Annotated in this window: 52 protein-coding genes, 1 tRNA gene, 1 pseudogene and 1 riboswitch (1 of these 55 running past the window's edge); of the genes and pseudogenes, 29 read left to right on the top strand and 25 right to left on the bottom strand. The window is 71.5% G+C overall.

Going from position 1 to position 55514, the window contains the following annotated elements:
• Positions 1–188 precede the first annotated feature (188 nt).
• Complete coding sequence (gene aceE, locus ACFWVV_RS12960) at positions 189–2921, bottom strand: pyruvate dehydrogenase (acetyl-transferring), homodimeric type (RefSeq protein WP_384356229.1); 2733 nt, start codon at positions 2919–2921, stop codon at positions 189–191.
• Between the two features lie 469 nt (positions 2922–3390).
• Between aceE and ACFWVV_RS12965 the strand changes: the two genes are divergently transcribed.
• From ACFWVV_RS12965 to ACFWVV_RS12990, 6 genes are all read left to right on the top strand, one after another.
• On the top strand, positions 3391–3831 hold the full coding sequence (locus ACFWVV_RS12965; protein WP_384356227.1) for a DUF3052 domain-containing protein: 441 nt from the start codon (positions 3391–3393) through the stop codon (positions 3829–3831).
• Between the two features lie 117 nt (positions 3832–3948).
• Positions 3949–4407 (top strand): peroxiredoxin, encoded by a 459-nt coding sequence (locus tag ACFWVV_RS12970; RefSeq protein WP_384356225.1) that lies wholly within the window; start codon positions 3949–3951, stop codon positions 4405–4407.
• Positions 4408–4558: 151 nt separating this feature from the next.
• A complete protein-coding gene (locus tag ACFWVV_RS12975; protein ID WP_384356223.1) occupies positions 4559–5134 on the top strand; it encodes a TerD family protein in 576 nt (191 codons plus the stop codon).
• A gap of 91 nt (positions 5135–5225) precedes the next feature.
• Entirely contained in the window at positions 5226–5801 is a 576-nt protein-coding gene (locus ACFWVV_RS12980) for a TerD family protein (protein ID WP_384356221.1), read from the top strand.
• A gap of 48 nt (positions 5802–5849) precedes the next feature.
• Positions 5850–6992 (top strand): DUF475 domain-containing protein, encoded by a 1143-nt coding sequence (locus tag ACFWVV_RS12985; protein ID WP_384356219.1) that lies wholly within the window; start codon positions 5850–5852, stop codon positions 6990–6992.
• Between the two features lie 163 nt (positions 6993–7155).
• On the top strand, positions 7156–7902 hold the full coding sequence (locus tag ACFWVV_RS12990; RefSeq protein ID WP_384356217.1) for a Tellurium resistance: 747 nt from the start codon (positions 7156–7158) through the stop codon (positions 7900–7902).
• A 75-nt stretch (positions 7903–7977) separates the two neighbouring features.
• On the opposite strand, the gene ACFWVV_RS12995 is transcribed toward ACFWVV_RS12990, so the two are convergent.
• Positions 7978–8913 carry a TerD family protein gene (locus ACFWVV_RS12995; RefSeq protein WP_384356215.1) on the bottom strand — a complete coding sequence of 312 codons (936 nt, stop codon included), beginning with the start codon at positions 8911–8913 and terminating at the stop codon, positions 7978–7980.
• Between the two features lie 232 nt (positions 8914–9145).
• On the opposite strand from ACFWVV_RS12995, the gene ACFWVV_RS13000 reads away from it, so the two are divergent.
• The 3 genes from ACFWVV_RS13000 to ACFWVV_RS13010 all read left to right on the top strand — a co-directional run bounded on the left by ACFWVV_RS13000 (position 9146) and on the right by ACFWVV_RS13010 (position 14049).
• On the top strand, positions 9146–10375 hold the full coding sequence (locus ACFWVV_RS13000; protein ID WP_384356213.1) for an HpcH/HpaI aldolase/citrate lyase family protein: 1230 nt from the start codon (positions 9146–9148) through the stop codon (positions 10373–10375).
• Between the two features lie 33 nt (positions 10376–10408).
• The gene (locus ACFWVV_RS13005) at positions 10409–13195 is read left to right on the top strand and encodes a phosphoribosyltransferase (protein ID WP_384356233.1); all 2787 of its coding nucleotides are present in this window, start codon (positions 10409–10411) and stop codon (positions 13193–13195) included.
• 92 nt (positions 13196–13287) lie between these two features.
• The gene (locus ACFWVV_RS13010; RefSeq protein ID WP_384356231.1) at positions 13288–14049 is read left to right on the top strand and encodes an HAD family hydrolase; all 762 of its coding nucleotides are present in this window, start codon (positions 13288–13290) and stop codon (positions 14047–14049) included.
• Here the strand turns inward: ACFWVV_RS13010 and ACFWVV_RS13015 are convergent.
• Entirely contained in the window at positions 14012–14701 is a 690-nt protein-coding gene (locus tag ACFWVV_RS13015) for a DedA family protein (RefSeq protein ID WP_384356211.1), read from the bottom strand. The genes ACFWVV_RS13010 and ACFWVV_RS13015 overlap by 38 nt on opposite strands.
• A 131-nt stretch (positions 14702–14832) precedes the next feature.
• On the opposite strand from ACFWVV_RS13015, the gene ACFWVV_RS13020 reads away from it, so the two are divergent.
• Genes ACFWVV_RS13020 through ACFWVV_RS13030 form a run of 3 tightly spaced genes read left to right on the top strand, consistent with a single transcriptional unit; the run spans position 14833 to position 17272 of the window.
• A complete protein-coding gene (locus tag ACFWVV_RS13020; RefSeq protein WP_384356209.1) occupies positions 14833–15975 on the top strand; it encodes a sensor histidine kinase in 1143 nt (380 codons plus the stop codon).
• Complete coding sequence (locus ACFWVV_RS13025; protein WP_384356207.1) at positions 15966–16616, top strand: response regulator; 651 nt, start codon at positions 15966–15968, stop codon at positions 16614–16616. Before ACFWVV_RS13020 ends, ACFWVV_RS13025 begins: the two co-directional genes overlap by 10 nt.
• Positions 16613–17272, top strand: coding sequence for an O-methyltransferase (locus ACFWVV_RS13030; RefSeq protein WP_384356205.1), 660 nt, complete (start codon positions 16613–16615; stop codon positions 17270–17272). Before ACFWVV_RS13025 ends, ACFWVV_RS13030 begins: the two co-directional genes overlap by 4 nt.
• A 65-nt stretch (positions 17273–17337) precedes the next feature.
• Here the strand turns inward: ACFWVV_RS13030 and ACFWVV_RS13035 are convergent, their stop codons facing one another.
• From ACFWVV_RS13035 to ACFWVV_RS13045, 3 genes are all read right to left on the bottom strand, one after another.
• Positions 17338–17556, bottom strand: coding sequence for a zinc ribbon domain-containing protein (locus ACFWVV_RS13035; RefSeq protein ID WP_384356203.1), 219 nt, complete (start codon positions 17554–17556; stop codon positions 17338–17340).
• A 22-nt stretch (positions 17557–17578) separates the two neighbouring features.
• Complete coding sequence (locus ACFWVV_RS13040) at positions 17579–18940, bottom strand: hypothetical protein (RefSeq protein ID WP_384356201.1); 1362 nt, start codon at positions 18938–18940, stop codon at positions 17579–17581.
• A 144-nt stretch (positions 18941–19084) separates the two neighbouring features.
• Complete coding sequence (locus ACFWVV_RS13045; protein ID WP_384356199.1) at positions 19085–19855, bottom strand: DUF4097 family beta strand repeat-containing protein; 771 nt, start codon at positions 19853–19855, stop codon at positions 19085–19087.
• Positions 19856–20117: 262 nt separating this feature from the next.
• On the opposite strand from ACFWVV_RS13045, the gene ACFWVV_RS13050 reads away from it, so the two are divergent.
• Both ACFWVV_RS13050 and ACFWVV_RS13055 read left to right on the top strand, forming a co-directional pair.
• Positions 20118–20189: transfer RNA gene (locus ACFWVV_RS13050), tRNA-Val, on the top strand.
• Positions 20190–20421: 232 nt separating this feature from the next.
• Positions 20422–20643 (top strand): DUF2277 domain-containing protein, encoded by a 222-nt coding sequence (locus tag ACFWVV_RS13055; protein WP_384356197.1) that lies wholly within the window; start codon positions 20422–20424, stop codon positions 20641–20643.
• Here the strand turns inward: ACFWVV_RS13055 and ACFWVV_RS13060 are convergent.
• The 4 genes from ACFWVV_RS13060 to ACFWVV_RS13075 all read right to left on the bottom strand — a co-directional run bounded on the left by ACFWVV_RS13060 (position 20565) and on the right by ACFWVV_RS13075 (position 24858).
• A complete protein-coding gene (locus ACFWVV_RS13060; RefSeq protein ID WP_384356195.1) occupies positions 20565–21233 on the bottom strand; it encodes a DedA family protein in 669 nt (222 codons plus the stop codon). The genes ACFWVV_RS13055 and ACFWVV_RS13060 overlap by 79 nt on opposite strands.
• Before the next feature lie 458 nt (positions 21234–21691).
• Entirely contained in the window at positions 21692–22174 is a 483-nt protein-coding gene (locus ACFWVV_RS13065) for a DoxX family protein (RefSeq protein ID WP_384356193.1), read from the bottom strand.
• 194 nt (positions 22175–22368) lie between these two features.
• Positions 22369–24045, bottom strand: a complete 1677-nt coding sequence (locus ACFWVV_RS13070) for an alkaline phosphatase D family protein (RefSeq protein ID WP_384356191.1) — start codon at positions 24043–24045, stop codon at positions 22369–22371.
• Between the two features lie 144 nt (positions 24046–24189).
• On the bottom strand, positions 24190–24858 hold the full coding sequence (locus ACFWVV_RS13075) for an HNH endonuclease family protein (RefSeq protein ID WP_384356189.1): 669 nt from the start codon (positions 24856–24858) through the stop codon (positions 24190–24192).
• 695 nt (positions 24859–25553) lie between these two features.
• Between ACFWVV_RS13075 and ACFWVV_RS13080 the strand changes: the two genes are divergently transcribed.
• Positions 25554–26135, top strand: a complete 582-nt coding sequence (locus tag ACFWVV_RS13080; RefSeq protein ID WP_384356187.1) for a TMEM165/GDT1 family protein — start codon at positions 25554–25556, stop codon at positions 26133–26135.
• Positions 26136–26240: 105 nt separating this feature from the next.
• On the opposite strand, the gene ACFWVV_RS13085 is transcribed toward ACFWVV_RS13080, so the two are convergent.
• From ACFWVV_RS13085 to ACFWVV_RS13095, 3 genes are all read right to left on the bottom strand, one after another.
• Positions 26241–26921: an HAD-IA family hydrolase gene (locus ACFWVV_RS13085; RefSeq protein ID WP_384356185.1), complete on the bottom strand. Its 681-nt coding sequence runs from the start codon at positions 26919–26921 to the stop codon at positions 26241–26243.
• 203 nt (positions 26922–27124) lie between these two features.
• Positions 27125–28138, bottom strand: a complete 1014-nt coding sequence (locus ACFWVV_RS13090) for a peptidoglycan-binding protein (RefSeq protein WP_384356183.1) — start codon at positions 28136–28138, stop codon at positions 27125–27127.
• 149 nt (positions 28139–28287) lie between these two features.
• On the bottom strand, positions 28288–28773 hold the full coding sequence (locus tag ACFWVV_RS13095) for a GNAT family N-acetyltransferase (protein ID WP_384356181.1): 486 nt from the start codon (positions 28771–28773) through the stop codon (positions 28288–28290).
• 142 nt (positions 28774–28915) lie between these two features.
• On the opposite strand from ACFWVV_RS13095, the gene ACFWVV_RS13100 reads away from it, so the two are divergent.
• On the top strand, positions 28916–29563 hold the full coding sequence (locus ACFWVV_RS13100) for a hypothetical protein (protein ID WP_384356179.1): 648 nt from the start codon (positions 28916–28918) through the stop codon (positions 29561–29563).
• A gap of 1 nt (position 29564) precedes the next feature.
• Positions 29565–30377, top strand: coding sequence for a hypothetical protein (locus ACFWVV_RS13105; RefSeq protein WP_384356177.1), 813 nt, complete (start codon positions 29565–29567; stop codon positions 30375–30377).
• A gap of 219 nt (positions 30378–30596) precedes the next feature.
• Here the strand turns inward: ACFWVV_RS13105 and ACFWVV_RS13110 are convergent, their stop codons facing one another.
• Positions 30597–30932, bottom strand: a complete 336-nt coding sequence (locus tag ACFWVV_RS13110) for an antibiotic biosynthesis monooxygenase family protein (protein ID WP_384356175.1) — start codon at positions 30930–30932, stop codon at positions 30597–30599.
• A gap of 119 nt (positions 30933–31051) precedes the next feature.
• Here ACFWVV_RS13110 and ACFWVV_RS13115 point away from each other — a divergent pair, with 119 nt between their 5' ends.
• Together ACFWVV_RS13115 and ACFWVV_RS13120 are read left to right on the top strand one after the other, a co-directional pair.
• Positions 31052–32257 carry a serpin family protein gene (locus ACFWVV_RS13115; protein ID WP_384356173.1) on the top strand — a complete coding sequence of 402 codons (1206 nt, stop codon included), beginning with the start codon at positions 31052–31054 and terminating at the stop codon, positions 32255–32257.
• Between the two features lie 40 nt (positions 32258–32297).
• Positions 32298–32555, top strand: coding sequence for a DUF2087 domain-containing protein (locus ACFWVV_RS13120; protein ID WP_384356171.1), 258 nt, complete (start codon positions 32298–32300; stop codon positions 32553–32555).
• An 80-nt stretch (positions 32556–32635) separates the two neighbouring features.
• Here the strand turns inward: ACFWVV_RS13120 and proP are convergent, their stop codons facing one another.
• Positions 32636–34078, bottom strand: coding sequence for a glycine betaine/L-proline transporter ProP (proP, locus tag ACFWVV_RS13125; protein WP_384356169.1), 1443 nt, complete (start codon positions 34076–34078; stop codon positions 32636–32638).
• Between the two features lie 303 nt (positions 34079–34381).
• Positions 34382–35629: a cytochrome P450 gene (locus ACFWVV_RS13130; protein ID WP_384356167.1), complete on the bottom strand. Its 1248-nt coding sequence runs from the start codon at positions 35627–35629 to the stop codon at positions 34382–34384.
• Positions 35630–35857: 228 nt separating this feature from the next.
• On the opposite strand from ACFWVV_RS13130, the gene ACFWVV_RS13135 reads away from it, so the two are divergent.
• Together ACFWVV_RS13135 and ACFWVV_RS13140 are read left to right on the top strand one after the other, a co-directional pair.
• Positions 35858–37027, top strand: coding sequence for a steroid 3-ketoacyl-CoA thiolase (locus tag ACFWVV_RS13135; RefSeq protein ID WP_384356165.1), 1170 nt, complete (start codon positions 35858–35860; stop codon positions 37025–37027).
• 111 nt (positions 37028–37138) lie between these two features.
• A complete protein-coding gene (locus ACFWVV_RS13140) occupies positions 37139–38587 on the top strand; it encodes an alpha/beta hydrolase family protein (protein ID WP_384356163.1) in 1449 nt (482 codons plus the stop codon).
• 17 nt (positions 38588–38604) lie between these two features.
• Here the strand turns inward: ACFWVV_RS13140 and ACFWVV_RS13145 are convergent, their stop codons facing one another.
• From ACFWVV_RS13145 to ACFWVV_RS13175, 7 genes are all read right to left on the bottom strand, one after another.
• The gene (locus ACFWVV_RS13145; RefSeq protein WP_384356161.1) at positions 38605–39012 is read right to left on the bottom strand and encodes a transglycosylase SLT domain-containing protein; all 408 of its coding nucleotides are present in this window, start codon (positions 39010–39012) and stop codon (positions 38605–38607) included.
• A 336-nt stretch (positions 39013–39348) separates the two neighbouring features.
• On the bottom strand, positions 39349–40347 hold the full coding sequence (locus ACFWVV_RS13150) for an ECF transporter S component (RefSeq protein WP_384356159.1): 999 nt from the start codon (positions 40345–40347) through the stop codon (positions 39349–39351).
• Complete coding sequence (locus ACFWVV_RS13155) at positions 40344–42017, bottom strand: ABC transporter ATP-binding protein (protein ID WP_384356157.1); 1674 nt, start codon at positions 42015–42017, stop codon at positions 40344–40346. Before ACFWVV_RS13155 ends, ACFWVV_RS13150 begins: the two co-directional genes overlap by 4 nt.
• Positions 42014–43300 (bottom strand): energy-coupling factor transporter transmembrane protein EcfT, encoded by a 1287-nt coding sequence (locus ACFWVV_RS13160; RefSeq protein ID WP_384356155.1) that lies wholly within the window; start codon positions 43298–43300, stop codon positions 42014–42016. Before ACFWVV_RS13160 ends, ACFWVV_RS13155 begins: the two co-directional genes overlap by 4 nt.
• Positions 43297–44025, bottom strand: a complete 729-nt coding sequence (locus ACFWVV_RS13165) for an SCO2322 family protein (protein ID WP_384356153.1) — start codon at positions 44023–44025, stop codon at positions 43297–43299. The genes ACFWVV_RS13160 and ACFWVV_RS13165 overlap by 4 nt, the downstream gene beginning before the upstream one ends.
• Entirely contained in the window at positions 44022–45287 is a 1266-nt protein-coding gene (locus ACFWVV_RS13170; RefSeq protein ID WP_384356151.1) for a prenyltransferase/squalene oxidase repeat-containing protein, read from the bottom strand. The genes ACFWVV_RS13165 and ACFWVV_RS13170 overlap by 4 nt, the downstream gene beginning before the upstream one ends.
• Positions 45288–45376: 89 nt before the next feature.
• A riboswitch (cobalamin riboswitch) is annotated at positions 45377–45527 on the bottom strand.
• Between the two features lie 32 nt (positions 45528–45559).
• Positions 45560–46624, bottom strand: a complete 1065-nt coding sequence (locus ACFWVV_RS13175; RefSeq protein ID WP_384356149.1) for an MBL fold metallo-hydrolase — start codon at positions 46622–46624, stop codon at positions 45560–45562.
• Positions 46625–46805: 181 nt separating this feature from the next.
• Here ACFWVV_RS13175 and ACFWVV_RS13180 point away from each other — a divergent pair, with 181 nt between their 5' ends.
• The 3 genes from ACFWVV_RS13180 (at position 46806) to ACFWVV_RS13190 (ending at position 49378) form a co-directional block, all read left to right on the top strand.
• Positions 46806–47555 (top strand): hypothetical protein, encoded by a 750-nt coding sequence (locus tag ACFWVV_RS13180; RefSeq protein ID WP_384356147.1) that lies wholly within the window; start codon positions 46806–46808, stop codon positions 47553–47555.
• 84 nt (positions 47556–47639) lie between these two features.
• Entirely contained in the window at positions 47640–49145 is a 1506-nt protein-coding gene (locus ACFWVV_RS13185; RefSeq protein WP_384356145.1) for an aldehyde dehydrogenase, read from the top strand.
• On the top strand, positions 49145–49378 hold the full coding sequence (locus ACFWVV_RS13190; RefSeq protein ID WP_384356143.1) for a ferredoxin: 234 nt from the start codon (positions 49145–49147) through the stop codon (positions 49376–49378). The genes ACFWVV_RS13185 and ACFWVV_RS13190 overlap by 1 nt, the downstream gene beginning before the upstream one ends.
• A gap of 82 nt (positions 49379–49460) precedes the next feature.
• Here the strand turns inward: ACFWVV_RS13190 and ACFWVV_RS13195 are convergent, their stop codons facing one another.
• Complete coding sequence (locus ACFWVV_RS13195) at positions 49461–50105, bottom strand: TetR family transcriptional regulator (RefSeq protein ID WP_384356141.1); 645 nt, start codon at positions 50103–50105, stop codon at positions 49461–49463.
• Between the two features lie 449 nt (positions 50106–50554).
• On the opposite strand from ACFWVV_RS13195, the gene ACFWVV_RS13200 reads away from it, so the two are divergent.
• The 3 genes from ACFWVV_RS13200 (at position 50555) to ACFWVV_RS13210 (ending at position 53843) form a co-directional block, all read left to right on the top strand.
• The gene (locus tag ACFWVV_RS13200; protein WP_384356139.1) at positions 50555–51898 is read left to right on the top strand and encodes a glycosyltransferase family 4 protein; all 1344 of its coding nucleotides are present in this window, start codon (positions 50555–50557) and stop codon (positions 51896–51898) included.
• Between the two features lie 104 nt (positions 51899–52002).
• Positions 52003–52773 (top strand): methyltransferase domain-containing protein, encoded by a 771-nt coding sequence (locus tag ACFWVV_RS13205; RefSeq protein ID WP_384356137.1) that lies wholly within the window; start codon positions 52003–52005, stop codon positions 52771–52773.
• A complete protein-coding gene (locus ACFWVV_RS13210) occupies positions 52770–53843 on the top strand; it encodes a prenyltransferase (protein ID WP_384356135.1) in 1074 nt (357 codons plus the stop codon). Before ACFWVV_RS13205 ends, ACFWVV_RS13210 begins: the two co-directional genes overlap by 4 nt.
• Before the next feature lie 108 nt (positions 53844–53951).
• On the opposite strand, the gene ACFWVV_RS13215 is transcribed toward ACFWVV_RS13210, so the two are convergent.
• On the bottom strand, positions 53952–54242 hold the full coding sequence (locus tag ACFWVV_RS13215) for a hypothetical protein (protein WP_384356133.1): 291 nt from the start codon (positions 54240–54242) through the stop codon (positions 53952–53954).
• Between the two features lie 124 nt (positions 54243–54366).
• On the opposite strand from ACFWVV_RS13215, the pseudogene ACFWVV_RS13220 reads away from it, so the two are divergent.
• Positions 54367–54930, top strand: a pseudogene (locus tag ACFWVV_RS13220) (hypothetical protein); the annotation flags it as partial.
• 166 nt (positions 54931–55096) lie between these two features.
• Positions 55097–55514 carry the 5' portion of a maleylpyruvate isomerase family mycothiol-dependent enzyme gene (locus ACFWVV_RS13225; protein ID WP_384356131.1) on the top strand. The gene runs 377 nt beyond the window's last position, so only the first 418 of its 795 coding nucleotides appear in the window; it begins with the start codon at positions 55097–55099; the stop codon falls past the right edge of the window.

Below are 55514 nucleotides of genomic sequence, written 5' to 3' on the forward strand. Positions count from 1 at the left end.
AATCTCGACCGGTGTGGCGGCCCGTTGCGTGCCATGGGCCCCCCCGGGGGGGGGGGTGGGGGGGTTTGGGGGGGCGCCCCCCCCCCGGTTTTTGCGGGTTTTGCGGTTTATGCCCCGCATTGTTCGGCACGGGGGGTGGGCGGCAGGACCCTCGGGGTCCTGCCGCCCTCCTCACAGCGCCATGCGACTCAGGCGTCGCCGCCGGCCGCGCCGGGGTCGGCGGCCGTCACGTCGAGCAGCCGGTAGCGGTCGACGGCCTGCTTGAGTGCGGACCGGTCGATCTTCCCCTCCTTGGCGAGCTCGGAGAGCGTCGCCAGGACGATCGACTGGGCGTCGATGTGGAAGAAGCGGCGGGCCGCGCCACGGGTGTCGGCGAAACCGAAGCCGTCCGCGCCCAGCGAGGTGTACGGACCCGGCACCCAGCGCGAGATCTGGTCCGGAACCGAACGCATCCAGTCGGAAACGGCCACGAACGGACCTTCGGCGTCGGAGAGCTTCTGCGTCACGTACGGCACGCGGATCTCCTCCTCGGGGTGCAGGAGGTTGTGCTCCTCGCACTCCACGGCCTCGCGCCGCAGCTCGTTCCAGGACGTCGCCGACCAGATGTCGGCCTTGACGTCCCACTCGTCGGCGAGGATCCGCTGCGCCTCCACCGCCCATGGCACGGCGACACCGGACGCCATGAGCTGAGCCGGGATCCGGCCCTTCTCGCCCGTGCTGAAGCGGTAGACGCCCTTGAGGATGCCCTCGGCGTCCACGTTCTCGGGCTCGGCCGGGTGCTGGATGGGCTCGTTGTAGACGGTCAGGTAGTAGAAGACGTCCTCCGCGTTCTCCCCGTACATCCGCTTCAGGCCGTCCTGCACGATGTGCGCGATCTCGTACCCGAAGGCCGGGTCGTAGGAGACGCAGCCCGGGTTCGTGGACGCGAGCAGCTGCGAGTGGCCGTCCGCGTGCTGGAGGCCCTCACCCGTCAGCGTCGTACGGCCGGCGGTCGCACCCAGCACGAAACCGCGCGACAACTGGTCGGCCATCTGCCAGAACTGGTCACCGGTGCGCTGGAAACCGAACATCGAGTAGAAGACGTACACCGGGATCAGCGGCTCGCCGTGGGTGGCGTACGCCGAGCCCGCGGCGATCAGGGACGCCGTGCAGCCCGCTTCGGAGATGCCGTCGTGCAGCATCTGACCCGTGGGCGACTCCTTGTACGCCAGGAGCAGATCGCGGTCCACGGCCTCGTACTGCTGGCCGAGCGGGTTGTAGATCTTCGCGCTCGGGAAGAACGCGTCCATGCCGAAGGTGCGGTACTCGTCGGGCGCGATGAGCACGAAGCGCTTGCCGATCTCCTTGTCCCGCATGAGGTCCTTCAGTACCCGGACGAACGCCATGGTCGTGGCGATCGACTGGGTGCCGGAGCCCTTCTTCGCAGCCGCGTACGTCTTGTCCGCGGGCAGGGGGAGCGGCTTGGCGCGCACCACACGGCTCGGCACGTAACCGCCCAGCGACTGCCGGCGGTCGTGCATGTACTGGATCTCTTCCGAGTCGCGGCCCGGGTGGTAGTACGGCGGGGCGCCGTTCTCCAGGTCCTTGTCCGCGATCGGGATGTGCAGCCGGTCGCGGAACCGCTTGAGGTCCTCGGCGGTCAGCTTCTTCATCTGGTGGGTCGCGTTGCGGCCCTCGAAGTTCGGACCGAGCGTCCAGCCCTTGACCGTCTGCGCCAGGATGACGGTGGGCTGGCCCTTGTGCGCCTTGGCCGCCGCGTAGGCCGCGTACACCTTCTTGTGGTCGTGACCGCCGCGCCCCAGGTGCAGGATCTGCTCGTCGGACATGTCCTTGACCATGTCGCGCAGCCGCTGGTCGCCGCCGAAGAAGTGCTCGCGGATGTACGCGCCGGTCTCGGTGGCGTACGTCTGGAACTGGCCGTCGGGGGTCGTGTTGAGCTTGTTGACCAGGATGCCGGTGCGGTCCTGGGCGAGCAGCGGGTCCCAGGAGCGGTCCCAGACCAGCTTGATGACGTTCCAGCCGGCGCCGCGGAACTGAGACTCCAGCTCCTGGATGACCTTGCCGTTGCCGCGCACCGGGCCGTCGAGGCGCTGCAGGTTGCAGTTGACGACGAAGGTCAGGTTGTCCAGGCCCTCGCGGGCGGCGATGGACAGCTGGCCGAGCGACTCGGGCTCGTCCATCTCGCCGTCGCCGAGGTAGGCCCAGACATGCGACTTGGAGGTGTCGGCGATGCCGCGCGCCTCCATGTAGCGGTTCATCCGGGCCTGGTAGATCGCACCGAGCGGACCGAGGCCCATCGAGACGGTCGGGAACTCCCAGAAGTCCGGCATCAGCCGCGGGTGGGGGTACGAGGACAGCCCGTTCGGGAACTTCGACTTCTCCTGGCGGAACGCGTCGAGCTGCGTCTCGGTCAGCCGGTCCAGCAGGAACGCGCGGGCGTAGATACCGGGGGACGCGTGCCCCTGGAAGAAGATCTGGTCGCCGCCGTCACCCTCGTCCTTGCCGCGGAAGAAGTGGTTGAAGCCCACGTCGTACAGCGAGGCGGAGGAGGCGAAGGTGGCGATGTGGCCGCCGACCCCGATACCGGGGCGCTGGGCCCGGGAGACCATCACGGCCGCGTTCCACCGGGTCGCGTTGAGGACCTTGCGCTCGATCTCCTCGTTGCCGGGGAAGAACGGCTCGTCCTTGGTCGCGATCGTGTTCACGTAGTCCGTGCTGCGCATCTCGGGCACGGCCACGCGCTTCTCGCGGGCACGCTCGATCAATCGGAGCATCAGGTAGCGGGCGCGCTCGCGGCCCCGCTCGTCGACGGCCGCATCGAGCGAGTCGAGCCATTCCTGGGTCTCCTCGGGATCGAAATCCGGGACCTGGCTCGGCAGGCCGCCAATGATGATCGGGTTGCGATCGGATCCGGAAGCCACGCTGTTCCTTCGCTGGTAGGGAATTGACCACGTATGGGGTGTCACAGTCTGGGTGTCGCGCCGCTGTCCATCGTGTACCCAGGGGACGTAAACGTCATCTCTACCGAGGGGTAATCACCGCCGCGGACAGACCGTCCGGCCGTCGCTCATGACCGGCTTCCGCCAAATCGCAACCCTACGCCCCACTCGATCACGTGTTTCGTCCAACCGTTCGCCCTCGTATGGCGCAAGCAAGGAGCAGAACCCCGCAAAACGTCGCGAATCGTGTGGGATGAATCACTGGGCAGCCTCCCCGGGCCGTCAGAAGTTGCGGCAGGGCCGTCCCATCCGTCACCGTTTCGGCGGTCCGAACGGCCGGGTACTTGCGCGATCGGTCCCGCCCGTGTGGACTACGGCCAATGCCGCGCACGCGCGCGGCCCAGCACATTGCTGAAAAAGCACTTCCCGAAAAAAGATCAGGAGGCAAACCGTGAGCGCGACCGCGGACCACGCGGAGGAGCGGACCAACCCTGCCGCGAGGCTGGGTTTCCAGCCCGAGCAGGTGGTCCAGGAGATCGGCTTCGACGACGATGTCGATCAGGAGCTCCGCGAAGCCATCGAGGAGATCATCGGCGGCGAACTCGTCGACGAGGACTACGACGACGTGGCTGACGCCGTCGTCCTGTGGTTCAGGGACGAGGACGGCGACCTGACGGACGCGTTGGTGGACGCCACGCAGCTCGTCGACGACGGTGGCACCGTCTGGCTGATGACTCCGAAGACCGGCCGTGACGGCTATGTCGAACCGAGCGACATCAACGAAGCCGCACAGACTGCCGGTCTCGCCCAGACCAAGAGCATCAATGCGGGCAAGGACTGGACGGGCAGCCGTCTCGTCACGCCGAAGGCGGCGAAGTCCGGCAAGCGCTGACAGTCGGAAACACCTCATTGCGGCACCCCAAAGGGCCCCCGCCGACACAGGTCGGCGGGGGCCCTTTGCGTAGGCTGCCGGTACCCGTACGGCCCAGTGGAAGGCAGGAAAGATCCCATGGCGATCGAGGTGGGCACCAGGGCCCCGGACTTCACGCTCAAGGACAACCACGGCCGCACCGTGCGCCTGTCCGGCTTCCGCGGCGGGAAGAATGTGGTGCTCCTCTTCTACCCCTTCGCCTTCACCGGCGTGTGCACCGACGAGCTGGCCGCGCTCCAGGCCGATGCGGACCGGTTCGTGAACGACGACGTCCAGCTGCTGGCGGTCTCCTGCGACTCCATGCACACCCTGCGCGTCTTCGGCGACCAGGAGAGCTTGGAGTACCCGCTGCTGTCGGACTTCTGGCCGCACGGCGACGTCTCGCGGGCGTACGGCGTCTTCGACGCGGACAAGGGCTGTGCCGTACGCGGCACGTTCGTCATCGACAAGGAAGGCCTCGTGCGGTGGACGGTCCTCAACGCTCTGCCGGACGCCCGGGATCCGGACGAGTACGCCAAGGCCCTCGACCAGCTCTGATCCGGCGGAGAGCCGGGGGGCCCGAGGAATTCAGGACTTAAGTCCTGCCACGACCGGGAACCGGTCACTAGGATCCATACGTTGATCCGATGCCAGCTGCACTACGGGGGCAGGGCTTCTCCTGAGCCCCTCGACACACTTTGGAGGACTCGTGGGAGTCAGCCTCAGCAAGGGCGGAAACGTCTCGCTGTCCAAGGCCGCCCCGAACCTGACGGCGGTCGTCGTCGGTCTGGGCTGGGACGCGCGCACCACCACCGGCGGCGACTTCGACCTCGACGCCAGCGCCATCCTGACCAACGACGCGGGGAAGGTCGCCAACGACTCGAACTTCGTCTTCTTCAACAACCTCAAGAGCCCCGACGGCTCCGTCGAGCACACCGGTGACAACCTCACCGGTGAGGGCGAAGGCGACGACGAGGTCATCAAGGTGAACCTGGCCGGTGTGCCGGCCGATGTCTCCAAGATCGTCTTCCCGGTCTCGATCTACGAGGCCGAGAGCCGCCAGCAGAGCTTCGGCCAGGTCCGCAACGCCTACATCCGCGTGGTGAACCAGGCCGACAACACCGAGCTCGCCCGGTACGACCTCAGCGAGGACGCCTCGACCGAGACCGCCATGGTCTTCGGCGAGCTCTACCGCAACGGCGCGGAGTGGAAGTTCCGGGCCATCGGACAGGGGTACGCCTCCGGCCTGCGCGGCATCGCGCAGGACTTCGGCGTCAACGTCTGAGCCAGGCACGCTTCTCCCGTCCGGCGCCGCACTCACAGTGCGGCGCCGGACGCGCCTATCCACTGCATCACCGCGGGGAGGATGAAAGATCATGGGCGTCACGCTCGCCAAGGGAGGCAATGTCTCCCTCTCCAAGGCCGCTCCGAACCTCACTCAGGTGCTGATCGGGCTCGGCTGGGACGCACGTTCCACCACCGGGGCCGACTTCGACCTCGACGCAAGCGCCTTGCTGTGCAAGGACGGCCGGGTGCTCGGTGACGAGTACTTCGTCTTCTACAACAACCTCACCAGCCCCGAGGGCTCCGTCGAGCACACCGGTGACAACCTCACCGGTGAGGGTGACGGTGACGACGAGTCGCTGCTCATCGACCTGTCCAAGGTGCCGATGACCGTCGACAAGATCATCTTCCCGGTGTCGATCCACGACGCCGACAACCGCGGTCAGACGTTCGGCCAGGTCAGCAACGCCTTCATCCGGGTGGTGAACCAGGCGGACGGTCAGGAGCTGGCCCGCTACGACCTCAGTGAGGACGCCTCCAGCGAAACGGCAATGATCTTCGGCGAGGTCTACCGGTACGGCGGAGAGTGGAAGTTCCGTGCCGTTGGGCAGGGGTATGCGTCCGGTCTGCGGGGCATCGCTCTAGACTTCGGGGTCAATGTTTCGTAAAGCCCCGCACAGTGCGGGGCAGAGTCGTACTCAACGATGGGGTAGCCAGTGGTTCTGAAAACCTTCGGCTGGTCGTTCGCGGTCACCGCGCTCGGCCTGGTCGCGGCGGTTCTCTACGGGGGGTGGACCGGTTTCGGAATCGTGGCGATCCTGTCCATCCTGGAGATCTCGCTGTCCTTCGACAACGCGGTGGTCAACGCCGGAATCCTCAAGAAGATGAGTGCCTTCTGGCAGAAGATCTTCCTGACGATCGGCATCCTGATCGCCGTGTTCGGCATGCGGCTCGTCTTCCCCGTCGTCATCGTGGCCATCAGCGCCAAGATCGGGCCCATCGAGGCCGTCGACCTGGCGATGACCGACAAGGACATGTACAAGCAGCTGGTGACCGACGCCCACCCGTCGATCGCCGCCTTCGGTGGCATGTTCCTGTTGATGATCTTCCTCGACTTCGTCTTCGAGGACCGGGACATCAAGTGGCTCGGCTGGATCGAGCGCCCGCTCGCCAAGCTCGGCAAGGTCGACATGCTGTCGGCCTGCATCGCCCTGATCGTCCTGCTCGTCACCGCGATGACGTTCGCGGTCAACGCCCACCAGCACGGCGGCACGCACGTCAACAAGGCCGAGACCGTACTGATCTCGGGCATTGCCGGTCTGATCACGTATCTGATCGTCGGCGGTCTCTCCGGCTTCTTCGAGAACAAGCTCGAAGAGGACGAGGAACGCGAGCACGAGGCCGAGGAGGAGGCCAAGCGCACCGGGAAGAAGAACACGGGCATGGCCATCGCCGGCAAGGCCGCGTTCTTCATGTTCCTCTACCTGGAGGTCCTGGACGCGTCGTTCTCCTTCGACGGTGTGATCGGCGCCTTCGCCGTCACCAACGACATCGTCCTGATGGCGCTCGGCCTGGGCATCGGCGCGATGTACGTGCGTTCGCTGACGGTCTACCTGGTCCGCCAGGGCACGCTGGACGACTACGTCTACCTGGAGCACGGCGCGCACTACGCCATCGGCGCCCTCGCCGTGATCCTGCTCGTCACCATCCAGTACGAAATCCACGAGGTCATCACGGGCTCCGTCGGCGTCCTGCTGATCGCCTGGTCCTTCTGGTCCTCGGTCCGCCGCAACAAGCGCATCGAGGCCGGAGGGGGAAGCAAACCCAGTGCCCAGGCCGAAGTCTCCTCCGGAGTCTGACCCGTCCTGACGGTGTCCGGTTCCGGGGTGTGACCCGGCCTGTATTGAGGAACGCTCTGAACGGGGCGGTCACGCGCGGCGCGAGCCCGTGGGGCCGCCCCTTTCGGGGTGTGCAGGGTGTGTGCAGTGCGCCGGGGTGGAGTTTCACGTGGGGGAGGACCGCATGGCCGTCTGGGACCGGATCAGCAGCCTGTGGCAGCGCGACGAGACACAGTTCGACTCGGGCAGCGCCGCCACCAACGCCATCGAGCTGACCAAACGCCATCCGGTGGTCTCGCTCACCAAGCAGGGCGCGGACACCGGCAGCCTGCGCGTCAATCTGTCCTGGCGGATGCGCACCTCCGACATAGGCGGCCGGCAGAGGCACAGCGGCAGCTTCCTGACCCGCCCCTTCAAGTTCTTCCAGCCCGACGTCGTCCAGGCGCACACCCAGGGCGTCGTCAACGTCGACCTCGACCTCGGCTGTCTCTACGAGCTCAAGGACGGCACCAAGGGCGTCGTACAGCCGCTCGGAGGCTTCTTCGGCGACATGAACGGCCCGCCGTACGTCAAGCTCAGCGGCGACGACCGGTTCGGCGCCCCCTCCGGCGAGACCGTCTTCATCAACCTCGACCACCGCGAGGAAATCGCCCGCCTGCTGGTCTTCGTCTACATCTACGACCAGACCCCCGCCTTCGACCGCACCCACGCGGTCGTCACGCTCTACCCGAGCAACGGGCCGCGCATCGAGATCGAACTCGACGAGCGCGCCCCGCAGGCCCGCTCCTGCGCCGTCTTCACCATCGAGAACGCCAAGGACGGCCTCGTCGTGCGCCGCGAGGTGAAGTTCGTGTACGGCTTCCAGGCCGAGCTTGACCGGCTCTACGGCTGGGGCCTCCAGTGGGGCCGCGGCTACAAGACCAAGGCGTAGCAGCCGGGCCGGCCAGGGCAGGCGGGTCCGGGCGGACCCGGACCTCGCAGGCCCGCCGGACCCGCAAGGCCCGGATCAGGGGCGGAGGAACTGCGGGCCCTGCGGGGGCAGCCGGAAATTCGGGTCCGGCGCGTGCGCCGCGGCGGCGGCCGGCTGCGGGTAACCGTACGAGGGCTGGGTGGAGGCCGACTGCGGATAACCGTATGCGGGCTCCGCAGGCGCCCCGGGCGGGGCGGACGGGGGGTACCCGTAGGCCGGCTGGGCGGGCGGCGGCTGCACCGGCGGCGGGGGCACCTGGCCCTGCGCGGGAGCGGGGAACGGCGGCGATGCGGGAACGGCGGCCGTGACCGCGGAGGCGTCGGCCCCGGGGCGGGAGGAACCGGACCGCGCGGTGGCCTCCCCGGAGGCCCCGCCGGAGCCCTCACCGGCACCCTCCGCCTCGCCTTCGTCCACGGAGATCCCGAACTCCGTGGCCAGCCCGATCAGCCCGGTCGGGTACCCCTGGCCGACCGCCCGGAACTTCCAGCCGTCGCCGCGCCGGTAGATCTCGCCGCAGATCACGGCGGTCTCCTCACCGGTCTCCGGCTTCACGTCGAACAGCGCGAGCGGCTCGCCCTCGGCGGCGCCCGGACCGGCGTCGTACAGCAGGATCCGCAGGTCCCGGACCAGATCGAGGGTGGCCGGACCGTTGTTGATCTCGAACGAGGCCGCGATCACCACCCGGTCGACGGAGGCGTCGAGCGAGGTCAAGTCGGCGGCGATGGTGTCGGTCATGCCCTCCGCGACCCGCTTCAGCGCCAGCCGGCGCACCAGGCCCGAGGGGTGCCGGGGCTGGTTGTAGAAGACGAAGTCCTCGTCCGAACGCACCCGCCCCTCCGTGCCCAGAAGCAGCGCGGAGGCGTCCACGCTGGGGATGCCGGGGCCGGGGGTCCAGCGGAGCACGGCCCGGACGGCCGCGGCGGCGAGCGGAACGTTCGCGCCCTTCAGCATCGCTTGCTTCATGCCCGTCATCCTGCCCTCCTGAAGGCCGCGCGGACAACGCGGGGGGCCGGTTCCCGTACGGTCATAAAGAGGGCCGTGCGGGCCGGGGCACGTGTAATTCATGCTCAGGGGGAACTCTGGACATGTACTCCTACGTACTATTACCGGCCACAACCAGCCACGAATCCGCGTCCGACCGGGCACACACGGGGCCGAACCGGACCACATCAGGCAGCTCGGGGCAGCAATCGGGAGGAACCACATGCGTCATTTCGGTCATGTCCCGGCCGCTCTGCGGCAGCGTCTGTTCCACCAGGAACCCTGTGAGTTCGACGGGAGCTCCCCGGCGCCGCTGCTCTCGGCCGCGCTCGGCGCCACCCTCTACAGCCCGGCGACCCGGCCCCGCCTCGCCGACGACATACGCAAGCAGGCCGGCCGAGGGGTGGTCTCCATGGTGCTCTGCCTGGAGGACTCCATCGACGACTCCGAGGTCACGGTCGCCGAGGAGAACCTCGTGCGGCAGTTCGCCGCCCTCGCGGAGCGCACCGGGGACGCCACCGGAACGGGCGGGCGGGCAGCGGGCGCGACGGACGCGGAAGGCAGTCCTGGGACACCACTGCTCTTCGTCCGGGTGCGGGAACCGGCGCAGATACCCGACCTGGTGCGCCGCTTCGGCGACTCGGTCCGGTTGTTGTCCGGATTCGTACTTCCGAAGTTCACCGAGGAGCGTGGGGTTCCCTTCCTGGAGGCCCTCACCGAGGCCGAGACCGCGAGCGGGCAACGGCTCTTCGCCATGCCGGTCCTGGAGTCCCCGGAACTGCTGCACCTGGAGACGAGGGCCGAGACCCTCGCCGGGATCGCCGGCACGGTCGAGAAGTACCGCGACCGGGTGCTGGCCCTGCGACTGGGCGTCACCGACTTCTGCTCCGCGTACGGGCTGCGCAGGGCGCCCGACATGACGGCCTACGACGTTCAGATCGTGGCCGGTGCCATCGGCGACGTCGTCAACGTCCTCGGCCGCTGGGACGGCACCGGCTTCACCATCACCGGCCCCGTCTGGGAGTACTTCCGGGTCCAGGAGCGGATGTTCAAGCCGCAGCTGCGCCGCAGCCCCTTCCTGGAGGGCCGGGCCGAAGAACTGCGCACCTCCCTCATCGAGCACGACATGGACGGGCTGCTGCGCGAGATCGGCCTCGACCGGGCCAACGGGCTCCAGGGCAAGACCTGCATCCACCCCTCGCACGTCCTGCCCGTGCACGCGCTGTCCGTGGTCAGCCACGAGGAGTTCAGCGATGCCCAAGACATCCTCCAGCCGGACCGGGACGGCGGCGGAGTACTGCGCTCGGCGTACACCAACAAGATGAACGAGGTGAAGCCGCACCGCGCCTGGGCGGAGCGCACCCTGCTGCGCGCCGAGGCCTTCGGGGTGGCGCGGGAGGACATCGGCTTCGTGGAACTCCTGACGGCCGGCCTCTCCGGCCTCACGGACTGACCCGTGGAACCAGAACGATCCGTACGCACAATCCTGTCCGAGGAACGAGGAAAAGAGATCAACGACGTGGTGTGGTCCGGTAACTGGGTCGCGGAACGCCTGGGCGTGGAGCTCGTCGACCGCGTGGGAGACGGCCCGGGCGGCACGGCGGACGGCCACGCGGCCGCCGGCACTGCGGACGGGGGCCGCAGAGGTGCCGGCGGTGCGGAGGGCGCGGGCGGTGTATCGCCGGGCGATGTATCGCCGGGCGATGTTCCTCCGGGCGGTGAGGCGCTGACCGACCTGTTGGGGCTGGCCCTGCGGCACAACCCCAAGCGGGCCCACCTGCTCGTCTCGAACATCCTCGGCAAGCACGTCCCGCAGAAGCCCTCGCTGGTGTACGGAGCCGGGTTCGCGCTGGGCCGGCGGGTGCGGGCGCTCCTGGGCGAGCGGGACGCAGCCCGGGCGGTCGTCCTCGGCTACGCGGAGACCGCGACCGGCCTGGGCCACTGCGTAGCGGACGGCCTCGCTCTCGCCCCGTACCTCCACTCGACGCGGCGGCCGGTCGCCGGGGTCGCGACGGCGGGCGGCTTCGAGGAGTCCCACTCGCACGCCACCTCCCACCTGCTGCTGCCGGAGGATCCCGGCCTCCTCGCCGGGGACGGCCCGCTGGTGCTCGTCGACGACGAGTTCTCCACGGGCAACACCGTCCTCAACACCATCCGCGAGCTGCACGCCCGCCACCCCCGCGAGCGGTACGTCGTCGTCGCACTGGTCGACATGCGTTCCCCCGAGGACCACAGCCGTCTCACGGACTTCGCCGCAGAGATCGGTGCCCGCGTCGACCTGATCGCCCGCGCCTCCGGAACGGTCCGCCTGCCGCAGAACGTCCTGGAGAAGGGGCAGCAGCTGGTGGCGGCCGAGGAGGCCAGGCAAAGTCGCCCCCACGGCGCCTACGCCCCCCACGGCGCCCACGCCCCCCACGGCACTCCCGCGATGCCCCCGGCCCCGAAGGCCGTGCCTGCCCCCGGGGCCGCCCCCGCACCCGAGGCCGTCCCCGTACCCGAGGCCGGGACCGTCCCCGCACCCGAGGCCGTGCGCGTGAGTCTCGACTGGCCCGACCGCGTGCCCGACGGGGGACGGCACGGATTCCTGCCCGCGCACCGGAGCGCCCTCGAGGCAGCCCTTCCCGGCATGGCGGCCCGGATCGATGACGCGCTGCCCGGCCTGGACGACGGAGCGCGCGTGCTGGTCCTCGGCTTCGAGGAGCTGATGTACACCCCGCTGCGCCTGGGCGAGGCTCTGGAACGGCGCACCGGTGCCGACGTCCGTTTCTCCACCACGACCCGCTCGCCCGTCCTCGCCGTGGACGACCCCGGCTACGCCATCCGCACCCGGCTGGCCTTCCCCGCCCACGACCACCCCGCCGACGGTCCCGGCGAGCGCTACGCCTACAACGTCGCCGGAGCCTGCTTCGACGCCGTGGTCGTCGTGGTCGACCAGGTCGCCGACACCCCGCCACTGCACGCCCCCGACGGCCTGCTGGCCCGCCTGGCCGAGCACACGGGCCGTGTCCTGCTCGCGGTCGTCCCCTCGTACGTCCCCCGTCCTTCCCCGCAGGCGCAGGAGCCGTCCATGCCTCGAACCCTCCCCGGCCGCCACCCGGGCCGTCTCCCCGAGCCCCTCAGAGGGCCCGGCTTCTCCTCCTACGCGCCCGACGACGTCGGGTGGCTCCTCCAGGACCTGTCCGGTCTGCCCCTGGAAGCACCTACGGAGGAACGTGAGGAGGCGATCCAGGCGGGCGGCGCACACTACGCGGAGTCGCTGCCGGTCGAGTACCAGCCGACCGCCGAGTACCAGGAGCTTTTCCGCTCCGCGCTGGAGGACTCGGCGGTGCGGATCGCCCACGCGGTCGGCACCGTCACCGAAACCGTGCTCGCCGAGCGCTCGCCCCGCCCGGTCCTGGTCTCGCTCGCCAGGGCCGGCACGCCCGTCGGTGTGCTGATGCGGCGCTGGGCCCGGCACCGGCACGGTCTCGACCTGCCGCACTACGCCGTGTCCATCGTCCGCGGCCGGGGCATCGACGCCAACGCCCTGCGCTGGCTCGCCGCCCACCACGACCCGGCGGACGTCGTCTTCGTCGACGGCTGGACCGGCAAGGGCGCCATCACCCGCGAACTCGCCGACGGAATCGCCGAGTTCCACCGGGCCGAGGGAACCGACGCCACCCTCCACCGCTTCGACCCGGAGATCGCGGTCCTCGCCGACCCCGGTTCCTGCGTACGCACCTTCGGTACCAGGGAGGACTTCCTGATCCCGTCCGCCTGCCTCAACTCCACAGTCTCCGGCCTGATCTCGCGCACCGTGCTCCGGTCCGACCTGGTCGGCCCGGACGACTTCCACGGCGGGAAGTTCTACCGGGAACTCGCCGGCAGCGATGTCTCGGGATTCTTCCTCGACACGGTCGCCGCCCGCTTCGACGAGGTGACCGAGACCGTCGACGCCGAGGTCAAGACCCTCCAGGGCACGGACCGCACTCCCACCTGGGAGGGCTGGGCCGCCGTGGAGCGGATCAGCGAGGACTACGGCATCCATGACGTCAACCTCGTCAAGCCCGGAGTCGGCGAAACGACCCGCGTCCTGCTGCGGCGGGTCCCCTGGAAGATCCTCGCCCGGCGCGGCGCGGGCGCGGACCTCGGCCACGTACGCCTCTTGGCGGAGCAGCGCGGCGTCCCCATCGAGGAGGTCGACAACCTCCCGTACACGTGCGTCGGACTGATCCACCCCCGTTTCACCCGGGGTGCGACCGGCGCCGACGGCAAGGCGGTCGACACCAAGTGAGCACCACCCCGCATCCCGAGGCCGGGCCCGTCCTGGTCGCAAGTGACCTCGACCGCACCCTGATCTACTCCTCCGCCGCGCTCGGACTGCGCATGCCCGACGCCCAGGCACCGCGCCTGCTGTGCGTCGAGGTGTACGAGGGCAAGCCGCTCTCCTACGTCACGGAGACCGCCGCGGGACTGCTGGCCGAGCTGGCCTCCAAGACCCCCGACACGCTCTTCGTGCCCACGACGACCCGCACCCGCGAGCAGTACCACCGCATTCATCTTCCCGGTCCCGCCCCCGAGTTCGCGATCTGTGCCAACGGCGGGCACCTGCTCGTCCACGGTGTGTCCGACCCCGACTGGCAGGAGCAGGTGGCCCGGCGGCTCGCCGACGAGTGCGCCCCACTCGCCGAGATCCGCGCCGAGCTGGCCCGCACCGCCGATCCTGCCTGGCTGCTCAAGGACCGGGTGGCCGAGGACCTCTTCGCCTACCTGGTCGTGGAACGCGCCCTGCTCCCGGATGGCTGGGTCAAGGAACTGGCCGAATGGGCCGCGCCGCGCGGCTGGAACGTCTCGCTCCAGGGCCGCAAGATCTACGTCGTGCCCGACCCGCTGACCAAGAGTGCCGCAGTCCGTGAGGTGGCCCGCCGCACCGGTGCCTCGCTCACCCTCGCCGCCGGTGACTCCCTCCTCGACGCGGACCTGCTGGAGGCTGCCGACCTTGCGTGGCGCCCCGGCCACGGCGAGCTCGCCGACGCGGGGTGGAACGCCCCGGCCCTCACCGTCCTGCCCGAGGCCGGGATCGCCGCCGGAGAGGAGATCCTGCGGCAGTTCATTCGCGCGGCTGATCGGAGCCGGCCCGCCCGTTGACGGCCGGTGCCGACCCGGCTCCCTCGCTCCGCCTGCGGCCCGTGCCCTTCTTCCTGGCCACCCGGACCGCAACGAAGGCCACCACCGCGAGCCCTGCCACGCCCAGCACCACCTTCGAATACAACGAGACATAGCCCGACACCTCCTCCCAGTTGTCGCCCAGCAGGTACCCGGCAAGCACGAACAGGGTGTTCCACACCGCGCTGCCCAGCGTCGTGAGCCCGAGGAACACCGGTATCGACATCCGCTCGATCCCCGCAGGCACGGATATGAGACTGCGGAAGACAGGAATCATCCGGCCGAACAGCACCGCCTTGGTGCCGTGCTTGGTGAACCACGCTTCGGTCCGCTCGATGTCCGACACCTTCACCAGCGGCAGCTTCGCCGCTATCGCCACCGTCCGGTCGCGCCCGAGAAGCGCGCCCACCCCGTACAACGCGAGCGCACCGATCACCGAGCCGGCCGTGGTCCACAGCAGAACGGCCCACAGGCTCATCTGTCCCGACCCGGCCGCGAACCCGGCCAGCGGCAGGATCACTTCGCTCGGAAGCGGGGGAAAGAGGTTCTCCAGGGCGATGGCGAGGCCGGCGCCGGGCGCCCCCATGGTGTCCATGAGGGTGTTGATCCACTGAGGTGCGCTGCTTTCGATCATGCCTTCCACGCTACGGAATCGAGGCTGAAGGCACACTGAAGAAGACCGCAGGATCGATTGCGGTCTCCCGCAGGAAAAGAGTGCGGAAGACCGCAATGTGCCGGCAGCCCCGTCCGGGCTACGTTCTGATCATGAAATCGTTGGTGCGAAGGGGAGTTGAGCTGGCGGCGGGGCTGGCACTGGGTGCCTGCACGGCGCTGGTCGAGCTGGTCCTCACCCTGGTCTCGGGGGCGGTCCTGCTGCCGGTCCTCGCCTGGCCGCGGGGCCGGCGCGTGGTGCTGCGGCCCCTGCGGGCGGTGGCGATGCGGCTGACCGCCGTGGAGCGGGTCCGGTTGGAGGTCCTGCTCGACCTCCCGGTCTCCGCGGCGTACGACGGCGCCCAGGCCCTGCGCTACCTCGCCGTCCGCTGGATACCGGGACTGCTGGGGGCCGTGGTCCTCGTGTACGTGGTGGTGGGCGCGGGATTCGGCACCTTCTTCGCCTACGGCTGGCTGGTCGAGGACATCGACAACCCCCTCACGGTCGCCTACTCCAGCGCCGCCGGGCTCCTGCTGTTCCTGCTCTCCTTCCAGGGCGTCTTCGGACTTGCCTTCCTGGAGGGGAAACTGGCCCGGCGCTTCCTCGGACCCAGCAGCTCCTCCGCTCTGGAGCACCGCATCGCCGAACTCGCCGCCAGCCGCGCCGGGGTCGTCGAAGCGGTGCAGGACGAGCGCCGGCGGATCGAGCGGGACCTGCACGACGGTGTGCAGCAACGGCTGGTGGCCCTGGGCATGCTGATCGGGCGGGCCCGCCGGAGCCAGGACCCCGAGCACGCCCGGCATCTGCTGCTCCAGGCGCACGAGGAGAGCCGCAGGGCCCTGGACGAACTGCGCGAGGTGGCCTGGCGGGTCCATCCGACCGTGCTCGACGAGGCGGGCCTGCGGGCGGCGGTGGAGACCGTGGTGGCGCGCGTCCAGATGCCGGTCCTCGTGCAGTACGAGGGGTTCGGCACCGAGCCCCCGCCCGCCGCGGCCGGCGTCGCGTACTTCGTGGTCGCCGAGTCCGTCACCAACGCCGTCAAGCATGCGAAGTCCTCCCGCCTCCGCCTCGAACTGGACTGGTGCGACGGCCTGTTGAGGGTCGTCGTCGAGGACGATGGGGTGGGCGGCGCCGACCCGGCCGGGGGAGGCCTGATAGGACTCGGCAGACGTGTCGCGGCCCTCGACGGCAGGTTCACCGTCGTCAGCCCGCCCGGCGGCCCCACCACCATCACCGCGGAGATCCCATGCGCGTAATCCTGGCCGAGGACTCGACTTTGCTGAGGGAGGGACTGGTGCGGCTGCTCGCCGAGGAGGGACACGAAGTGCTCGCGGCCGTCGGCGACGCCGAAGCCCTGCTCGCCGCGGTCGGGCGGACGCCCCCCGACGTGGTGGTCGCTGACGTGCGGATGCCGCCCACCCACACCGACGAAGGGCTGCGCGCCGTCCTCGACATCCGGGGCCGCCACCCCGGGGTCGGAGTGCTGGTCCTGTCCCAGTACGTCGAAAAGAGGTACGCCACCGAACTGCTCACCGACGACGCGGGCGGCGTCGGCTATCTGCTCAAGGACCGGGTGGTCCAGGTCGACGAGTTCCTCGACGCGCTGGAGCGGGTGGCGGCAGGGCAGGCGGCCTTCGACGAGGAGGTCGTCCGGCAGTTGGTGCGCCGGTCCAACGGCAGCGACCCGCTGTCCCGCCTCACCGTGCGCGAGCGCGAGGTGCTCGGCGAGATGGCCCAGGGGCACACCAATCCCTCGGTGGCCAGACGGCTGCACATCTCGCTCAGCGCCGTGGAGAAACACGCCAATGCGATCTTCGACAAGCTCGGACTGACCGGCAGCACCGGTTACAGTCGCCGCGTTCTGGCCGTACTCAGGTACTTGGGGAGCAGCGAATGAGCAAGGGCAACAGCACCAGGATCACTGATGAGTTGTACGCCTACGTCCTGGCGCACAACCCGCCGCTGGACGAGGTCCAGCGCGCGCTGATCGAGACCACCTACGCACGCTTTCCCGCTGAGGCGGGCATGCAGTCGGCGGAGGAGCAGGGGCCGCTGCTTGCGTTCCTGGTCCGGCTGACAGGGGCCCGGCACATCGTCGAGGTGGGCACCTTCACCGGGTTCTCGGCCCTGGCCATGGCACAGGCGCTGCCTGCCGACGGGAAGCTGGTCGCGTGCGACGTGTCACAGGAGTGGACGGCGTACGGGCGGGAGGCATGGGCCGCGGCCGGCGTCGCGGACCGGATCGAGCTGCGTATCGCACCCGCCCTGGACACCCTGCGCGCGATGCCGGACGAGCCGTACATCGACCTCGTCTACCTCGACGCCGACAAGGACAACTACATCGCGTACTGGGAGGAGTTGGTACCGCGCCTGCGTCCCGGCGGGGTGATCGTCAGCGACAACGTGCTGTACGGCGGCGGGGTCGTCGACCCGCGGGCGACGGGCAAGGCAGCAGCCATTCAGGCCTTCAACACGCACGTGGCGAAGGACGCCAGGATGGAGAGCGTCATGCTGCCGGTTTCGGACGGCATCACGCTCTCCCGCAAACGCTGACTCCGGCCTCCCGGCGACCCCACGACGGCTACTCCCTCGGCGGCCACCGCCCCCGGCGAGGGCGGCTATCCGCAGCAACCGCCACCGCAGCAGCCCCCACCGCCTCCGCCCGCAGGAGCCGCGGCCGAGGAGGCGGCGCTGCCGCCCACGGCCACCGCGGACAGCAGCTTGACCGTGTCCTCGTGGCCGTCCGGGCAGACGGCGGGTGCGCCGGAATCCGCCATGGGGCGGGTCAGTTCGAAGGTGGAGTCGCAGGGCCGGCAGCGGTATTCGTAACGGGGCATGGCACCAGATTAGGCGGTGCCGCTACGCTCCCGCGCCCCGCTCCTCCCGGATCTCCGAGACGACCCGGGCCACCGTGCGGCGCACCGCCTCCGTCTCCGTGAGGAAGTGCCAGTAGTCCGGGTGGCGGCCCTCCAGGGCGGCGATCGCCCGCTCCAGCCGGGCCACCGCGTCGTCCAGCGGACGGGCGTGGCGCGGATCGGGCGTACTGCGGCCCGCCATGGCCAGGCGCTGCGCGTCACGGATGGCGAAGCGGGTGCGCTGGATCTCCTGCTCCGGGTCCTTGGCCACGGCGTTGAGGCGCTGCAGGCGGTCGCCCGCGGCGGAGACCGCCTCGTCCGTGCCGTTCAGCAGCGCGCGTACCGTGCTCAGCAGGGAGGTCGCGTCCGGCCAGCGCTGTTCGTCGCGCGCCTTCGACGCCTCCTTGAGACGCTGCTCGGCCAGCGCCACGTTCTCCCTGGCCTGCGCCGGAACCTGCTGGAGGTCCTGCCAGCACGCGACGGTGAAGCGCCGCCGCAGCTCACTCAGCACCGGGTCGACCTTGCCCGCCCTGGTGGTCAGGGCCTGTGCGCGGGTGCGCAGCGACACCAGCCGTTTGTCGATCTCGGCAGCCCGTTCCGGCAGCCGTGCCGCCTCGGCCCGTACAGCCTCGGCGTCACGCTGCACGTGCTCGGCCCGGGCCAGCGTCTCGGGCACCCCGTGCTGTCCGGCGCCCTGGTTCAGCCTGGTCAGCTCGGGGCCCAGGGCCGCGAGCCGGGCCGCGAGGTCGTCCGCCCGCAGCCCTGCCGCCCGCACCGCGTCCAACGCGTTGCTCGCGGCAAGCAGCGACTGCCGGGCCCGCTCCACCGCCGGGGCCAGCCGGGCGAGCTGTGTCTCCGCCTTGTCCAGCAGCGGCCCCAGCCCCTGCTGGAAGCGGTCCAGCTCGCCCTTGACACGGACCAGCTCGTCCGTGGCCTTCCCGAGCTCGGTCCTGGCCCGTGCGGCCTCTCCCGCGTCGAGATCGTCGCGGTCCAGGTCATGGGCGTCGACGGCCGTGATGTACGTATGACTGACTTCGTCGATGCGCTGCCCCAGCGAGGCGAACTGCTGAGCCGTGCGCAGGGCCCCCGGGGAACTGTCCACCGCGGTGATCGTCTCGATCGAGATCCGCAGATCCCGCTGCGCGGTGTCCAGCTCGTAGAACGCGGCCGCCGCGGCGTCCTTGGCCGCCTGTGCGTCGGCCCGGGCGCTTTCGTTGCGGCCGCCGAACCAGCGGCGGGTGCCGCCGCCCGCGAAGGAGAGCGGCAGCGCGGCGGCGGCAACCATGAGCAGCGGGATCGGCAGGAGCGCCGACGCCAGCAGCTCGCGGAAGGCGCCCCGGCCCGCTCGGGGCCCGGCTGCGGGCACGGGGACCGGTTCCGGACGGCGTGGAGCCAGACGGCTTACTCGCTGCGTGTGCTGCGCGTGTGTCGCCGCCACATCCCTCTCCCGTGCCGTGTCCGTCCCGCCTGGTTCATTCTCCCACCAGGTAAGGACGAACACACGGCCCGGTTAGTTCGCGCTTTGGAGGGTGACTTCGCCGTTGTCGGTCCTGGCCTTCACCAGATGGGTGCTGGCGTCGGACTTCGGCACGTCCACCGTCACCTTGCCGTTGTCGGTGCGGGTCTCGACCTTGTACTGCGACTTCGGCAGGGTGAGCCGGATGGCTCCGTTGTTGCTCTGCCCGTCCACCAGGTCGGGCACGGCGCTGAAGGCCAGCTCGATCTTGCCGTTGTCGGACTTCGCGGTCACCGACTTCGTGGCGATCCCCTGGCCCTTGATCGCACCGTTGTCGCTCTCCAGGTCCAGCTTGCCCCGCACGTCCCTGAGGTTGATGGCGCCGTTGTCGGACGTCACCTTGAGGTCGGTGTCGAATCCCGTGGCGTGCACGCTGCCGTTGTCGTTCTCGATCGTCACGGCGACGCCGCGCGGCACCTTCAGTGTGTGCCGGCCCTGGCAGTCCGAGGCCAGGCCGTCGCATTCCACCTGGAGCTTGAGGGTGTTCCCGGTCAGCTCCCACACCGCGTGGGGGCCGCCCCCGAGGAACACCCAGCCGTCCACCTGCCGCTCCACCTCGATGTCCTTGACGTCGGCAGGCACCAGTTCCAGCCGGGAGTTGTCGCCCCTGACCGTCAGCGTTTTCCCGCTGAAGGCGAAGGACTTCTTCTCCACGGGGGCCTCGGAGGCGTCCGTACCGCCGCACCCGGCGACCGTGAGCGCGAGGAGCGCGGCCCCACCTGCGGCGAGGAGGGTGCGGGTGGTGGTGGGTTTCCGGACTGCCATGACGATTCCCCCTGCTGCGTACGGTCGGTGTGCCACCACTTTAGAAATCCGGGAGGGGCCGGTCGATCCGGCCGGCCACCGGCCCGGGGGTGGGGGTAACCCCCGGCCGCTCGTCCCGCCGGACCGCCCCGTCCGCACCTTCTGGAGGACCGCGCGGCTCCTCCCGCTCCGCCTCCCGCTCCGCCCCCGTCCTGACCAGCCCGTCCCCGGGATCGGTGTGTGGAGCACGCCCTGTCGCCATGTACGCTGTTGCCTCATGCCCGGGCGCGTAGCTCAGGGGTAGAGCGCCGCCCTTACAAGGCGGATGTCGGCGGTTCGAAACCGTCCGCGCCCACCGGATGCCGAAGGCCCCCGACCTGATCAGGTCGGGGGCCTTCGCGTGCGCCGGTGCCGGTCTGCGGCCCCGCAGCAGGCCGGGAGCGTGCCGGACTCCCGGCCATGATCCTCGGCCAAGCACTCGTAGATGCCGCCGCTGACCTGGTGGGCCGGCGCCGGCTGCCGGGGGAGAGGGCGGTGTGTGTGCCGTGCGGGGGCCGTTGTCAGTGGGGCTCGCTACCGTTGTCCGTATGTGCCGCAGCATCAAGACGCTTCGTCCGCCCGCCATCCCCGAAGAGGCCACCGGGGAGGAGATCGCCGCCGCCGCGTTGCAGTACGTACGGAAGATCTCCGGTTTCCGCGCGCCCGCCGCGCACAACAGGGAGGTCTTCGATCAGGCCGTGGGGGAGGTGGCCGAGGCGACCGCCAAGCTGTTGGCGGGGCTGGAAGTACGGGGCCGGCGCACCACGTAGGCCGCCAGCGCCCCCGCGACGAACAGGGCCAGCACCGACAGGCCGGTGCTCAGCCAGCTCGCGCCCAGCCACTGACCGCCGAAATAGCCGAGCCCCACGCTGTAGACCGCCCATGCGACCCCCGCCAGCGCCGACCACGGGACGAATTCCTTCGCGGCGCGGTGGGCCGCGCCCGCGCCCAGGGAGACCACCGAGCGGCCTGCCGGTGCGAAGCGGGCGATGACGACGAGGATGCCGCCGCCCCGGCTGAGGGCGGTGCCGAGTCGTTCCTGCGCGGCGCTCAGCCGTCGGGAGCGGGCGATGGCCGCGTCCAGACGGGCGCCGCCGCGCCAGGCCAGCCGGTAGGCCGCCACATCGCCCAGGAGCGAGGCGGTGGCCGCGCACAGAGCCAGCAGGAGCAGGTCCGGGAGGTCCTGGGAGAAGGAATCGGGGACGTTTGCGTTGGTCGCTCCCGCGGCCGCCGCGGTGGACGCGGTGATCACCAGAACCCCGCTCGGCAGGATCGGCAGGAACACGTCCAGGACGATGGACACGCCGATCACCGCGTAGATCCAAGGGCCGCCGGTCAGCGACCCAAGACTCTCCAGCACTGCGGACTCCCCGGTTGGTCAGGAACAACGCCGCGACGTCGCATGGGGAGCGGCAGGGGCGGCTTAACAGCGTTCCACACTACGCCCGACGGGACGGCGGTGAGGCCCTGGGACGCCTGATGTCGGGGAGATCACGTCGCCGGGGGTGAAGGCTTTCGCGGGAGCCCGGCCGGAAACCCGGGCTGTCGCGCCGGTACGCCGTGGGTGTCCGGGCCGCCGAGCGGGAGCGGCCCGGACACCCACGGCACGCGGCCGGGCCGCCCGGATCGGCCGGCCCGGTTGCCCCGGATCGGCCGGCGGGCGGGTCGCTCCTGGGCAACCGGGCCGGGTTGCTCCGGACCGGACGGGCCGGGTTGCTTCTGAACGGACCGGCCGGGTTGCTCCGGACCGGACGGGCCGGGTTGCTTCTGAACGGACCGGCCGGGTCGCTCCGGACCGGACGGGCCCGGGCGCCCGGCTCAGGCGGCAGCGGTCGCCCGCTGCTCCTCGGGGCGTGTGCCGGCCTGGGTGCGGCGGCCCGCCAGCAGGCCGTCGAGCGAGGCCGCGCCGGGCCCGGTGAAGACCAGCAGCAGGAACGCCCAGCAGAACATCGCGGACGCCTCGCCGCCGTTCTCCATCGGCCACAGGGCCTCCGGCTGGTGCATGACGAAGTAGGCGTACGCCATCGAACCGGAGGCGATCAGCGCCGAGGTCCTGGTGAAGAGGCCGAGCGCCACCAGGACGCCGCCGACCAGCTGGATCACCGCCGCGTACCAGCCGGGCCAGGCCCCGACGGGAGCGGTCCCGCCGGTGCCGCCCACGCCGCCGAGCACACCGAAGAGGGTGGCGGCACCGTGGCACGCGAAGAGCAGGCCGGTCACGAAGCGGAACAGGCCGAGGGCGTACGGACTGGAACCCGTCAGCCGTGCGGCGAGGGACGGGGGCGAAGAGGGAGCGGTCATGAGCGGGGGACTCCTTCGGTCGGCCGGGGAGGGCCTCGCGGGCGGTGGGGACGTCGTGCGAACGCAGCCCGAAGGGGGACGGCGAGTACCCAGAGGTTAGGTATGCCTCACTGTGCTTGCAAGTTCAACTTTCTGCTCATGGCTGGTTTTCGCTCCCAAGTGGCTCTTCTCTTACGCCAGTTGCCTCCTTTGTGTCATTCGTGTGTCAGCTTTGTGGTCATCGCGGTCACCAAACGGGCAGGGCCGCTCTCCTGCTCTTCCCCGCGCACCCGCTGCGCTTGTTCCAGCCGCAGCTCGGCGGTGCGCCCGCGCATGGTCAGGGTCATCAGCTGGTTCCCGAACCAGGGGCCGCCGGTGCGCCGCCACCGCAGCACCGGGCGGCCGAGACGGCCGTGCCGGGCCAGCCGTCGCCCCAGGCGCCGGCCGGTCGCGCTCCAGCCGAACCGGAAGCCGAGCTTGATCGACGACGGGATGCCGTTGTGCACCGGTGAGCAGGTCAGCTGGAAGACCCGGGCGGTGTCGGGGGCCGCGTCCGGGGGCCAGTGGGTGGGTTCGGCGACGTACGCGTGGTGGACGTCCCCCGACAGCACGCACACCGTGGCCGGGGCGCCGGGTCCGCTGCCGGCCTCGGCGATCAGCCGGGCGAGCCGCTCGAAGGAGGCGGGGAACGCCGCCCAGTGCTCCAGGTCCGAGCGTCTGCGCAGGTCCTCGGCGATCCGGGCCCAGCGCCGGCCGCGGGCCCCCGAGGCCAGGGCCGCGTTCCACCCCTCGGCATCGTGTATCAGCGGCGGAAGCAGCCACGGCAGCGAGGTGCCGATCAGCAGGTGGTCGTACGGGCGCGAGTCGTCGAGCGCCTGGTCGGCCAGCCAGCGCGCTTCGCCCTCGTCGAGCATCGCCCGCGCGCCTTCCTCCAGTACCCGCGCCGCCCTGGTGTCCACCATCAGCAGCCGCACCGGGCCGAAGTCGCGCCGGTAGCTCCAGCGCACGCTTGCCGGGTCGAGATCCGCCCGGGCCGCGAACTTCCGCAGCACGTCCGTCCCGTCGCGCGCGTCGCGCACCGCTGCGTACAGCTCGTCGCCGTCCAGTTCGGCGGGGGAGAGGTTGCCCAGGTGCTGGTAGACCCAGTACGACATGAGCCCGCTGAGGATGCGCTCGCGCCACCAGGGGGTGGCCCGCATATCGGCCACCCAGGCCGCGCTGGTGTTCCAGTCGTCGATGACGTCGTGATCGTCGAAGATCATGCAGGTGGGCACGGTGGACAGCAGCCAGCGCACCTCGGGGTCCAGCCAGGACTCGTAGTAGAGGCGGGTGTACTCCTCGTAGTCCGCGACCTCCACGCCCGGCGGCTCGCGCAGGTCCCGGCGGGCGGCCAGCCAGCGGCGGGTGGCTTGGGAGATCTCGTCGGCGTACACCTGGTCGCCGAGCAGCAGGAGCACGTCCGGGCGCTCGCCGTCCGGGTCGCCGGCGATGCGCGCCGACAGGGTGTCCAGCGCGTCCGGCCCCGCCGGGTCCTTCTCTCCCTCGGCGGGCGCCGCCCATCTGCACGAACCGAAGGTGATCCGGGCCGTGCCGGAGTCCGGCAGCGGGGTGTTGATGGTGCTCGGAGGGAAGGCGGAGTTCTCCAGCGGCCACACCCTGCTGCCGCCGAGCCGCACCTCGTACGGCGTCGACGTGCCCGGGCGCAGGCCGGTCACCGGGATCAGGGCGTAGTGGTGGCCCGCCACCTGGAAGGTCTCGGCCGTCCCTCCGCCGCCGCCCTCGCAGACGACCTCCGCCGTGCAGGGCCGCTCCGTCTCCACCCACACGGTCGCGGCGTCGCCCGCGTCCCAGTCGACGTACCTCAGTACTGGTCCCAGGCGCAGCCCGGTCATGTGTCCTCCTCCGTCGTCCCCCGTGCGGGGCCAGCCCGTACGGTACGGAACGACGGAGGGGTACGGGTGAGTTCCTCACGTCAACTTGCCGTTGACCTTCGGTCCGGCGCCTTCACCGCCGTGCCGCGGTGGGGGACGCGGGGCTCAGCAGTTGTTGAGCACGCCGGTCAGGGCGGTCTTCTCCGCCTGGTCGACGGTCAGCTTCCAGTGGTGCTTCACGTGCACCCACATCCGGACGTACGTGCACGTGTAGGCGGTCCTGGGCGGCAGCCACTCCGCCGGGTCCTTGTCGCCCTTCTCCTGGTTCACGTTGTCGGTGACGGCGATCAGCTGCGGTCGCGTCAGGTCGTTGGCGAAGGACTGGCGGGCGGTGGTCGTCCAGTCCCTCGCGCCGGAGCGCCATGCCTCGGAGAGCGGCACCATGTGGTCGATGTCGACGTCGGAGGCGGCCGTCCAGGTGGCTCCGTCGAACTCGGAGAACCAGCTTCCGCGGACCGCGGCGCACGCGCTGTCCTGCTCGACGTTCTTCCCGTCCCGCTTCAGGACCACTTCGCGGGTGTTGCACGCGCCGGACTGCGTGCTCCAGTGCGGGAACTTCTCCCGGCTGTAGCCGTCGGAGCTGCCCTCGGCCCGCACGGTGAGCGCGGCGAGGTAGGTGCGGGCGGTGGCCGCGTCGACAGGCGGGGGCGGCGCCGCTACGGAGGTGGGGGCGGTGGCGAGGAGGCCGGTGACCGCGAGGACGGCTGCGCCGCCCGCGACCGAGGCGCGACGCGCGTAGAACTTCGCAGAACGGGTGGAGGCATGGCGTGACATGTGAACTCCCGTGACGTGGGGGGAAGTTGAGCCACGCGTCCCGTCAACTCCCGCGCAGCCCGGCCATCGTGGCGACGCCGGGTTTCCGGGAGGCGTGCGCCAGGTAACAGGGTGGCGACATGGGCACGTCATATCAAGGCATTCACCGGATCCGACGATCCGACACCGGGCGGACACGCAGAAGGGGTTGGGGGGACTGCCGATCGTGGGTGCTCGCGCGCTGCCGCCGCGTCACTGTCCCCCTCAAGGGCCGTGCGCTCGTCGCGGCGGTGCTGGGCGGGCGGCGTTCGCTGGGCGCGTCGCGGGTGCGGTACGGCGCGGTGGAGGAGGGGGCTCGCGGTGGGGCCCGGTCGGGGACCGCCGTGCCGAAGACACTGCTACCGGGGTCGGGACCGGACCGGGCCCGGACCCCGGGTCTCACCGTGCCGCACCGGGCCGGAGCGGGGGATGGTCACGCAGGCGGCGCCGTCCCGTACCCTTGTACGAGCAGAAGGGGAGTAGCTCTTCGCCGGATCGTCGACATACTGCTGAGTTCGCTCAGCCGGCGCCCGGAGGCCCACGGTCCGCCGTGTCGGCCAGCGAGACCTTCGGCCGCAGTGTTTGTTGTGTGTTGACGACGCTGCCGTGCCGAAGCGACCCCGGAAACAGGCAGGTCTCTCGGTACGGGCAGCCCGACCGATAGAGGAAGCCCTTCCATGATCAGCTTTACCGTCATGGCCATTACCTTCGGGACCGTGTTCCTGGCCGAACTTCCGGACAAGACGGCCCTCGCCGGCCTGATGCTCGGCACCCGCTACCGCGCGAGCTACGTCTTCGCGGGTGTCGCCGCGGCCTTCCTGGTCCATGTCTGCATCGCCATCGCGGCGGGCAGTGTGCTCACCCTGCTGCCGCAGTGGATCGTGCAGACGGTCGTGGGCGTGCTGTTCCTGGTGGGAGCCCTGGTGCTCCTGTTCAAGAAGGACGACGACGACGAGGAGATCAAGGCGCCGAAGGACCAGTCCTTCTGGAAGGTGTCCGGCGCCGGCTTCATGCTCATCCTGGTCGCCGAGTTCGGCGACATCACGCAGATCATGACGGCGACCCTGGCCGCCCGCTACGACAACCCCGTCTCCGTCGGCATCGGCGCCGTCCTCGCGCTGTGGGCCGTCGCGGGCCTGGGCATCGTCGGCGGCCAGGCCCTGATGAAGCGGGTGCCGCTGCGGCTGATCACCAGGGTGGCTGCCTGCCTGATGCTCGCGCTGGCGGCGTTCAGCCTGTACGAGGCCGTCGCGGGCTGACCGGGCCCGCGCCCGTACGCGGGCATGGGGACGCGTACGCGAAGAGGGGCGGCCCGCAGCACTCGCTGCGGGCCGCCCCTCTTCGATGTCGGGCCGGGAGGGGGGTCAGACGGTGAGGTGCAGGGCCGTCGAACCGTCCTCGGCGGTCACGACGCGGACCTGGGTGAGGTCGCCGACCAGCGCCGTCGGGTCGTGCTCGGCCGCACGCGGACCGATGCCGAGCACCCGCATCCCGGCCGCCCTGCCCGCCGCGATGCCCGCTCCGGAGTCCTCCAGGACGATGCAGTCCGCGGCGTCGAAGCCCAGCTCGGCAGCACCCTTGAGGAAGCCCTCCGGGTCCGGCTTGCTCGCGGACACCAGCTCGGCGGTGACCCGCATCTGAGGCATCGGCAGCGCGGCGGCCGTCATCCGGGCCTGCGCCAGCTTCTCGTCGGCGGAGGTGACCAGGGCGTGCGGCAGATCCGCGAGCGCCGCCATGAACGCGGGCGCGCCCGGTATCGGGACCACTCCGTCGGTGTCGGCGGTCTCCTTGGCGAGCATCACGCGGTTGTCGGCGTGGTTCTGCTCCATCGGGCGGTCCGGGAGGAGCACCGCCATGGTCGCGTAGCCCTGGCGGCCGTGGACCACCTTGAGTGCCTCCACAGGGTCCAGGCCGTGCTCGACGGCCCACTCCCGCCAGCAGCGTTCGACCACCGCGTCGGAGTTGACGAGGGTGCCGTCCATGTCGAGCAGGAGTGCCTTGAACGGCAGGACTACGGGGGTGGCGGGGGTGGCGGCGGCCGGCATGCGGACTCCAGGGCGCTGGGAGAGGGCGCGGGAAGGGAAGCGGGTCTAGGGCGCGGGAGGAAAGGCTGATCGAGGGCGCGGGAAAGAAACAAGCGGTTCCGTCCACCGGTCAGGGTATGCGGACGGAACCACTTTGTTCTTGCACGATACAAAACAAGTGGGGGTTCGCGCCACCCCGCCCCGGCAGGCCGCGCGGCGCGTGTCTACGGCTCCCTGGTCCTGGCCTCCAGAGCGGCACGGGTGGCCGGCCCGTACACGCCCTCGGGGTCGTCCTCGATGTCCGTGTACGACTGGAACCGGGCCACCGCGTCGGCCACCCGGGAGGTGTACCTGCCGTGCGCCGGGCCGCTGTACAGCCATTCCTGGGACAGCCGTTCCTGCAATTCCACCACCTCGGGTCCGCTGGAGCCCTGCGCGAGGGAGGCAGCGGGTGCGGTCGCCGCGGGCGGGGGCGGCGCGGGGGCCGTCGGTGGGGGCGCCGCGGTGGTGGCGGGGGGCGCCGGGGGCTTCGAGGACGCCGTGGCCGGCGGCCGGGTCGGGGTCGCGGTGGGGGAGGCCCTGACCGGTGTCGGCCGGGTGGTGCGCGAGACGGTCGCGGAGGGCGCGGCCGAGGACGACGTGGGGGAGGGTGCGCTCGCGGAGGCCGGCTCGGTGATCAGGGTGGGGGTGGACGTACTGACCGCCGGGAGGGCGAGGGGCTCCTCGGAGCCGCCGTCGAAGGCCCCGGAGGCGAAGGCGGCTCCGGCCGCCACCACGGCCACCGCGGCCGCGGCCGCGAAGAGCACGGTGCGCGAACGGCGGGGTGCGGGCGCGTCGGCGTACGCCACCGGGGCACCGCCGGGGCCGTCGGCGAAGGTGTCGCCACCGGGGCGCGCGCCGTACGGGGGCGCCGCGTGGACCGGCCGCAGGGGCATGGTCCGCGCCGCCGGGTGGGTGTTGTCGTCGTACGGGGTTTCCGTGCTCCCGGGGCCCTGCTCGTGAAAGCCCTGCGGGGCCGCGCCGGGCCCCTCGTCCTGCGGGCCGGCCAGATGCACGTACGGACGGATGCGGAGGGGGTTGAAGTCCTCCGCGTCCGCCAGCTCCGCCGTGCGGTCCGCATGGTGCGCCTCCGCCGCGTGGCGTGCGCAGTCACAGGCAGGTGCGCCCGGGCCGGGTCTGTTTCCGTCCGGTGCTGCCCGTTCCGTACCGCATTGCGGACATGGGTGTCCGTTTTCCATGGGGTCCCCTCCCTTGAGCTGCCAGCGATTATGCAGACCCTCTGCCGGGGTCCCCACAGGGAGGGCAGTGCGGGCGGGCGCATATCCGTTCAGAACGGGAGGGACGAGGGCGGGACTTCGGCTTGCGGTGCGGCTTGCGGTGGGATCCCTCAGCTCGCAGTGAGATCCTTCGCGAACCAGTGCTCCGCGTACCGCTTCGCGTTGTGCGCGGGGACCTCGCGGTAGCCGTGCCTCGCGTACAGCGCGCGCGCCTCCACCAGGTCGTTGCGGGTGTCGAGCTGGATACGGCGGATGCCGTACGCGCGTGCCCTCTCCTCGATCGCCTGCAGGAGGAGCCCGCCACCGCCCGTACCGCGCGCTTCGGGTCGTACGAACACCCTTGTCAGCTCGGCGAGTCCGGGGCCCAGCACGACAAGCCCGGCACAGGCGGACGCCTTGCCCTCGTAGCGGCCGACGACGAACGCACCGGTCGGCGGTACCAGCAGGTCCGTGCCGTCGCCGGTGAGCCCCTCGTCGATCTCCCGCTCGGTGGCCGGCCGGTTCCAGTACCGGCTCGCGACCTCGTCGTAGTAGTCGCGGCGCAGGGTCGTCGCGTCGGGGGTGTCGGGCCGTTCGGCACCGATGATCCAGGTCATGGGCGTCTCTGTACCGGACGCGGCGACCGTTTGGCCAGCGGATTACGGGTCACCCGGTGGGGGAGAGGCCCTTGCGGGCCGGAGTTCTCCGCAGTGGCCGCACACGTCCCTGTAGCGGTTCCAAGTACCGGAAAGGCAGAGCATGTCCACAGTCCTGATCATTGTGTTGATCGTGGTGGTCGTGATCGCCGTCGCGGCGGCCGTCGTCTTCCTCGGTCCCGGCCGGGGCCGCGTGGGCGGCGGGAGCCTGAAGCGGCGGTTCGGCCCCGAGTACGAACGGGTGGTGGCCCGGCACGACGGCGACACCAAGGCCGCCGAGCACGAGCTCGCGGAGCGGGTGAAGCGGCACGGCGACTTCCAGCCGCGTGCGCTGGCGCCGGAGCGTCATGAGCAGTACGTCGCCCAGTGGGCCGGCGTACAGGAGCAGTTCGTCGACTCCCCGCAGAAGGCGGTCGCCGAGGCGGACCGGCTGCTGGCCCAGGTCGCCGCGGACCGTGGCTACCCGCAGAGCGAGGGCGAGCAGCTGGACGCCCTGTCCGTGCACCACGCCACGCACGTCGACGGCTTCCGCCGGGTGCGGAGCGCGGCCCGCGGCGAGGGCAGCACCGAGCAGATGCGGGAGGCGATCGTCGAGGCCAGGGCGCTCTTCGAGGAACTGGTCACCGATCGCGGTACGGGCCACGGGACGGCCGCCCACGAGGGCGGACACCACGGGGATCCGCGCGGGGACAAGCACGGTTCGCATCGGCCGCGCACGCTGGGGCGGCACGCCAAGGGGAGTGGAGTCTGAGATGAATGACAAGGCATCGTACGAAGGTCAGGGACAGGGCGCGGACGCCGGAGCGCACCAGGTGCCCACTCCCTCGGAGCGGGGCGCGGAAGCCGAGCCGGACGCGCTGCACGACCCGGTCAGGGCCGAACAGCAGGGCCGCACCGCACGTGACTTCGGGGTGAGCGGGGCGGGTGCCTCGGACGAGGTCGGCCCGCTGCGCCGGCCGCAGGGCGCCCAGGAACGGGGCGGCTCCGGCCTCCGGGCGGGCGACCCCCGGGCAGCCGGCGGGCCGGGCGGCAGGACCGACGCGGAGCTCTCGGAGCAGGAACGCGGCATAGGCCACGGACCGGGCGCCGCGGCCCGGCCGGGAACACAGCGGAGCGTCGGCGGCGAGGGCGGCATCGGCGACGACCGCGGCATGGGAGGCGAGCGCGGGATGAGCGGCGAGCGGAACACCGGCGGCGAGCAGCACCTGGGCGGTGAGCACGGAGCCGTGCGCGGAGCCGCTGCGGGTGGAGCCGGCCGGGCGGGGCACACCTCGGGAGCCGAACACACCGGCGGGACTCAGCTCCTGCCGCACGGCGAGCGCGACAAGCTGGGACTGCGCCTCCAGCAGGCCGTCAACCAGTTCGTGGACGAGCCGCGCCGCGCCGTCGAGGAAGCCGACCTCGTACTGGAGGAGGCCGTGCGGCACCTCACGGACACCCTGGCGGAACACCGCCGCACTCTCCGCGGCGGCTGGGAGCACCAGGACCGGGAGACGGAGACGGAGGACCTGCGGGTCGCGCTGCGCAAGTACCGCGAGGTGACGGAGCGGCTGCTCCAGCTGTAGCCCGTACCGGGTTTCTTCGCGGACCTCCTGCCGGGCCCCGGGCGACGGGGCCCGGCAGCCGTGTGTCCGGGAGACGTGTGTCCGGGAGGCGTGTGTCCGGCTGCCGTTTGTCGGGCAGGCGTGTGTCCGGTGGAAACGGTCGGACCGGTGGAACCGCCGGACCGGTGGAACCGCCGAACCGGTGCAATGCGGGGCCGGTGGACGCCGGCCCGGCAGGTGCTAGCCCGCCTTCGGGCCGGCCTGCTGGACCACCTCGAAGGACCACACCGTGGAGTCGGAGGCGGCGGGCCTGGGGCGCTCGCCGCCTTCCGCGCTGCCCGGACCCTGCTGGTGGGCGGCCTTCATCGGGCCCTCCATCCACGCCTTGAAGGACTCCTCGTCGCGCCAGCGCGTGTAGACGAGGTACTTGTCGGTCCCCTCGACCGGCCGCAGCAACTCGAACCACTCGAACCCGTCCGAGTTCTCCACGGCTCCGGCCCGCGAAGCGAACCGCTTCTCCAGAACCTTCCGCTGTTCGGCCGGCACGGTCAGTGCGTTGATCTTCACGATGCTCATGCCGTCCATCCTGCCGTACGTCACCGACAGCGGGCGGCGTCGGACCCGGAGCCCGGAGCGTTGTCAGTGGCGGCCGTTACTGTCGGTGGCTCCAGGGGCGTCGGGGTGGGGGGCAGCTCATGCGAGAGGTGCGCGAGGCGGTGGAGACGTCCGGCGGAGGCCGGACGGGGGCGGGGGAGATCCGGCGGTTCGCCGCACGGTGGTCGGCGCACGCGGACGCCCGGGGAGCGGAAGCGGGCGGTGACTTCGTCAGGTCACCGGCCGGGCTGTGGCTCGCGCTGGGAGTCGTCGCGGCCGGAGCGAGGGGCGAAACCGCCGAGGAGATACGGCAGTTGCTCGGAGTCGCCGAGGGCGACGCCGCCCGGGCAGTGGGCGCGGTGAGCCGCGCGCTGGCCGGGACCGACGCGCTGGGGCTGGCGACCTGCGTGTGGAGCAGGGTGCCGGTGTACCGGGAGTTCCAAGAGACACTGCCGGACGTGGCCGTGGGCCGGCTCGATCCGGCAGCGGTCGATGCCTGGGTGCGCGAGGCCACCGACGGCATGATCGAGCGGCTGCCGGTGCGGATCGGCGACGACACCCTCCTCGCGGTGGTCAACGCCCTTGCGCTGAAAGCCCGTTGGGAGGATCCCTTCCCGCGCCGCCGGACCGCGGACCGGGACTTCACCGATGCCGCCGGGACCCGTCACCGGGTGCCGACCATGCACAAGGGGGTGCCGCTCGCGGACATCTGGACGGTCGGCGCGACCCGGGTCGCCGAGCTGCGCTGCCGGTCCGGGCACAACGGGCCGACCGGGCACAACGGGCTGACCGGGCACGACGGGCCGCCCGGGTCCGACGGACCGGCCGCGCCCGGTCGGGGCGGCGGCCCGGCCAGGGTGCGGTTCCTGCTCGGCCCCGAAGGCGCGGGTCCCGCGGACGTACTGCCCGCCGGGTGGGCCCCGCCCGGGGAGCGGACGCCGCCGGCGGCGGACCGTGCGGAGATCGCGCTGCCGCGCCTGTCTCTCCGTACGACCGTCGAAGTGACCGGTGAGCTGCCCGGGTGGGGGATCCGCCGGGCCACCACCGGCCTCGCGGACTTCTCCGGGTTGTCCCCGGAGCCGCTGGCCCTCTCACGGGTGGTGCAGGAAGCGGTGCTCGAGATTGCGGAGGAGGGGGTGGAGGCGGCCGCCGTGAGTGTGGTGCCGATGGCCCCCGGAGCGGCGCCCCCGCCTCCCCGGCGCACGGAGACGCTTCGCTTCGCGCGCCCCTTCGGGATCGTCGTGCTGGACGAGGCGGGGGAAGTGCCGCTGTTTATTGCGTGGCAGGAGGAGGCGCCCTGCGGGTAGAACGGAGGCTCGTGTTCGGTGCGGACGGCAGGAGTTCCTGGTGGCGGGTCAAGGCGTAGAGGCGTTCTTCACGGAGGGGCGGCTCACCTCCGTACCGCGCAAACCGGCCCGCCGGGCGGAACTGCTCGCCCATCTGACCCGCACCCTCTTCGAGGACGGCCGCGCGTATACCGAGCGCGAGGTCAACGACGCGATCCGGACCGTCCACGAGGACACCCCCGCGCTGCGCCGCTACCTCGTCGAGGGCGGCTTCCTGGCCCGCACCAGGGACGGCAGCAGCTACCACCGCACCCACTGACCACACCAGGGAGCAGCTACCACCGCACCCACTGACCGCGGCACGGAGCCGTGCGGCGGGTCAGTGGGCGGAGGGCCGGGTCAGGCAGCGGCGCGCATCTCGCGGCGCAGCGCGTCGGCCTCCTCCTCGGTCTCGACCGAAGGCGGCGAACCCGGCAGCGGACGGCGGGCGCTCTCCGTCATGAAGAACACCGCGATGCCGCCGATGACGGCCGCGGCCATCATGTAGTACGCGGGCATCATCAGGTCGCCGGTCGCCCCGATCAGGGCGGTGACCACCAGCGGCGTCGTACCGCCGAAGAGCGACACGGAGATGTTGAAGCCGATGGACAGCGAGCCGTAGCGCACCTTCGTCGGGAACAGCGCGGGCAGCGTCGAGGGCATCGACGAGGTGAAGCAGACCAGCAGCAGCCCCAGCGCCGCCATGCCCAGGCCGATCGCGAACAGACTGCCCTGGCGGATCAGCAGCAGGGCGGGCACCGACAGCAGGAAGAACCCCGCGCACCCCGCGGCGATCACCGGACGGCGTCCGAAGCGGTCGCTGGCCCGGCCTGCGAACGGCTGGACGCACATCATCAGTGCCATCACGCACAGCACCACCAGCAGGCCGTGCGTGGCGTCGTACTTCAGCTGCTCGGTCAGGTACGTCGGCATGTACGACAGCAGCATGTAGTCGGTGACGTTGAAGACCAGCACCAGACCGACGCACAGGACCATGGCCCGCCACTGGCCGACCACCATTTCCTTGACGGAGATCTTCTTCTGCTCCTTCTGCTTGTCCCGGGACTCCTTCTCCAGTGCCGCGAAGGCCGGGGTCTCCTCCAGCCGGAGCCGCAGGTAGAGGCCGATGATGCCCATCGGGCCCGCGATCAGGAACGGAACGCGCCAGCCCCACGAGAGCAGGTCCTGCGGGCTGAGCAGTGCGGTCATCACGGTGACCAGGCCGGCTCCGCCGATGTAGCCGGCGAGCGTGCCGAACTCCAGCCAGCTGCCCAGGAACCCGCGCTTCTTGTCCGGGGCGTACTCGGCGATGAAGGTCGAGGCGCCGCCGTACTCCCCGCCGGTCGAGAAGCCCTGCACCAGACGGGCCGTGAACAGCAGGACCGGCGCCCAGATGCCGATGGCCGCGAACGACGGGATCAGGCCGATGGCGAAGGTGCCCGCAGCCATCATGATCATGGTGAGGGCGAGAACCTTCTGGCGTCCGATGCGGTCACCGAGCGGGCCGAATACCATGCCGCCGATCGGCCGGACCAGGAATGCCGCGGCGAACGCGCCGAACGTCGACAGCAACTGCGCGGTCGGGTTGCCGCTCGGGAAGAAGACCTTGCCGAGGGTCACCGCGATGTAGCTGTAGACGCCGAAGTCGAACCACTCCATGGCGTTGCCGAGGGCGGCGGCCTTCACCGCGCGCTTCACCATCGCCGGGTCGGTCACGGTGACGGGAGTGTCGGGGGAGGTGTCCGGGCCCTGGCTCTTCTCCGGTGGCGTGGGCCTGGGTGCGACGGGTGTGGACGCCGGCACGAGTTCTCTCGCCTGCACTTTCTGGTGTGGACGGCGGTCTCTGCCCAGGACGACTGCGGGGGCAAAGACAGGGGCCGTCCCGCATGACGGGACGACCCGGACCAGACCATAAGCATTTAGATGCTCTTTGCACACAGTGCGTCAGCGTTCACCGGGAAGTGAGAATGTGCCCTCTGACCTGGGCGAATGCCGGATCGCAGGAACGATTCCGACAAGCAACTATGTGATCCACATCGCATGAAACTGGCCCAAAGCGGAGCAACTCGGCCGTTACTTCCTGCCAACCGGGCGCGCCTACCCGGCTCAGCCCTTGCTGACACGCAGTTCCTTGATCCCGTTCAGCCAGGCCGAGCGCAGCCGCCGTGGCTCGCCGCTCAGCCGCAGGTCGGGCAGGGCGTCGGCGAGGGCGTTGAAGATCAGGTCGATCTCCAGGACGGCGAGGGACTTGCCCAGGCAGAAGTGCGGGCCGCCGCCGCCGAAGCCCAGGTGGGGGTTGGGGTCGCGGGTGATGTCGAACTTCTCCGGCTCGGTGAAGACCTCCGGGTCATGGTTGGCGGACGAGTAGAACATGCCCACCCGGTCACCCTTCCTGATCCGCTGCCCGCCCAGTTCCACGTCCTGGGTGGCGGTCCGCTGGAAGGACACCACGGGGGTGGCCCAGCGGACGATCTCCTCGGCGGCCGTGGAGGGCCGCTCGCGCTTGTAGCGCTCCCACTCCTCGGGGTGGGTGAGGAAGGCGTGCATGCCGTGACTGATGGCATTGCGCGTGGTCTCGTTTCCGGCCACCGCGAGGAGGATCACGAAGAAGCCGAACTCGTCCGAGCCGAGATTGCCCTCGTCCTCGGCCGCGACGAGCTGCGAGACGATGTCCTTGGCCGGGCACTCCTTGCGGGCCGCCGCCAGGTTCATCGCGTACGACACGATCTCCATGGCCGCCTCGGTGCCGGCCTCCTCGGTGATCGCGTACTCCGGGTCGTCGTACGCGGCCATCTTGTTGGACCAGTCGAAGATCTTGGTCCGGTCCTCCTGGGGCACACCGATCAGCTCGGCGATCGCCTGGAGGGGCAGCTCCACGGCGATGCGGGTGACGAAGTCGAAGCTGCCGTCGCCCTTCTCTGCCTCGGCGAGCGCCGCCTCGACGATCCGGTGGGCCCGGTCGCGCAGGGCGTCCTCCAGGGAGCGGATGGCCCGTGGGGTGAAGCCGCGCTGCACGATCTGGCGGACCCGGGTGTGCTCGGGCGGGTCCATGTTCAGCATGATCAGCTTCTGGGCCTCGATCTGGTCGCGGCTGATCGACTCGTTGAAGCGGATCACCGCGGTGTTGGTGTTCGAGGAGAACAGCTCCGGGTGCGTCGAGACGTACCTGACGTCCTCGTGCCTCGTCACTGCCCAGTAGCCCTCGTCCTGGAAGCCCGAGATCCCGGGGGTCTGCGCGCACCACCACACCGGGGCGGTCTGCCGCATCCGCGCGAACTCGGGCAGCGGGACGCCGGCTTGCAGGACGTCGGGGTCGGTGAAGTCGAAACCCTCGGGGAGTACGGGACAGGACATCGGCAACTCCAGATCGTCTCGCGCACACCGTGTCTGACGGCCCATGGGGACAGCCTCTGACGGCCCATCAGAAGTTGTCCGCAAGGTAGTAACGAGTTCTACAAGTGGCAAGACCCTTGCGCTGACGGGCCGTTCTTCACGAGACTGACCAAAGAACTAGAACGCGTACTACTTCTGGTGAGAACTCGGTATCTGGAACTCGGTATCTGGTGAGAAGAGGACGAGCTCATGGCCGCGGAACCCGTCATCGTCGAAGCCGTACGGACGCCCATCGGCAAACGGGGCGGGGCGCTCGCCAATCTCCATCCCGCCTATCTGCTCGGTGAGACCTACCGCGAGCTCCTCGGCCGCACCGGAATCCCGGCCGACTGCGTCGAGCAGATCGTCGGCGGTACGGTCACGCACGCCGGCGAGCAGTCGATGAACCCGGTCCGCAACGCGTGGCTCGCCATGGGACTGCCGTACGAGACGGCCGCGACCACCGTGGACTGCCAGTGCGGCTCCTCCCAGCAGGCGAACCACATGGTCGCGAACATGATCGCGGCCGGGGTCATCGACATCGGCATCGGCTGCGGGGTCGAGGCGATGAGCCGGGTGCCGCTCGGCAGCGGCTCCCGGCACGGGCCCGGAAAGCCCTTTCCCGACGAGTGGAACGTGGACCTGCCCAATCAGTTCGAGGCGGCGGAGCGGATCGCCAGGAACCGGGGGCTGACCCGGGAACGCGTCGACTCGCTGGGCCTGCTGTCCCAGGAACGGGCGGCGACCGCCTGGGCGGAGGAGCGCTTCAAGCGCGAGACCTTCGCCGTGCAGGTGCCGACGAACGAGGAGGAACAGGCGGCCGGACAGGGCATGTGGCGGCTTGTCGACCGCGACGAGGGGCTGCGCGACACCTCGATGGAGGCGCTGGCCGGACTGAAGCCGGTGATGCCGACCGCCGTGCACACCGCAGGCAACTCCTCGCAGATATCCGACGGCGCCTGCGCCCTGATGTGGGCGTCCAAGCGGATGGCGCGGGCCCTCAAACTCAAAGCGAGGGCGCGGATCGTCGCGCAGGCGCTGGTCGGCTCGGACCCGCACTTCCACCTGGACGGACCCGTCGACGCGACGCGTGCGGTGCTAGGCAAGGCGGGCATGTCGCTCAAGGACATCGACCTGGTGGAGATCAACGAGGCCTTCGCCTCGGTGGTGCTCAGCTGGGGTCAGGTCTTCGAGCAGGACATGGAGAAGGTCAATGTGAACGGCGGCGCCATCGCGCTCGGCCATCCGGTGGGGGCCACCGGGGCCCGGCTGATCACCACGGCCCTGCACGAACTGGAGCGCAGAGACAAGGAGTTCGCGCTGATCACGATGTGCGCGGGCGGGGCGCTGGCGACGGGGACGATCATTCAGCGGCTGTGAGGAATCGCCGGCGGGTGCGGTGGACCACAGGGGCGGGGGTGGTGTTGAGCGCACCCCAACAGTGCGGTCAGCCTCATGGTGTCCGACAAGGAGCGTCCTTACTGTCGAGATATGAATCAGACACACACCGTAACCACCGCGCTGGTCACCGTCGTTGCCCTCGCCGGGCTCGCGGCAGCCCCGGCCCTGGCGGCCACGGCCCCCGACATCACGGCGCACACCGGCACGGCGCACACCGGCACGGCTCCCGCCTTCACGGCTCCCGCCTTCACGGCTCCCGCCTTCACGGCTCCCGCCTTCACGGCTCCCGCTTTCACGGCCCCCGCCACCACGGCAACCGCCGCTGCCCCGGCCGGTTCCCCACCGGCGGCGCTCAGACACGCGGGCAGACACGCGGGCCGGGGCGTGCTGCTCCGCGTCACTCCGCTCGGCGAGCTGGACCGGGGCGAGGTCGCCGCGCACGTAGCCAAGGGAGGTGTCGAGGCGGACCGGCGGCTGATGCGGTACGGGCTTGCCGCCTACCGGCTGACGTACCGGACGGTGACGCCGCAGGGCGCCCCGACCACGGCCACCGGACTCTTCGTCCTGCCCAGGGGAGTGCCCAGGGGTGAGGGCCGGCTGCCGATCGTCGCCGACCTCCACGGCACCATGATCCACCGCGACTACGCCCCGTCGGTGGGCGAAGACCTGGGCCGCCTCGCGCCGTACCTGTACGCCAGCACGGGCCGCTCGGTCGCGGCCCCCGACTACCTGGGGCTCGGCAAGGGGCCCGGTCCGCACCCTTACATGGACACCGCATCCGCGGTCACCGCCGCGGTCGACATGCTGCGCGCCTCCCACCAGGCGGCGAAGCGGCTCGGGAGCCCGCTGAGCGGTGACGTCTACGCCACCGGCTTCTCCCAGGGCGGCCAGGTCACCATGGCTCTCGGCCGCGAACTGGCACGGGGCGCGGGCAGCACCGGCGGTGACCGGCACTTCCGGCTGAAGGCGCTCGCCCCGGTCGCTGGACCGTACGACCTGGGCGGCACGGAGATACCGGCGCTGTTCGACGGCCGGGTCAACCCGATGAGCGGCCTCTTCTACACCTCGTACTTCCTCACCGCCCAGAACCGGATCCACCCTCTCTACAAGGACCCCGCCGAGGTCTTCCGCCGGCCCTACGCCCAGGTCGTCGAGCAGCTCTTCGACACCCAGCACACCGAGGAGGACGTCGCGAAGCACCTTCCCGGCTCGCTGAAGGAGCTCCTGACCCCCGCGTTCTACGAGAAGATGCTGCGTCCCAGTGGTGCACTCCTGAAGGCCATCGAAGCCAATGACGGCACCTGCGACTGGAAACCGAGGGTGCCGGTGCGGCTCTACACCTCGTCCGGCGACACCGATGTACCCGTCGGGAACACGCACGCCTGCGCCGCAGACCTGGCCGGCAACGGACTGAAGGCCCCGGTGGTCGACCAGGGATCGGTCGACCACTTCGGGGCCTTCAAGAAGTCCGCACCGCAGATAGCGCGGTGGTTCGTCGCTCTGGACCGCCAGGGTCCGGTGGCCGGCGGGGCTCAGTAGCCGGCAGAACTCAGGGCTTAGTACCAGTGGTTCTGCTGCCAGAAGCCCCACGCGCCGCACGCGCTGCCGTAGCGGTCGTTCATGTAGTCGAGACCCCACTTGATCTGGGTCTTCGGGTTTTCCTTCCAGTCCGCGCCGGCCGAGGACATCTTCGACGCGGGCAGGGCCTGGACCAGACCGTAGGCGCCGGAGGAGGAGTTGGTGGCGTGGTGGTTCCAGCCCGACTCCTTCGACACGATCTTGCTGAAGCACTGGAACTCGGAGGCGGGCATCATCTGCCGGGCCACGTCCTTGGCGGAGGTGGGGGCCGCCGCTGCCGGGGAGGACGTTCCGAGGACGGCACCCGCAGCACCCAGCAGGGCGGTGGCGCCGACGACGGCGGTCTTCTGGCGAGCGGTGAAACGGCTGATGAAAGCGAGCGACACGAAAGGGACCTAACGTCGGGAACGGGGATGCCGCACCCCTCGGCCTGAGGCCCGGGGAAGGGGTGCCACGGCGGAAAACTCAGCCGTCCGGCGCCCTGCGACTCCACCAATGAAGCAGCCGCGACGCGGCCCCGCAAACACCCCTCTTACTAGTGGAAGCGGTGGTGTGGGCAGTACGGCTCGACTTCGCCCCGAGGGGAATACCCCAGGCCGGACACGGCGCCAAGGGGGTGGGCACGGGGCCTCTGAGCTACTACCCCAGATAGTGAAGGACCAAGGTCCTATGGCTCGGTTCACACCGCAGGGACCCGAGGCACACGGAGCGGAGCCGGACGGTTACGGCAGGGGACGCGGATTCGGCGGTGCTCCGGGGCCCGGTTGCGGTGCCTCCGGGCCCCGAGGCGGCTCGCGGTCGGACGGGGCCGCCAAGGAGGCCGGCGCTTCGAAGACCACCGGGGCCTCGAAGGCGGCGCGGCGGGTGGTCCGGCGCAGCGCCTTCAGCAGGGCGGGCCCGGCCGTCAGCGTCAGCACGACCGTCAGGACGGCCCGGCCGAGGTCCCAGCCGACCGAGGTGGCCAGGCAGTACGCGAGGAAGCGGACGAGGTTCTCGTGGACCGGATCGCCCGGTACGAAGGAGACACCGGTGGAGAGCCCACCGATGTAGGTCCAGCCCTGGAGGTTCATCACCGTGCCGTAGAAGAAGGCCGCGGCGGCGCCGTACAGGCCGAGCACCGCCAGTTCGGCGCGTCCGCGCAGCCGCTCCGCACCGGGCAGCAGACCGGCCCCCATCGTGAACCAGCCCATGGCCAGCATCTGGAACGGCATCCACGGCCCCACCCCACCGGTGAGCAGAGCGGAGGCGAAGATCGTGACCGACCCGAGGACGAAACCGAAGCCGGGCCCCAGTACCCGCCCGCTCAGCACCATCAGGAAGAACATCGGCTCCAGGCCGGCCGTCCCCGCCCCGAGCGGCCGCAGCGCCGCGCCGACCGCGGCCAGCACCCCGAGCATCGCGACGGCCTTGGCGTCGAGACCCGTGTCGGAGATCGTCGCCACCACCACCGCGACCAGCAGCGGCAGCAGTGCGGCGAACAGCCAGGGAGCGTCCTTGGAATGGGCGAGCCCGGCGGCGGAGTCCGCGAGCAGCGGCCAGCCGAAGGCGATCACTCCGACGACGCTGACCAGCACGAGCGCGGCGACGGACCGGGCCCCGAGTCGCACCGGGCGGGCCGCAGGCGAGCGGGCCACACCCGGGCGGGCCGCACCGGGACGGACGGATCGGCCGGAGTTCCGCCCGGCACCCCCCGCACCCCGTACCGCACCCCTGCCCCTCATGCTGTGCCGCCGGACGCCGGGTCCCCGGGCGCCGCATCGTCGGACGCAGTGTCCCCGCCCGACGGGCCGCCGAGGGCGTCCCGTACCTGCGACACGGTCAGCCACTCCTGCGGGGCGAGGATCTTCGCCACCTGGGGGGCGAAGGACGGCGAGGACACCACCACCTCGGCTGTCGGACCGTCCGCGACCACCTCACCGTCCGCGAGGATCACCACCCGGTGCGCGAGTTCCGCGGCCAGCTCCACATCGTGGGTGGCCAGCACGATCGCGTGGCCGTCCGCCGCCAGCGTGCGCAGGATGCCAACCAGCCGGGCCTTGGCCGCGTAGTCCAGACCGCGGGTCGGCTCGTCCAGCAGCAGCAGCGGCGGCTTCCCGGTCAGGACCAGGGCCAGCGCGAGCGCCAGCCGCTGCCCCTCCGAGAGGTCCCGCGGATGAGTCGAATCCGGTACACCGGGCAGCAGGGCGCTCACCAGCGCCCGGCAGGTGCCCGGTTCGGCACCCGCGTCGTGGTCGGCCGCCGCGCACTCGGCGCCGACCGTGTCCGCGTACAGCAGATCGCGCGGCTCCTGCGGTACGAGTCCCACCCGGCGCACCATCTCGCGCGGCGAGGTCCTCGCCGGGGACCTCCCGGTCACCAGGACCCGGCCGGAGGTGGGCGGGTGCATGCCGACCAGGGCGTTCAGCAGGGTCGACTTCCCCGCTCCGTTGCGGCCCATGAGGGCCACGGTCTCACCGGGGCGCACCGCCAGGGACACTCCGCGCAGCGCTTCGACCCGGCCCCGGCGCAGTACCAGCTCGTCGGTCTCGGCGACGGGAGGAGCCGCGGGCGGGTCCGCGACGGGGGCGGGACGGCGGTCCGCGAGAGCGGTCCGCAGCCCGGCTGCCCTGCGGCGGGCGTCCCGTACCGACAGCGGCAGAGGCGACCAGCCGGCCAGCCGTCCCAGGCCCACCACCGGCGGGTGGACGGGGGACAGGGCCATCACATCGGCGGGTTCACCCTGCACGGGGGCGAGCCCCGGACCGGGCAGGAGGACCACTTGATCCGCGTACTGCACGACCCGCTCCAGGCGGTGCTCGGCCATCAGCACGGTGGTGCCCAGATCGTGCACCAGGCGCTGCAGCACTGCCAGGACCTCCTCGGCCGCCGCCGGGTCCAGGGCGGACGTCGGCTCGTCCAGCACCAGGACCTTGGGGTGGCTGGTCAGCACGGACCCGATGGCCACGCGTTGCTGCTGCCCGCCCGACAGGGTGGCGATCGGACGGTCGCGCAGATCGGCGAGCCCGAGCAGATCCAGGGTCTCCTCGACGCGGCGCCGCATCACGTCGGGGGCGACGCCCAGCGACTCCATGCCGTAGGCCAGTTCGTCCTCGACGGTGTCGGTGACGAAGTGCGACAGCGGGTCCTGGCCCACGGTGCCGACCAGGTCGGCCAGTTCGCGTGGCTTGTGGGTACGGGTGTCGCGTCCATCGACGGTGACCCGGCCGCTCAGCACGCCCCCGGTGAAGTGGGGCACCAGTCCGGACACCGCCCCGAGCAGGGTCGACTTGCCGACCCCGGACGGGCCGACGAGGAGCACCAGCTCGCCCTCGGGCACGGTCAGATCGACCCCCTGGAGCACGGGCGCGGCCGCACCCTCGTACCGCACGGAGACGTTCTCGAACCGGATCACTTGAGCTTTCCTCTGACGGCGGGCGGTACGGAAGCGGCGGATGGCACCGCAGCGGCGGAGGGCGCGGGAAGAGGCGGCGGTACGGGGGCCACGAACGCGGGCAGCAGCCCCACCAGGGCCGCCAGCGCCGGCCACAACGGGAACTGCGGTGCCACCAGCGGCAGCACCCCCGGGTGCAGCGCCTGCGGGTCGTACGCGGCGGCCCAGATCATCGACGCGGCCACCACCGTCCCCGACCCGGCCACCAGCCAGGCGCGCACCCCCCACCGGTCCGGCCGGTACCGGGTGCGCACACTGCGCCGCCCGCCGAGACGCAGCCCGGCCATCGCGGCGGCAAGCCCGATCAGCAGCACCGGCAGCCCGTATCCGGCGCCCTGTGCGGCGAGCAGCCCGTACGCCCCGGCGCAGACGCCCAGCAGCCCGCCGAGGGTCAGCACCGTCGTCAGACGGCGGACCCGGGGCGGGACCTGGGCGGTGCGCCCGTACCCGCGGGCGTCCATCGAGGCGGCCAGCGCCACCGACCGCTCCAGCGCCCCCTCCAGCACCGGCAGGCCGATCTGGACCAGCGCCTTTACCCCGCCGGTGGGTCGCCCGCGCAGGCGCCGGGCGGTGCGCAGGCGGGCGACGTCGGCGACCATGTTCGGGGCGAAGGTCATCGCGACGACGACCGCCACGCCCGCCTCGTACAGCGCGCCGGGCAGCGACTTGAGCAGCCGGGCCGGGTTGGCGAGCGCGTTCGCCGCGCCCACGCAGATGAGGAGCGTGGCCAGTTTGAGGCCGTCGTACAGGGCGAAGACGAGCTGCTCCGCGGTCACCCGCCCGCCGATCCGCACCCCCTGCGCCCAGTGCGGAAGCGGTACTTCCGGCAGAGTGAAGAGCACGTGCTGTCCCGGAATCGGCGACCCCAGGAGCACCGAGAACACCAGCCGGATCACCAGCACCATCAGGCCCAGCTTGACGAACGCTCCGTACGACCGCGCCCACGGCGCGTCCGTGCGCCGCGCGGCGACCACGTACCCGGCCACCGCGACGAGGAGCCCGAGCAGCAGCGGGTTGGTGGTGCGGGAAGCGGCGGCGGCGAGCCCCAGCGCCCACAGCCACCAGGCTCCGGCGTGCAGGGCGTTGCTGCGGCGGGCGGCCGGAGCCCGCAGCGAGCCGGCCGCCGTCCTGCCCGCACGGCCGCCGCCGGTCCCGCCTCGGTGGCCGGTCCCGCCGCCCCCGCCGCCGCTCACGCCGTCGCGGCGGGGGGATCCGCTGCCGGACGGCTCACTCCTGCGGCTCATCCCCTGCGGCGGCGTGCCTGCCACACGGCGGCGGCGCCGAGCGCCAGCACGGCGGCGAGACCGACGAGGACACCCGCGGACGGACCCTCGCCCCCGTCGTCGGACGCGGAAACGGAAGGGGAAGTGGGGGGAGCAGGCGCGGTCGGCTCCGCAGCCTGCGAGGCACTGCCCGACACCGGGTCCGCGCAGCCGGACCCCGGGTAGCCGGCGATGGCGCAGAGCAGCGCGGAACTGTCGTAGCGCAGCGGCTTCGCCACCGCGGCGAGTGCCTCGGCACTCGTCGCGTCCTCGCCCACCTGCGCGCACACGCTGCGCTGCGCGGGAGGCGTCTCACCGCCCGGGGCGTCCGCGGGGGTGCCGAAGTCGAGTACGAGGGCGATGCGCTTGCTGCCCTCCTTGGCCGGCGTCTTCGCGCAGACTGCCTCGAAGCGGGCCTCCCCGCGCGGCTTGGCGGCATCCTGCGAGTCCCGGCTCACCGAGAACCGGAATCCCTGTACGGAGCCGTCGGCAGGCCGGGTGGTGGCCGCGCCCTGGGTCGCGTACGTCCACGTCGAGCCGTCGCGCTCCCAGAAGGACCAGTACCGGTAGCCGGAGGCCGGGTCCGCGGCGGCCGGGCCCGCGCCCAGCAGCGCCCCCAGCACCACTGCCACCGTGAGCAGCAGTGCCGCGCAGACGGCGGGGAAGGAGCCGAGGGCGGCGGGGCCCGCGGGGGCGGGGCGGCTCACAGCTGCTGGTTCTTCTTGTTGCGGCCGCTGATCAGGAAGCCCGCGCCCATGCTCGCCACGAAGGCGATGCCGACGATCCACCAGGTGGCGGACGAGCCGCCGCCGTCGTCCTTCTGCGCCTCGTCCCTCTGTGCGCCGTCCTTCTTCGCGTCGCCGGCGCCCTGGGCCGCCTGCGGGGCGGGGCCGGTCGCGTTCAGCTGCGCGACCAGGTCGGTGCCGCCGAAGGAGCGCGGGTCCATGCCGGTGGCGTGCGCGGCGAAGATCAGCTGGGCGTACGCGGCGGGCCCGGTCTGCTGGGCCCAAGAGGCCGCGTTCTTGGCCAGCCACTCGGCGGGCTTGACGGCGGCGTCCCGGTGGCCGGCGGCGGCCAGCGCCACCGCGGCGTCCGCGGTGTTGCCGAAGTCGGGCTTGTCCTCGGCGCCCGGCATCGCCGACATCAGGTGCTGGCCGTTCTTGTCCAGCAGTCCGGAGAGGTAGGCCGAGCCGCCGTCGGCCGCGGCCTCCGGGGAGGTCATGCCCGCCGCGCAGTCGGCAGCGGGCTTGAGCTCCTCGTTGGCCTTCCCCGGGGCGACGACCATGGACTTGTCCGCCGCCGCGGTCACCACGGCGGCGGTCGCGTCCGCGTTGGGGTACAGCTTTCCGGCCTTGTCGGCCTGGAAGGCGAAGGCGCCCTGGTCGTCGGGCTTGCCCTCGCAGTCCGCCTGGAACGTCAGCAGCGTCTGGACGGGCGACTTCCCGTCCTTGGCCATGGCGTCCTTGGGCTTCAGGCCGGCCGAGAGCAGGGCACCGATCACGATCGAGGTGGAGTTGGCGTCGCTCGGCGTGCCTGGCGAGTAGGGCCAGCCGCCGTCCTTGTTCTGGACGGACTTCAGCCAGTCCACCGCCTTTCGCACGGCGGCGTCCTGCCCGCCGAGGGCGCCCAGCGCCTGTACGGCGGCGGCCGTCGCGTTGGTGTCGACCATCACCTTCGCGTCGCAGGCCTTGCTCGCGTCGGCCCGGAAGGCGGGGAAGCCGCCGTTGTCGCACTGCTGGCCCACCAGCCAGTCCACCGCCTTCGTGGCGGGCCGCACTCCGACGGTCCGCTGCGCGAGCAGGGCGAGGGACTGCCGGAAGACACCGTCGTACGTCGGGTCGCCCTTGCCGTACAACCCGGAGGGGATTGCCACCGGCGTCGGGGCCGGAGCGGCGGAGGCGGCCGGAGCGGCCACCGTACCGAGGACGGCGGCGGCGGCGAGCGCTGCGGCGCTGCGGCGAAGGGTCATGTCGGTGGTGCCTCTCCTGAAGGGCGGCCGGGCACGGACCCCTTCAGCAGGCACCGCGGCACCGGCCCCGTATACCTCTACCTCGACGGTGCCGTGCCAGTCATGCGGGCCGGGTGTTCCGACTCTTCACACCGCGGCGAAGGTGCTCGCGCGGCGGGAATCACGGTTGCGGGTCAGTGCCGGATTCGCACCGGCTTCTCCCGTACGGGCATGATGACGACTCGCACACTCTACCGGCCCGTAGTCCGCCCGGCGCGTGGCGCGGGTGTCCCTCACACCGCCGTGTACGTCACCGGTTCGCTGCCGGGCACCGCCTCCGCGTGGCCCACCTTCACCAGTCGGCGCAGGTGGGCCTCGGCCTCCGAGACCGCGATGTTGCGGGAGCCGTACGGGATCTGTTCCCAGGGCCTGTTCCACTCCATGCGCTCCGCGAGCTGCCAGGGGGTCAGCGGGGTGGCGAGCAGGGCGCGCAGTCCCGCGAGGCGTTCTTCGTGGTGCGCGAGGAGTTCCCCGACGCGCTCGCGCGGGGTGGTGAAGGCGTGCTGGTGGGCGGGGAGGACCTCGGCGGCGCCCAGCCGTGCGACGCGCTCCAGCGAGGCCAGATAGTCGCCGAGCGGGTCCCCGTCGCCCGGCCGGGGGCGGGAGCCGGCCGCGGCGGTGTCGTCGGGGTCCTCGTACAGACCGATGTGCGGGGTGATCCCGGGGAGCAGGTGGTCGCCGGAGAAGAGACGGCCGTTGCCGGGCAGGCCGGCCGGGTGCTCCTCCTCCAGGTGCAGGCACACATGGCCGGGCGTGTGCCCCGGGGTCCAGACGGCGCGCAGCGTGCGGCCCGCGAGCGGCAGCAGTTCACCGGGCTCGATCCCGCGGTCCGGGAGCGCGGCCCGCAGCCCCGGCAGGGTGCTCGTCCGCCCGGATGTGCGGGCGGAGCGGAGCGGGGCGAGGTGGCCGTCGGGGGCTCCGGCCGCGGCCAGTTTGGCGGTCAGGTAGTCGAGCCAGGCGCCCGGTTCGGTGCCGCGGGTGCGGCGGACCACCTCGGCGTCGGCGGCGTGCATCGCGATCCAGGCCCCGGAGGCTTCCCGCACCTGCCCGGAGAGCCCGTGGTGGTCGGGGTGGTGATGGGTGATGACCACGCCGTGGATGTCCCCGGCCGCGACGCCGAGCGCGGCGAGCCCCGCGACGAGGGTGTCCCAGGAGGCGGGGTCGTCCCAGCCGGTGTCGATCAGGACGGGGCCGCGGTCGGTGTCCAGGAGGTGCACCAGGGTGTGGCCGAGGGGGTTGTCGGGGATGGGGACCTTGATGCTCCAGACACCGCCGCCGTGCTCGGTCACCTGTGTCATGGCTCCCCCAACTGTCGCGAGTGGTGCGGGACATGCCTCGCGCTCACTATAACTAGAACGAGTTCCAGTACGAGGTGCGGGAAGTGGCGGCCTCAACCCCCAGGCGTCTCCGGGTCGTTGTCGGGGTCGGGCCGTGGTTGTCCCCGATGGCCCGCCGGCTGTACGCGGACAAGATCGGGTCATGACCCACACGGCGAACACCCCGCACACCCCGCACGCCCCGAGCACCCCGAATCCCTCGCACGCGAGGAGCACCCCGAGCACCCCGAGCACCCCGAATCCCCCGCACGCTCCGGCCGCCCCGCGCACTCCGAATCCCCCGCAGGCCAGGGCCACCCCCCTCGTGCCCCCCGCGGGTCTCACCCGTTTCGCGTTCGTCGCGGGCCCCCTCGCGCTCCTCGCGTACGGCGGCATCCGGCTGCTCAGTGAACGGGGCACGCCGGGCCTCGGCTGGACGCTCGGGCATCTCGCCATGCTGACCGGGGTGCTCCTCTTCCTTCCCGTCCTGCGGCACCTGCACCGCGCGGCGCCCCCTTCGAGACGCCGGGCGGCCTCGGTGGCCCTGGTGGCGGCGGGCGCCGGACTCGTCGCGACCGCCGCGCAGGCGGTGATCGACCTGGTCGCGGGCCTCGCGGCGGCGGACCGGCCCGCGATGCGCGAGATCTTCCGGCAGGTCAAGGCGGTCCCGGGGGTCGAGCCCGTGGTCTACGGCGTCGTTCCCCCGCTCTTCTTCCTCGGCCTGATCGTCCTGGCCGCCCTGGTCGCCGCCTCCGCCCGCACCCGGATCCTGATGGCGGGCACCCTGCTGGCGGGGACGGTCTGCATGGCCGTCAGTCTCGACCTCCTCCCGCTGGGCGGCCTGTGCTTCCTGCTGGCCTTCACCCCCCTCCTGCTGGCCGGCCGCGTCACGGCCCTTCCCCGGACGAACTAGAACTGGTATCAGTTCGGGGGAGAGCGGTGGCTGACTATCCGTCAGCGAGAGTGCACCGGGCCGGACTTGCGGGAGGCGACAGTCATGACCGAACTCGTCGAACACCAACAGCTCTTCATCGGCGGAAGGCTGGTGGACCCCCTGCCCGGCTCCCGTCCGGACGGGGCGGCCACCGCGGGGCCGCACGTCATCGAGGTGGTCTCCCCGCACACCGAGCAGGTCATCGGCCGGGTCCCGCACGCGAGCGAGGCGGATGTGGACCGGGCGGTCGCGGCCGCCAGGCGCGCGTTCGACGAGGGGCCCTGGCCCCGGATGCCGCTGGCCGAGCGGATCGCCGTCGTCACCCGCATCAAGGACGCGATCGCGGTACGCCACGAGGAGATCGCCCGCGTCATCACCGCCCAGAACGGCACCCCGTACACCGCGAGCGTGATGATGCAGGCGCTCGCCGCGATGATGGTGTGGGAGGCGACCCTCAAGGTGGCGCAGGAGTTCCCGGTGGAGACGCGCCGCACCGGTATCCTCGGCAACCTGCTCGTACGGCGCGAGCCGGTCGGGGTCGTCGCGGCGGTCGTCCCCTGGAACGTCCCGCAGTTCACGGCCGCCGCCAAGCTGGCCCCGGCCCTCCTCAGCGGCTGCACCGCCGTCCTGAAGACCTCCCCGGAGACCCCGCTCGACGGCTACATCCTCGGCGAGATCTGCGCGGAGGCGGGGCTTCCCGAGGGAGTCCTGTCCATCCTTCCCGCCGAGCGCGAGGTGAGCGAGTACCTGGTCGGGCACCCGGACGTCGACAAGGTGTCCTTCACCGGATCGGTCGCCGCGGGCAGGCGCGTGATGGAGGTGGCCTCCCGCAACCTCACCCGCGTCACCCTCGAACTCGGCGGCAAGTCGGCGGCCGTGATCCTCCCCGACGCCGACCTGGCGACGACCGTCGCCGGCATCGTCCCCTTCGCGTGGATGATCAATGGCCAGGCGTGCGTGGCCCAGTCGCGCATCCTGGCCCCGCGCTCCCGCTACGACGAGTTCGCGGAGGCCTTCGCCGCGGCGGCAGGCGCGCTCCGGGTCGGCGACCCGATGGACCCCGCCACCGAGGTCGGCCCGCTGGTCGCACGGCGCCAGCAGCAGCGCTCCCTGGACTACATCCGCATCGGCCAGGAGGAGGGCGCCAAGATCCTGGCGGGCGGCGGCCGCCCGGCCTCCCAGGACCGGGGCTGGTACGTCGAGCCCACCCTCTTCGGCGGCGTCGACAACTCCATGCGGGTGGCCCGCGAGGAGATCTTCGGCCCGGTGATCTGCCTCCTGCCGTACGAGGACGAGGCGGAGGCGCTCCGCATCGCCAACGACTCCGAGTACGGACTGAGCGGCAGCGTCTGGACGGCGGACGTGGAGCGCGGCGTCGAGGTCGCCCGCCGGGTGAGGACCGGCACCTACTCGGTCAACACCTTCAGCATGGACATGATGGGGCCGTTCGGCGGCTACAAGAACTCCGGTCTCGGCCGTGAGTTCGGCCCCGAGGGCTACGGCGAGTACCTGGAGCACAAGATGATCCACCTGCCCGCCGGGTACGAGGCCCCGGGGGAGGGCGCCTGATGGGCGACCGCTGGCACGTCGAGGTCGACCGGGGCCTCTGCATCGGCTCCGGCATGTGCGTGCACACCGCCGGGCGGTCCTTCCGGCTGGACACCGCGCGCCAGTCCCACTCGGTGAACCCGGACACCGACGCGGACGAGGACGTATTGGCCGCTGCGGAGGGCTGTCCGGTCGAGGCGATCACCATCGCGCTGCACGACACGGGGGAGCCGGTGTTCCCGCCCGAGGAGTGAGGGGCGGGCGGGGGTCGGGGCGCGGACGCCCCCACCACGCAGGGGCAGGAGGAGTGGCCGGTGCGGCGCCCCCTGCCCCGGCCTACTGCCCCTGCTTCTCCGCCGACGTCACGTCGATCAGCCTGCACACCGTCTCGATGTCGATCTTGACCTGGGCGATCGACGCACGGCCGGAGAGCCAGGTGATCAGGGCCGAGTGCCAGGTGTGCTCGATGACGCGGACGGCGGAGAGCTGCTCCGGGGTGGGGCGGTCCTGGGGGTCGGACAGGCCCATCGCGTCCAGGATGATCGCGGTGGTCTGGCGGGACACCGTGTCGACCTCCGGGCTGACCGAGCGGTCCGCGAAGGTCAGGGCACGGACCATGGCGTCGGCGAGGTTCGGCTCGCGCTGGAGGGCACGGAAGGCCCGCATGAGGGTTTCCGCGACGCGCTCCGAGGAGGAGGTGGCCGCCGGAGGGCGCTTGCGCAGGGTGAGGTGCATGTGCTGGAGCTGGTCCTGCATGGTGGCGACCAGCAGGTGCACCTTGGAGGGGAAGTAGCGGTAGAGGGTGCCGAGCGCGACGCCCGCCTCCTCCGCCACCTCGCGCATCTGGACCGCGTCGAAGCCGCCCCGGCTGGCCAACTGTGCGCTGGCGTGCAGGATGCGGCGCCGGCGGGCCTCCTGGCGCTCAGTCAGGGCAGGGGTGCCGGCCACCGCGCCGGGGCCGGGACCACCGGCGCCCCGCACGGAACGGGCACCACGCCCACCACCGGACCCACGCTCGGACCCGGACCCGCCACCGGACCCCCGTTCGGGCCCCGACCCGTCCCCGGACCCGCCGCCGGACCCCCGCGCGCTCCCGGACCCCCGTTCGGGCCCCGCGGACCGGGGCACGGTGGCCCGCTCGGCCCCGGTGGCGCCGCCGCCCGCCGTTCTGGCTTCCGCTCTCATGCTGTCCCCGTGTTCCCTGTGCGCCCCGTGCGCTCCACGCGCCCGTGTCCCTGCCGCGTACGGCCGCGGCGTCCCGCTGCTTGCGCCCGCTCGTGAGCCGTGGCGCGAATCACCTGATCCGGACCTTACGCCGCCGCCCGGTGCCGGTAGATTCAAAGCTCTGTGTTCGATCAACTCTGGAACTTGTTCTAGATTAGCGCCAGCGGCTACGCTCCGGCGGACGTGCGTCAAGAAGGGGGCCGAGAGTGACCGCTGAGGCCATACAGGCGGGCCCCCGCGCAGGGGACGCCAAGAGCGTGGCAGACGCCACGAGCGCCGGGGACCACCCGCTGCGCATCGCGCTCCTTTCGTACAAGGGCAACCCGTTCTGCGGCGGCCAGGGCGTCTACGTCCGCCATCTCTCCCGCGAGCTCGCCCGCCTCGGGCACCGCGTCGAGGTGCTCGGCGCGCAGCCCTACCCGGTGCTCGACGAGGGCGTGCCGCTCACCGAACTGCCGAGCCTGGACCTGTACCGGAGCCCCGACCCCTTCCGCAACCCCGGGTGGAGCGAGTACCGGGACTGGATCGACGCCGTCGAGTTCGCCACGATGCGTACCGGCGGATTCCCCGAGCCGCTGACCTTCTCGCTGCGCGCGAAGCGCCATCTGGCCGCCAGGCGCGGCGAGTTCGACGTCGTGCACGACAACCAGACCCTCGGGTACGGGCTGCTCGGCGACCTCGGCGCCCCGCTCGTGACGACGATTCACCACCCCATCACCGTGGACAGGCAGCTCGACCTCGACGCCGCCACCACCCGGCTGAAGCAGCTCTCGGTACGCCGCTGGTACGGGTTCACCCGCATGCAGAAGCGGGTCGCCCGCAAGCTGCCCTCGGTGCTCACCGTCTCCGGGTCCTCGCAGGCGGAGATCGTCGAGCACCTCGGTGTACGCCGCGACCGCGTCCACGTCGTGCACATCGGGGCCGACACCCAGCTGTGGTCGCCGGACCCCGCAGTCCCCGAGATCCCCGGCCGGATCGTCACCACCTCCAGCGCCGACGTCCCGCTCAAGGGCCTGGTCCACCTCGTCGAGGCGCTCGCCAAGCTGCGCGCGGAGCGCCCCGAGGCACACCTCGTCGTGGTCGGCAAACGCGCCGAGGACGGCCCCGTCGCGCGCGCCATCGAGCGGTACGGGCTCGGCCACGCCATCGAGTTCGTCAAGGGCATCACCGACCAGGAGCTGGTCGATCTCGTACGGGGCGCGCAGATCGCCTGCGTGCCGTCGCTGTACGAGGGGTTCTCGCTGCCCGCCGCCGAGGCCATGGCCACCGGCACCCCGCTCGTCGCCACCACCGGTGGCGCCATCCCGGAGGTCGCGGGCCCCGACGGGGAGACCTGCCTCGCCGTGCCGCCCGGTGACGCCGACGCGCTCGCCGGACAGCTCGCGCGGCTGCTCGGCGACGCGGACCTGCGCACCCGGCTCGGCGCCGCGGGACGCGCCAGGGTGCTCGCCAGATTCACCTGGCAGCAGGCCGCCATCGGCACCGCCGAGCGCTACCGGGAGGCGATCGCGACGCAGGCCGCCGCGCGGGCGGGCTCCGCCAGGGCGTAGCCGCCGCACCCGCCCCGCCGCACCCGCCCCGCCGGGAGCCGCCCGACACGGCCCCCACCAGACGTGACCGAACCACCCCACCGCCGGATGAAAGCTGAGCCCCCGTGCTGACCGTGGACTTTTCCCGCTTCCCGCTCGCCCCGGGCGACCGCGTCCTCGACCTGGGCTGCGGCGCCGGACGGCACGCCTTCGAGTGCTACCGGCGCGGTGCCCAGGTGGTGGCCCTGGACCAGAACGGCGAGGAGATCCGCGAGGTCGCCAAGTGGTTCGCCGCGATGAAGGAGGCGGGGGAGGCCCCCGAGGGCGCGACCGCCACCGCCATGGAGGGCGACGCGCTGAACCTCCCCTTCCCGGACGCCTCGTTCGACGTCGTGATCATCTCCGAGGTCATGGAGCACATCCCGGACGACAAGGGCGTGCTCGCCGAGATGGTCCGCGTCCTGCGGCCCGGCGGCCGGATCGCGGTGACCGTGCCGCGCTACGGGCCCGAGAAGGTCTGCTGGACGCTCTCGGACGCCTACCACGAGGTCGAGGGCGGGCACATCCGCATCTACAAGGCCGACGAACTCCTGGGCCGGATGCGGGAAGCCGGGCTCAAGCCCTACGGCACCCACCACGCGCACGCCCTGCACTCGCCGTACTGGTGGCTCAAGTGCGCGTTCGGCGTGGACAACGACCAGGCCCTGCCGGTCAAGGCGTACCACAAGCTCCTGGTCTGGGACATCATGAAGAAGCCGCTGCTCACCAAGGTCGCCGAGCAGGCGCTCAACCCGGTGATCGGCAAGAGCTTCGTCGCGTACGCCACCAAGCCGCACCTGCCTGCCCCCGCCGTGGCCCCCGCCGCCGGCACCGCGCCCGGGGCGGACGCCAAGTGACGAGCCCCGGCTACACCGAACACCTGGTCCTGCCCGGCGTCCTGACGGCGGAACAGGCCGTCGAGACCGTCGCGGGCATCCTCGCCGGACAGCGCGAGGACGGCGCCATCCCGTGGTTCCGCGGCCACCACCTCGACCCCTGGGACCACACCGAGGCCGCGATGGCGCTGGACGCGGCGGGCGAGCACGAGGCGGCGGCCCGGGCGTACGACTGGCTGGCCCGGCACCAGAACCCGGACGGCTCCTGGTACGCCGCGTACGACGACGGCGACCACGCCCGCCCCACCGACCGCGCCCGCGAGAGCAACTTCTGCGCGTACATAGCGGTCGGCGTCTGGCACCACTACCTGGCCACCGGCGACGACGCGTTCATCGACCGGATGTGGCCCGCGGTCTACGCGGCCGTCGAGTTCGTGCTCGCCCTCCAGCAGAGCGGCGGGCAGATCGGCTGGAAGCGCGAGGACGACGGCACGCCCGTCACCGACGCACTGCTGACCGGGAGTTCGTCCGTCCACCAGGCCCTGCGCTGCGCACTTGCCATCGCCGAGCAGCGCGAAGAGCCGCAGCCCGACTGGGAGTTGGCGGTCGGCGCCCTGCGGCACGCGATCCAGAAGCACCCGGAGCGGTTCCTGGACAAGTCCCGCTATTCGATGGACTGGTACTACCCGATCCTCACCGGAGCCCTCACCGGGCCCGCCGCCAAGGAGCGCGTCGAGTCCGGCTGGGACGCCTTCGTCGTCCCGGGCCTGGGCGTGCGCTGCGTCCTTCCCAACCCGTGGGTGACCGGCGGCGAGAGCTGCGAACTCGCCCTGGCCCTGTGGGTGATGGGCGAGTCGGACCGGGCGCTGGAGATCCTCCAGTCCGTCCAGCACCTGCGGGCCGACGACGGCAGCGGCATGTACTGGACGGGTTACGTCTTCGAGGACCGGGCCATCTGGCCGCAGGAGCTCACCACCTGGACGGCCGGCTCGCTGCTCCTCGCGGTGGCCGCGCTCGGCGGCGAGGAGGCCACCTGCGCGGTCTTCAGCGGCGAACGCCTGCCCCTGGGCCTGGACCCGGACTGCTGCTGAGCACCCGGGCACGGGCCGTCGGAGCCGTCCGGGCCCCGGCACCTCAAGGGGTGCACGGGCTCATGGGGTAGGCGGGCTCAAGAGGTACTCGGGAAGGGGTGTGCCGCGTCAGCGGCGGCGCGCCGCGCCCGCGAGGGTGTGCCCGACGAAGAGGTAGACCACGGCCGGCAGACCGTAGCCCGCCACCACCCGCGCCCACTCCTCCTTGAAGGAGAACAGGTTGTAGGACCACCCGGCCAGGAAGCGTGCGGCGTCCTTGATGAACCCCACCAGGGCGTTCCCGTGGTTGGCGTCCAGCAGATAGAACAGGATCCACAGGCCGAGGATGAGAGCGGCGATGTCCGCGACGACGGCTATCAGGGTGGCCGCGGGATTTCCGGTGCGGGTTCGTGTGGACATGCCGAACATGTTGCCGGTTCGACGGGCGTCAAACCCGGATGGCCCCGCCCTGGTGGTGGGAGAGGGGGGTGCGGGCGACGCTGCGGGGACGTACCGATGTCGCTCAGGCCCCGGGAGGCCCGCTGTGCCCCGTACCCTCACCGCCACCCCTGCCCGCCGCGCGCTCGTCGCGGTGCCGCTGACGTGCGCGCTGCTGATGCCGCTGGCGGCCTGCAACGACGAGGACAAGGGCAGCGCGGCCACCGCGGCGAACGCGACACCGACAGGCAGCGTGTCGCCGACCGCCGAGAAGCAGCGGCTCGCCAAGACCCGGTTCGTCGCCAACGCGTCGCTGGCCGCCGGGGCCACGTACCAGTGGATCGTGAAGCCGTACAAGGCGGGCAAGTTCCAGAAGGGGGCGGACGGCAGGAAGTTCGCCCTCGTCAAGGCCGGTCTCGCGGGCGCCTTCACGTACAACAGGCTGAAGGCCGCGGTGAACAACGCCAAGGGCGACGAGCTCCTCTCCAAGGCGGTCGCCCCGCTGTCCCAGGGCATCGAGTCGCTCAAGGGCATGGGGACGAAGCTGGCCGCGGGCACCATCGGCGTCAGCGAGATCGGACTCTTCGAGAAGGTCATCGGCGGGGTCAAGGACGCCGGCAAGGACGCGGGCGCGGAGGTCACCGACAAGGTCCCCTCGGCGGGCGAACTGGCCAAGGGCGGCTCCCCGGCCCAGCTCCCCGCCCAGCCGCCCGTGCGGAGCGCGCCCCAGCTCCCCGTGCAGCCTCCGGCTGACCGGACGGCTCAGTTCAACGGCCTGGTGCCGAGCGGCACTTAAGCGATTGGCGGGTGGCGCCCGCCCGTCTAGGGTGCGGCCCATGACTCTTCTTGACCACGACCGTTACTGCGATCAGATCATCGAGGAGGCCGCCCGCATGCGTGCGGCGGTGGCCGGCGCGGACCTCGGGACGCGGGTGCCCACCTGTCCCGACTGGACGGTGCGCGACCTTCTGCTGCACACCGGCTGGGCGCACCGCTGGGTGCACGAGACCGTGTCGAAGCGGTCCCAGGAGGCGATACCGCCCGTGGACGTGCCGCACGGCGAAGGACCCGGAACCGACGACGCGGCGGCCCTCGACGACTGGCTGGCCGAGGGAGCCGAGAGGTGCGCCGCCGCGCTGCGCGAGGCGGGACCGGACGTGCAGGTGTGGACCTGGGCGCCCGCCGACCGCCCGACCGCGTTCTGGGCGCGCCGGATGACCCACGAGACGGTGGTGCACCGCGCGGACGCCGCCC

It is taken from the genome of Streptomyces sp. NPDC058663, assembly GCF_042716745.1.
In the GTDB taxonomy this organism is placed as follows: Bacteria; Actinomycetota; Actinomycetes; order Streptomycetales; family Streptomycetaceae; genus Streptomyces.

What these genes read in the sequence shown, in the direction of transcription:
- ACFWVV_RS12970 (WP_384356225.1), top strand. Translation starts at nt 3,949, where the DNA reads ATGGCGATCGAGGTGGGCACCAGGGCCCCGGACTTCACGCTCAAGGAC.
- ACFWVV_RS12980 (WP_384356221.1), top strand. Translation starts at nt 5,226, where the DNA reads ATGGGCGTCACGCTCGCCAAGGGAGGCAATGTCTCCCTCTCCAAGGCC.
- ACFWVV_RS12990 (WP_384356217.1), top strand. Translation starts at nt 7,156, where the DNA reads ATGGCCGTCTGGGACCGGATCAGCAGCCTGTGGCAGCGCGACGAGACA.
- ACFWVV_RS12995 (WP_384356215.1), bottom strand. Translation starts at nt 8,913, where the DNA reads ATGACGGGCATGAAGCAAGCGATGCTGAAGGGCGCGAACGTTCCGCTC.
- ACFWVV_RS13000 (WP_384356213.1), top strand. Translation starts at nt 9,146, where the DNA reads ATGCGTCATTTCGGTCATGTCCCGGCCGCTCTGCGGCAGCGTCTGTTC.
- ACFWVV_RS13010 (WP_384356231.1), top strand. Translation starts at nt 13,288, where the DNA reads ATGCCCGACGCCCAGGCACCGCGCCTGCTGTGCGTCGAGGTGTACGAG.
- ACFWVV_RS13015 (WP_384356211.1), bottom strand. Translation starts at nt 14,701, where the DNA reads ATGATCGAAAGCAGCGCACCTCAGTGGATCAACACCCTCATGGACACC.
- ACFWVV_RS13020 (WP_384356209.1), top strand. Translation starts at nt 14,833, where the DNA reads ATGAAATCGTTGGTGCGAAGGGGAGTTGAGCTGGCGGCGGGGCTGGCA.
- ACFWVV_RS13025 (WP_384356207.1), top strand. Translation starts at nt 15,966, where the DNA reads ATGCGCGTAATCCTGGCCGAGGACTCGACTTTGCTGAGGGAGGGACTG.
- ACFWVV_RS13030 (WP_384356205.1), top strand. Translation starts at nt 16,613, where the DNA reads ATGAGCAAGGGCAACAGCACCAGGATCACTGATGAGTTGTACGCCTAC.
- ACFWVV_RS13035 (WP_384356203.1), bottom strand. Translation starts at nt 17,556, where the DNA reads ATGCCCCGTTACGAATACCGCTGCCGGCCCTGCGACTCCACCTTCGAA.
- ACFWVV_RS13045 (WP_384356199.1), bottom strand. Translation starts at nt 19,855, where the DNA reads ATGGCAGTCCGGAAACCCACCACCACCCGCACCCTCCTCGCCGCAGGT.
- ACFWVV_RS13055 (WP_384356197.1), top strand. Translation starts at nt 20,422, where the DNA reads ATGTGCCGCAGCATCAAGACGCTTCGTCCGCCCGCCATCCCCGAAGAG.
- ACFWVV_RS13065 (WP_384356193.1), bottom strand. Translation starts at nt 22,174, where the DNA reads ATGACCGCTCCCTCTTCGCCCCCGTCCCTCGCCGCACGGCTGACGGGT.
- ACFWVV_RS13070 (WP_384356191.1), bottom strand. Translation starts at nt 24,045, where the DNA reads ATGACCGGGCTGCGCCTGGGACCAGTACTGAGGTACGTCGACTGGGAC.
- ACFWVV_RS13075 (WP_384356189.1), bottom strand. Translation starts at nt 24,858, where the DNA reads ATGTCACGCCATGCCTCCACCCGTTCTGCGAAGTTCTACGCGCGTCGC.
- ACFWVV_RS13080 (WP_384356187.1), top strand. Translation starts at nt 25,554, where the DNA reads ATGATCAGCTTTACCGTCATGGCCATTACCTTCGGGACCGTGTTCCTG.
- ACFWVV_RS13085 (WP_384356185.1), bottom strand. Translation starts at nt 26,921, where the DNA reads ATGCCGGCCGCCGCCACCCCCGCCACCCCCGTAGTCCTGCCGTTCAAG.
- ACFWVV_RS13090 (WP_384356183.1), bottom strand. Translation starts at nt 28,138, where the DNA reads ATGGAAAACGGACACCCATGTCCGCAATGCGGTACGGAACGGGCAGCA.
- ACFWVV_RS13095 (WP_384356181.1), bottom strand. Translation starts at nt 28,773, where the DNA reads ATGACCTGGATCATCGGTGCCGAACGGCCCGACACCCCCGACGCGACG.
- ACFWVV_RS13100 (WP_384356179.1), top strand. Translation starts at nt 28,916, where the DNA reads ATGTCCACAGTCCTGATCATTGTGTTGATCGTGGTGGTCGTGATCGCC.
- ACFWVV_RS13105 (WP_384356177.1), top strand. Translation starts at nt 29,565, where the DNA reads ATGAATGACAAGGCATCGTACGAAGGTCAGGGACAGGGCGCGGACGCC.
- ACFWVV_RS13110 (WP_384356175.1), bottom strand. Translation starts at nt 30,932, where the DNA reads ATGAGCATCGTGAAGATCAACGCACTGACCGTGCCGGCCGAACAGCGG.
- ACFWVV_RS13115 (WP_384356173.1), top strand. Translation starts at nt 31,052, where the DNA reads ATGCGAGAGGTGCGCGAGGCGGTGGAGACGTCCGGCGGAGGCCGGACG.
- ACFWVV_RS13130 (WP_384356167.1), bottom strand. Translation starts at nt 35,629, where the DNA reads ATGTCCTGTCCCGTACTCCCCGAGGGTTTCGACTTCACCGACCCCGAC.
- ACFWVV_RS13135 (WP_384356165.1), top strand. Translation starts at nt 35,858, where the DNA reads ATGGCCGCGGAACCCGTCATCGTCGAAGCCGTACGGACGCCCATCGGC.
- ACFWVV_RS13140 (WP_384356163.1), top strand. Translation starts at nt 37,139, where the DNA reads ATGAATCAGACACACACCGTAACCACCGCGCTGGTCACCGTCGTTGCC.
- ACFWVV_RS13150 (WP_384356159.1), bottom strand. Translation starts at nt 40,347, where the DNA reads ATGAGGGGCAGGGGTGCGGTACGGGGTGCGGGGGGTGCCGGGCGGAAC.
- ACFWVV_RS13160 (WP_384356155.1), bottom strand. Translation starts at nt 43,300, where the DNA reads ATGAGCCGCAGGAGTGAGCCGTCCGGCAGCGGATCCCCCCGCCGCGAC.
- ACFWVV_RS13170 (WP_384356151.1), bottom strand. Translation starts at nt 45,287, where the DNA reads ATGACCCTTCGCCGCAGCGCCGCAGCGCTCGCCGCCGCCGCCGTCCTC.
- ACFWVV_RS13175 (WP_384356149.1), bottom strand. Translation starts at nt 46,624, where the DNA reads ATGACACAGGTGACCGAGCACGGCGGCGGTGTCTGGAGCATCAAGGTC.
- ACFWVV_RS13180 (WP_384356147.1), top strand. Translation starts at nt 46,806, where the DNA reads ATGACCCACACGGCGAACACCCCGCACACCCCGCACGCCCCGAGCACC.
- ACFWVV_RS13185 (WP_384356145.1), top strand. Translation starts at nt 47,640, where the DNA reads ATGACCGAACTCGTCGAACACCAACAGCTCTTCATCGGCGGAAGGCTG.
- ACFWVV_RS13190 (WP_384356143.1), top strand. Translation starts at nt 49,145, where the DNA reads ATGGGCGACCGCTGGCACGTCGAGGTCGACCGGGGCCTCTGCATCGGC.
- ACFWVV_RS13215 (WP_384356133.1), bottom strand. Translation starts at nt 54,242, where the DNA reads ATGTCCACACGAACCCGCACCGGAAATCCCGCGGCCACCCTGATAGCC.